Origin of the sequence: Candidatus Nitrosopumilus sp. (assembly GCF_029882185.1) — an archaeon.
GTDB lineage: Archaea > Thermoproteota > Nitrososphaeria > Nitrososphaerales > Nitrosopumilaceae > Nitrosopumilus.
Genome location: NZ_JAOULD010000002.1, coordinates 1 through 57,671, shown reverse-complemented (window position 1 = coordinate 57,671; position 57,671 = coordinate 1). Strand labels below are relative to the sequence as shown.

Here is a 57,671-nt window from a genome sequence, read left to right as displayed (position 1 = left end):
CAAGATGAACAACCGTACGACGTTCGCACTACTAGCCTTAATGACTGCAGTCGGTACACTAACTATGTCAACAGCATATGCAGCAGGGGATATTCCTGAAGCATGTGTAGGATGTTCCATGGAAGATGCTAGAACAACAGCAAGTAAAATGCTGCAAAAAGCAATTCCAGTATCTGTTTGGACAGACAAAACAGATTATGGTCATAGCGACATGATTATGGTAAAAGGCCAAGTAGCAAATACATCTGGATTTCCAGTCACAATTACTGTGATTAGTCCTCTAAACTCCATTATTACAGTAGACCAGCTCGCTGTAGCAGAAGATGGTACTTTTGAGACAACACTAAACACAGCGGGTGCAATGTGGAAATATGACGGTACCTACACCATTAAAGCAAACTATGGCAGTGCAGAAAAAAGCAATAGTGTCAAGATTGGACTAAGTGGTGGAGTTGCATACAATACACCACCAACAACAACAGACAAGAAATGTGCTGTTAATGAGATATCTGCAAGTGGTCAATGTATACCATTTATAATTTCAGGTGGAGTTGTAACAAATGCAATGATCAATACAAATGATAATTCAATTGTCATTGAAATCGACGCCAAGAAGGATGGAACATTAACAATAACCCCATCAACAAAAGTCCAAAAAGGTATCTTCATGGTACTAGTGGATGGAGAAGAATGGGATGATGTTGAAATTGTTGCAAACAAAGTAACAGTCATGTTCCCAGCCGGCGCTGAAACAATCGAAATAATCGGTACCTATGTGATTCCAGAATTTGGTACAATAGCAGCTATGATTCTAGCAGTAGCAATTATTTCAATAATTGCAATATCTGCAAAATCAAGACTTAGCATTATACCAAGATACTAAAAGTCACACAACTTTTTTCATTTTTTCATTTTTTAATAGTAAAGGAAATATACAAACGAGTATTTTGAAATTCGTGGATTTAAAAATTTGTTATGGATTAATTATTTTATTGATAATTTCTACAGGTACAACATTTGCACAAGAGTCATTGATTTCAATTCAAACAGATGATAATAATTATGATGAAGGAGATGCAATTGTAGTTTCAGGAAAGGTAACTACAGTAATTGGTGAAACGCCAGTAATATTACAATTATTTAGTCAAGGTAATTTAGTAGATATCGCACAGCTTACAGTAGCACAAGATGGTAGTTTTACAAAAACATTCCTAGCAGAAGGAAAATTATGGAAAAAAACTGGAGAATATACAATCATAGCATCATATCAAGAGCATCAAATTGAAACTGGATTTTCATATACTTCAAAATCAGAAGCTGTTGTAATAACAGAACCTTATGAAGTAGATGCAGGAAGTTATGGAACATTTGATGTGAAATACACCATAAAAGGAGGCACAGTCAAAAAAATGGTTGTCGATTCAAATATGTTTGCAGTAGTAGTACAAATTGATGCTACAGATGAAGGATCAATAACATTAGATCTTCCAAGAGAATTCATAGGGGCAGAAAAACAAGATGGTAAGGACGATACTTTCATTATTTTGATTGATGGCATAGAAGTACCATATCAAGAACCAGATGTCCATTCAGAATCCAGAGTGATAACAATTGAATTTGAACCGAGCGATTCAGATATTGAGATTATTGGAACCTATGTTGTGCCAGAATTTGGAACAGTTGTGATGATGATTTTGGTTGTTGGAATTATGATGACTGTTTTAGTTGCTAGAAACAAATTTCCAATCAGCATCTAGTCTTTAGAAACAAAAGAATATTTTTCTTTGAATGGGGAAAATGATCTTAGTTCTTGAACAATTTTTTTCAGAAAGATTACTGTCTGTTCAATTTCTTTTTCATCATTGAATATACCAACAGTTAATCTTAGAGAACCAGCGATTTGTTCATGTGAAAAACCCATTGCCTGTAAAACGTGTGAAGCTCTTTGAGTGTTTACAGAACATGCAGAACCAGTAGAAGCTGCAATTCCATATTCATCGAGTTTAATGATAAGATCTTCACCATTAACACCAAGAAATGTAAAATGTGCATTGGTTGGCAATCTAAAGCGAGGATCACCATTGAGGGTCACTTCAGGAATTTCATGCAGTATCTTATCAATCAACAAGTCTCGGAGTTTTTTCACATACAACATGTTTTCATCTAAATTATTTTTTGCAATTTCACATGCTTTGCCAAACCCTACAATATTTGCAACATTTTCAGTTCCGGAGCGTAATCCATGTTCCTGACCACCGCCTAAAATTACAGGATCCATTTTTATGCCATTTTTTATGTACAGTGCACCAATTCCTTTTGGTCCGTGAAGTTTATGAGAAGAAATAGATAGTAAATCTATGCCTAATTCTTTAACATCGATAGTGACTTTTCCAACTGCCTGAACCGCATCTGAATGAAACGGGATTTTTCTCTCATTACATATTTTAGCAATTTCAGAAATTTTTTGGATAGTACCAACTTCATTGTTTCCAAACATTATTGAGACAAGGCAAGTGTTATCAGATAGATTATTTTTTAATTCAGAAGGATCAACTGTCCCAAATTGATCAACAGGAAGGTAATCAACAATCAATCCATTTTTTTCTAGTTGCTTACAGGGCTCCAAAATAGAATCATGTTCAATTGATGATGTGACAATATGATTACAAGAATTATTCATAAATATGCCCCTTAGAACAGTATTATTGGATTCAGTGCCTCCAGAGGTAAACAAAATTTCAGAAGGATCTGCATTAATTAGTAATGCTACTTGTTTTCTAGCTTTTTCAATTGCTTTACGAGTCATTCTTCCATATCTATGAATTGAAGATGCATTGCCATATTGTTCTTTAAGATATGGCAACATAGAATTTAAAACATCTTCATGGATTTGAGTTGATGCAGCATTGTCAAGATAAATCAATCTGCAATCACATTAATTTTTCCTGGTTCATATCCTTCTTGATCAATTTCAACAGAATCAAACCCAATCATCTTTAATTTCTCAGTTAGTTGTTTTAAGATAATCTCATCAAATCTAGATATCATTTGTTTCTCTACTTCAATTCTTGCAGAACCATCTATGTCACGTACTCTAACCTGTTTTACGCCAGTAAGTTGTTTGATAATAGTTTCTCCAAACTCAATGCGAATTAATTTTTCTGCAGTAACTCTTTGTCCCCAAGGAATTCTTGATGCCAGACATGAATTTGATGGTTTGTCAAATACGGACAATCCTATCAGTTTTGCAGTTTCTCTAATGTTTGATTTTGTAAAATTTGTCTCTACAAGAGGACTGCGAATTCCATTTTGTTTTAATGCTTTAATTCCAGGCCTAAAATCACCTAAATCATCAATATTTGTCCCATCTACAATCACATCCACATTATGCTCATTTGCCAATTTGACCAAATGATCACCTAATTCCATCCTACAATGAAAACATCGATTAGAATCATTTTTTATAAAATCATCATTTTCAAGTTCATTGTAATCCAAAAGGAGTTGTTGTATTCCAATTTCTGAGCAAATTTGCTTGGCAGTATCAAGTTCTTCTGCAGATAATGTTTTGTAATCGGCAGTTACAGCAATTGCTGATTTTCCAAGTTTTTGAAATGCAGCATAAGCAACTAATGCACTGTCAACTCCGCCTGAGAGTGCAATCATTACTTTATTTTTATCCTCAAACCAATTTTCAAGATTTTCAAGATTTGTCATTATTAATCTCCAATTTTTCAATTTCTTTTCTTACCAATACTTCAGTTTCTTTAATTGGTTTATCAATAATGTTAGAAATTTTCTTCAGATCATCAAATTCAATTTTAAAATTAATTTTTCCCTTGAATGAAGATTTTTTATAATTTACTTGAAGAGTATGTCCGTTCAAAAATAAAGAAACATCATGATTTGTTCTAGGAACTATGAATCTATTTGAATCAGAAATTCTAATTCCGAGAGTTCCAGTTTCCAAAACAAGTGTATCAACTATTTGATCAAGAGTGTCGTTACTACAAATTATAGATACTAGATTTGTTGGTCTCCCTTTCTTTGTAATTCCACTGTAAATAGAAACGTCTCGTGCTCCTTTAATCATAATTTTCTCAATTAGATTACCCAATATTTCTCCTGAAACATCATCTACATTTGTTTCAAGTATTTTTACAGAGTCAATTTCAAGATTATTTTCAGAGCCCCTAATAATTTTTAGAACATTTGAAAAACTTTCAAAGTCTTTTTGCCCTGCACCATACCCAATAGATGCTACTTTCATTGGAGGATAGTGTTTTACAGACTCAGGTGCCAAATTTACTAAAATGCAGGCCCCTGTAGGGGTTGTAAGTTCATCGTTTGCATCATTTCCTTTAATTATCAAGTTAGAATTTTTAAAAATCTCCAATATAGCAGCAGCAGGATTTGACATAGTTCCATGAGAAAATGATACAGAGCCTCCACCCACTGAAACAGGTAAACAAAGAATTTTTTCGTCAAATAATCCTAAGTCTTCTAAAGCAATTGTGATTCCGATTATGTCTACCAAAGTGTCAATACTTGAGGCCTCATGAAAATGGACTGATTCTTCAGGAATTCCATGAATTTTAGATTCTGATGAGATCAAAGTATCAATGCATGATTCAGCAAAAGAACTTGCTTTTTCAGAAAGATGAATTTGTTTGGAAGAATTTATTATTGCAGATTTAATTTCCGAACCCTTTCTTTCATGAACATCTTCATCAATTTCTAAAATTAGTTGTAACGATTCAATTCCATGTTTTTGAATTTTTTCAAAATCAATTTTTCTTATTGTGGAACCTGAGAGGAATTTTTCAGATTCTCTTATTCCGTTAATGATTTTATCCTTGTCAGCTCCTAAATCCACCAATGAGCATAGAAGCATATCACCAGATATACCAGCAATTTGTGGATCTATTACAACAACCATAATTCAAAAATATCAAAAATGCTTATAAATTCGACTAATATTTCAAGAATTCCATTAGATTTAATTATTCAGAATTTACATCAATTTTCATGATTACTATTATCGGTTCAGGCAAAGTAGGCGGAGACGCTGCATTATTTTCAGCATTAAAACGATTAGATGATCAGATATTATTGCTAGACGTAGCAGAAGGACTTCCTCAAGGAGAAGCAATGGATATCAACCACATGTTATCAGAGCAAGGAATCGATGTTGAAGTGAAAGGATCAAATAATTTTGAAGATATGAAAGGATCAAATGTCGTAGTCGTAGTGGCAGGTTCTGGAAGAAAACCAGGAATGACTAGAATGGATCTTTTGAAAATTAATGCAACAATTGTAAAAAGCGTGGTTGAAAATGTAAAAAAATATGCAGATAACTCTATGATTATTCCAGTAACCAATCCACTTGATCCAATGGCCTACATTACTTACAAAGTATCAGGATTTGACAGAAGTAGAGTGTTTGGAATGGGAGGAATGCTTGATTTGTCAAGGTTCAGACAATTCATTCATGAAGCAACAGGTCATTCTCGAGATTCTATCAGAGCACTAGTAATTGGAGAACATGGGGAGAACATGTTGCCATTACCAAGATTTTCATCAGTATCAGGAATTCCATTATCATCTTTTCTTCCAAAAGAAAAATTAGATGAATTAATTATCAATACAAAACAAGTGGCTGCCAAAGTCATCGAATTAAAAGGCGCCACAGTTCATGCTCCTGGAAATGCAATTTCTGCAATTATAGAGTCCGTTGTAAGAGATAGAAAACAAGTCATCCCAGTTGCAACATATCTTGATGGAGAATATGGTCATTCGGATGTAACAATAGGAGTTCCAGCAGTAATTGGCAAGAAAGGTGTTGAGAAAATCATAGAGTTGGATCTAAATGATGAAGAAAAACAAGCGTTTGATAAAGCAGTTGGTAACGTAAAAAATGCCATCTCAGGTATTGAGATCTAAGCCTTTTTTTATACTAACAAATCAAATCCATCATTGGAAATTCATGAAATTTTAGAAGCACTAAAAGAAGGAAAAATTTCAGTAAATAATGCTAAAAAATTATTGTCACTTTATTCAATTGAAGAAGTAGAAGGATTTGTAAAAATAGACATCAATAGAAGGAAAAGAAGAGGTATTCCAGAAGTAGTTTTTGCAGAAACCAAGGAATTAGATGAGATTAAAAAAATTATTAAAAAAACTCTAGAAAAAACAAATTCAGTAATAGTATCTAGAATTAAGAAAGAAGATTATCCAAAAATTTTAGTGTTTGTAAAGAGATTAAAAGTTAAAGTGGAAACGGGGAAAAATTCATCATCATTGCTACTCTTTAAAAAACCAATTAAATTTCATGGTGGAAAAGTTGGAATAATGACTGCAGGTACTTCAGATATTGGAGTAGCAGAAGAATCAAGATTAATGTGCAAGGCGATGAATTGCAAATGCATTACAAGCTATGATGTAGGAATTGCCGGAATCCAAAGAGTTTTTCCAATTTTAAAAAAAATGATTAATGAAGATGTGGATTGCATCATAGTTGCAGCAGGAATGGAAGGTGCTTTAGCTACTCTAGTGTCTACCCTAGTAGACATTCCAGTCATAGGAATTCCAACGTCAGTAGGGTATGGATATGGTGAAAAAGGAATTGCAGCACTTGCATCAATGCTTCAGAGTTGTTCTTTAGGACTATCTGTTGTAAATATAGACAACGGAATAGCTGCAGGAGGGATTGCAGCAAACATTGCGAACAGAGCAATTAAAAAAAATAATTCAAGATGGAATTTTCAAGACTAACATATCTCGTAAATCATATATAAGATACATAAAGGAAGTTCCATAGTTGTCCGGCAAACGTGTTGTTCTTACTGCTGATCGTAGTTTAATGACAAATTATCGAGGAAATTTTCTTTACGGGTTTATTGCATGTGGACCATATGAGGTTCTACCTGAATGGGTTTTTGATAAAGTATTTTGTCCCTCTGTAGAAACTGATCCAATCACAGGTGAAGTAAAAGTTGCTCAAGTAGGACTAAGAAGAATTGAAAGTTCTTTGATTCAAGGAGGATATAAAAGAGAAGATGTGTTCATGGCCCACCCAGAAATGCTTCAAAAATCAATTGGGCCAGATACTAAAGTAGTAGGAATCAATGTAATGGATCCATTAGGAATGGCTCCAGTTACAACAACAATGTCTCCAGAAAAATTATCCTATGTTGCAATGAAATTTAAAAAAATGTGTGCAAGCATAATTCAGCTCAAAAAGAAATATGATTTCAAAGTTGTCGTTGGAGGAAACGGTGCTTGGGAATTAGCTAAATCAGATAGAATGAAAATTCATGGAATTGATACAGTTGTTGTAGGAGAAGCTGATGAATTAGCAGTAGACTTGTTTCAAGATTTAGAAAAAAATGATGCACCAGAACTAATGCATTGTTTTGTAAGAAATCTTGAGAATATTCCAGTAATCGAAGGCCCTACAATCAATTCTCTAATTGAAGCAATGCGTGGTTGTGGAAGAGGATGTGACTTTTGTGATGTGAATAAAAGATCAAAAAAAGATCTCCCACTAGAGAGATTACAGCATGAGGCAAAGACTAACTTAGATTATGGATTTGATTCAATTTGGTTACATTCAGATGAAATGTTGCTCTATGGATGTGACAATAGAGACTTTGTTCCAAACAGAGATGCCATAGTTGATTTATGGAAAGGACTCAAAGGATTGGGTGCAAACTTTATCGGCACAACACATATGACATTTTCTGCAGTAGCAGCAGACCCATTACTGATGCAGCAGATTTCACATGTTAATGAACAGGATAAAACTGGCAGATGGCTTGCAACTAATTTAGGAATAGAAACAGTTGCACCAGATATGGTAAAAAAACACCTAGGTGTTAAAACAAAACCATTTGCACCTGAGGAGTGGGGAAGTGTGGTACGAGAAGGTGCAAAAATTCTAAATGAGAATCACTGGTTCCCAGCTGCAACAATTATCATTGGATGGCCTGATGAAACACCTGATGATATTCAATACACTATAGATATGATGAGTGATTTTAGAGAAATGGACTTTAGAGGTTTGGTTGCACCATTACTTTACCAAGACTTTAGTGAAAAGAATTCCATGCACTTTGGAAACTTGAATGAAGCACAATTCACATTATTTTGGAAATGCTGGGAGAATAACTTACGTGTGATTAATGACATCATTCCAATTATTCTTAGAAACAAGACATATGGTCCTCCAATGAAAGTATTCATGTATGGAATTCTCAAAGCTGGTACTTGGGCAATTATGAGATATCTTAGAGGACTATGCAAAGATCTATTCAATGGAAGAACACCAGATGAGATTATTGGCAAATATGCTAGAAGTAGATCAGTGTCTGCACCTAAAATTCAAACAAAGAAATTGTAGATTTTTAATTATAACAATTTTGCAACAAATTATAATCTACGTAATTACCTAGACATGGAAAGGAGAATTCTATTTTTATAGATTTTCAATAGCAATGTCAGCTATAGTATTTCGTTTTGGGGTTAGAGAGATAAAGTAAACTTTATCTGCTCTCTCAACACTTTCAACTTTTTTAAAAGATTTTGACGAAACATCAAATTCATAAATTCCTGGCTCAAGTGAATCTTTTACATAAAGCATAAGATATGTTTCTCCAGTTGAAGGACTCAGTGGAATAAAAGACATTACATACCCTTTGTAAGAGTTAATAGGCATTGTATTTTTCATCGGAGGGGCAGCAGATGCCATATACATTAGAAGATCTTCGATTGTTTCAAATTCTTCATATTCGATATGCATGAATTATTACAAGTGTTTCAATATAATAACTTAGAGTGGGAAATAGATCACTTTCTAGATTTGATGTGCTTTCGAACTTTGAATCCGATCAATGCAGGAGCTGCAATATACATTCCCAAATTTAATGCAATTACAGAAATTCCCAATCCTAAAACTTCAACTTCAGAGCCATTGTCAGCTAATGTCATTATAGATAATGTTGAGATCATTGGAGTGATGAATGCTCGTACAGCTTCTTGGAACATTGGATTTTCTCTTTCCATATCAGCAATGGTTGGTGAGAATGAATAGTACAATTGATTGAATCCAGACATGAAGGCAATTCCAGACGAAGTACTCATTACAGTGTTATCTCTAATCTCTCTAAGGAATTGAACTTGTGGTGCTAATTCAGTTCCATATGCTGCAGTTGCGATTAGACAACCTCCACCATCTGGTTCTTCAGTTTTAATTACTTGACAGATTCCATTTATTAATTCAGTACCAGCCCCGCAGGTTGGTTCTGGTTCTGGTTCTGGTTCTGGTTCTGGTTCTGGTTCTGGTTCTGGTTCTGGTTTTGGTTTTGGTTCTGGTTTTGGTTCTGGTTTTGGCTTTGGTGTTGGCTCTGGTTGACCAGAAACTACTTCTTCTCCACCAACATAATTTACTGAAACTTCTGAACTATCTGAACCATAATGAAATTCAATAGTATAATCACCGTTTAATTTCCAAAGAGGACCACCAGAAATGATATTTTTTGTAAAAGAACCATCAGATTTTGGAGTTAATTGTCCAATACCGACTATATTGTTGTCAGGGGATGTTATAATAAATGTCAATCCCTTGCCAGATGAAGAATCATAATCTTTGACATTACCAGATATTTTTACAGTTGAGCCATTTGCAACAATATCCAAATCAGTAGATATTGGCAATGCAGGATTTGGATCACTAGCTGCAAAAGCAGTCCCACTGACACCATAAGATAAAATTGAAATTGACAATAGAGCAAATGCTAAGAACCCAGTTAGCCTCATTTTCATTTTTTTCATGATTTGAGAGTATTTATATTTTCAACGAAATAAAAATTGACCAGATCATATTCTAATGATACCTTTTTTGACCAAGTATTGAATTGATTTAATAAAGTCTTCATCAGAAATTTGATTATTTATCCACCATTTTGCATTGTTTTTGATCCAATCAGGGATTTCTTGTTTAGAAACAGAAGAGTTTGGCTTGATGATGAATCCATTATCAACAAAGTATTCAATTCCGTCAATAAATTCAGAATCAGAGGAATTATCAGAAGACCAAGATTGAGCATTGTTTTTGATCCAATCAGGGATTTTAGGGTCAGAGACAGTAAATGAAATTTCTTTTACAAATGATTCATTATAAAATAAATTAATTTTGTAAACACCAGACAAAGAATGTTCATTGATAGAAATAATGGATTTGTAACTACCATTACTGGACAGTGTCGCAGCAAAATTTTGTGTATGTCCATCAGGGGCGGTTATGATTACTGTAAGAGGAATTCCTCTTCTAGAATTATCAATACTTCCAGAAAGAATAATTTCTTCGATTTTTCCGGAAACAGGTTTTACAATATCATATGCACTAAGTTTGGAAGAACTTTGAAATGAAACTGATCTGTCTCTTAATGAACTGAAAATATTGGGATTACCGGAATTATCTCTTGAATCATAATATTTTGCATCAAGACTCCCTCCTGCAGTAGAGATCAACTTGGTTCCAGATTTGTCACAAATTTGAGAAGGCATTTTGAATACACCTTCAAAAATTCCTGTACTTGGTCCAGTTTCAATTAACGAGAATCCAGTAGAAGCTAAACCACCATGTTCAATGCCATTTATTGTACAACGTTTGTAGCGAATGTCTTTAAGTTTGATTTCTAATAAAATTTCTCCATCTTTTCCCACTGTATCCACATTAGGAGAATTTGGATCATCGATAACATGATAACTTTCTATTGTATCACTTTTTAAATTAAGATCAGAGTCTTTTAGAGTTAGAGTGACTGGTTGTCCAAATCTAAAAGTTGTAGACGATGTTGAAACAACGCCAGAATTTGTAGCAATATCAGATTTTGTAGAAGTCGTAGTTGATACACCAACTTCATCCAAATCAGAGTAAGATATTGTAACTCCATTTTCATCAATCAGTCTATTTGTTACAATGATTTTAATTTCGTCATCAATAGTTTGTATAGTTTGAATGAAATTGGGATCTAGTATGTTTAGTTGATTTGTAACAGCATATTCAAAAGTACCTTCAAAAGTAGAAGAATTATCCAGAGTTTCTTCCAACTCAAAACGATAAATTGAATTGTTTATGCTTTCATCATTTTTTAATCCAAAAGAAAAAAGATCAAATACGATTGGCTGTTGGTTTATTTCATTAGAAACAAACACCATACCAGAATCATCATTAGAAGAATCAAAATCAATTACAAGATATACAGTACCACTTTTATCAAAAATATCTGTCACATCAGAATCATCAATTTGTATAAAGCCATTTGGTGATGAAATGTCACCGGCATCAACTATAGTAACATACGGTCCAGTAAGAGTTCCAAAATAAAGAGAAAAGGATGTATCCGTAAAATCAGTAATGCCTAAATCATTTTCAATGGATCTTAAGTCATAATTAATCCAATTTGTGCCAACAGTGTTAAATTCAGAGACATCAAGTAAAGAAGAGGCTAAATTAGAAGTGGAAATCCCCAGATTTATCGAAATTATCTCATAAGAACCATTAGATACATTTGAAGTATCAATATGGAGTCTGTCAGAATTAGAATCAGGTACAGAGGAATTTGCAGTACTGCCTGTAAGTAAAGACGATGTATGAAATAGAACATTTTGAGCATTTTCAAGAGTTACAGGATTTCCAATTGTTATTGAAGGGATGAGCGCAGTTACACGATAAACATCTAGATGATCTCTTGAGCCAGAGTTTATGTTTTGATCAGGATCAACAAGAACTACAGACAATTCGGTTCCAGGTTTTAATGATTGAGAGTCATCACCAATTGTCAAAATAGGATCATCAAGTGAAACATTAGCTGATGAAGAACCAGTTAGAACAGAAATAGATTTTTTATTATAGGTTATAGAACCAGTTTGACCTCGTGGAACATCATTTAAAATTCCTAAAACAGATTGATCACTATCATCTCCAGTATCAAATATACCAGAATTTGGAAAATCTTCAACCAGAGTAATAATTTCAGAATATATCACAAGTCCATTAGAGATACTAGTATCAGGTTGTTCATCATTAGATTGTAATTCAAGAACAGAATTTTTGTTTATAGAGAGTTCCCCATTATCCTCAAAACCAATATTTGATAGATATGGAACCAAGTCTACTAAACCAGAACCGCCATTTGCAGAATCAGAGCCAGAACTATCATATGCTTGATAAAAAACAGATGGAGTAGCACCTACATTAAAAGTCCAAGAATCTTCATCAGTAGGATCTTGATTTAATTGAAAATCATTTACTGACAAAAAAACTTCAGCGTTTTCAGGATAAAGAGATCTATCAATGTTCATAGAGATATTTGGAATATCATCATACTCTAGTAGGACTTTCTGTGATTGACCAGCAGGATTGTATTGAATTGTAACATCATCAAATGAAAATAGTTGAATTAATGGCCATGCGTTAGAATCTATTCCTATTTGTCCAGAAGGTACATTCGGATTTGTATTAACTGACTTTGCATGTCTAACAACATTATTCCAAATTGCACCAGATGGAGAACCAGTACATGATGTAAACGAAGAATTGCCATTAGTAGAATCAGGAGTAGAGCGTGGAACTGCAAATCCATCAGTTTCTGAAAGAGAGATTCCAATCACAGAAGAAAGGGTATTTCTACTACAGAAAACTCCAAAATCCAGTCCTTTACCATCTTTACCTACTGTAGAATCAGCTTCCTTGGCTTTGTCAACATTGGCAAAATAAGCATACCAACTACCGTCAGTTGCTTGAACCATTCGTAATGATTTTCCATTAATAGTAACATCAGGTTCACCTTTCCCTTCGCCAGTATCACTTAGATTAGGATCAATTACTACCACTTCAATTACCATAGAGCCAGAAAAATGATTTTCAAATTGTGAATTTTCAGCAGAGACAAACAAGTTTGGATTACTTGATGCATCAACCTCAACAATTGGAATTAATGATATAATTGAAAGAAGAGCAAATAGGCTCAGATATTTTACATCCCACACATTCGTAAGACAAGATTTAATGACAAATAATGTTGTCGCATCAATTCTCCTTAGAAAACTGTAATACGTGATTCAAATTATCAAAAAACATGGATATGTTTGTTCAAAGAACCAGAGTTTTACAAATTTCACTTTTAGCCATTTTTTCAGCATTTTTAGTAGAATTAATTTTTGGCCTAATTTCAAACAGTTTAGCATTAATCACAGATGGAATTCATGCTTTGTTAGATAGTGTAGTAACACTTGTTTTATTATTAGCAGCAAGACTGGCAATTAAACCTCCAGATGCAGAACATACGTACGGGCATGGAAAAATAGAATCGCTTGGAGGATTAATTGGAGGGATAGCAATATTTTTGATTGCATGCTTTTTCATTTATGAATCTGTAAATAGATTACAGAGTCCCCCACCAAATATTTTGCCAGGATTATTTGCAATAATTGGAGGACTGTATACAATTGGAATTGATTTTTTTAGAATAATTCTTTTGAGAAAGTCCATTACAAAAATTGGCGGAGCTACTCTCAAAGCAGATTTTTATCATGCATTTATGGATCTAGGCTCTACACTAGTTGCAATAGGAGGTATTGTTTTGGTTACATATGGAATGTATTTTGGAGACTTTATTGCAGCATTAATTTTAGGAATTTTATTAGCTGCACTAAGTGTTAAACTAGTATACAAAACAGCATTAGATTTGACTGATGTTATTTCTCCAGAACTTGTAAAAAAGGTTAGAGAAATTTCAAATTCAACTGAAGGAGTCATCAATGTAGGTCCAATACTCATGAGAAGATCAGGCGATACGATTTTTGCAGATGTAACCATCTCATTAAGAGGAGATACAAGTTTTGATAAAGCTCATGAAATTAGTGACAGCGTAGAAAAAAATATCAAAAATAAAATTCCTAATGCATCAACTACAATTCATTTTGAGCCTAATTGGAGTAAAGTTCCACTAGATGGTAAAATTTTAGACATTGCAAGAAGTGTTGACGGGGTCAGAGGAGTTCACAATGTTAGCATGCATAAAACAAAAGGAAAAACATATTCTAATCTACATGTAATGGTAGATAGAGAGATTAATTTATCATCAGCTCATAAGATTTCAGAGATAATTGAATTAAAAATTCAAGAACAGATTCCAGAAATATCTCATGCCACAATCCATCTAGAGCCATTTGTTACTGTCCCAGAGAAATTCAATGTAGAAGATACTGAAACCGAAGAAAGAATTAAAAAAATATTGGAAAAATATCCAGACATCAAAAAAATTGGAAGAATAATATCACTAAAATTTGAAAATATTCTCAAAATAGATATCGATTGTTCATTTGACAGAGATTTGTCAATTGAAAAAGTTCATGATTTAACATCTGAAATTGAGCAGATTATCAGAGCAGAAATTAAAAATTCTGTAATTACAATACATCCTGAACCATTCTAGACAAGAATACTGGTCAGATACATTACTAGCATTCCAACTGCAAATCCAGATGCCACTGAAGCACTTGAGAGATTATGATCACCTTCATCTCGAATCCATTTCATTATTACAACTATTACCTGAAATATTGCTCCAGCACCAATTGAGAGGAAAATAACCGAAGTGAATGGGGAATATGAAAAACCACCAATCCATGCACCAAAAATTGCAGGTGCTCCTGCAATCATTCCCATCGCAGCCAATTTTCCAATCATTAGTTTTCCTCGAGACATTGGGGCGGCAATTGCTATTCCTTCAGTTGTATTGTGCAAGGCAAATCCTACAATCAAAAATGTACTAAATGCAACAGAGCCTAATCCAACTGCTGCACCAATTGCAAGACCTTCACCAAAGTTATGCAGGCCTATACCAATAGAAATCATTAATGCTATTGCAACTGGTTTTGCAAGTTTTGATGAACTAGCTCTTTCAACAAGTTTGTTTCCTGAATAGTATAATCCAAGAAAAGATAGTATTGTTACTGTAGCAACTAGTAAAGAACCATTAAAGCTTCCTGCTAGGCTTTCATCAGAAACTTCTATTGCTTCTTCAATAGAATCAATTGCTAAGAAAAGCAACAATCCAGCAGTTAATGCTAAAAAGAAATGGAATTTTTGTTTACTTATCTTCTTGATAAAAGGAAGCCATAACAATCCAATCATCACAGGGATAATTCCAACATAGGTTCCAATAATTGCAAAAAAGATAGCAAGATCTAAAGAGGGCTCTAATGCAGGAGCAGCAGATTCAACTTCTTTTTCAAATCTCGTCCCATCTTCAATAGTTATTCCAATAATATAGGGTTCTGCTTCATTCCATTCAAAAGGAATTCTAACAAGAGTAGTTTCGAATCTTTCCAAAAATCTGTCAGGCTCTACTGCCGCAGGTTGAATTCTGTCATTGATATCGGCCATTACAACTTCAACGGGAATCGGACCAGTATTTCGGACGGTAGCATGAATTTCAGAACCAATAAAATCTACTTTTTCAATTGTCACTTCAGGTAAAGGAGTTCCAAAATCTAACAGATCAGCACCTGGACCAAAAATATAGACCATCATCAAAATTACAAATGCAAATGGAATAATTCCACTGGCAATTACTTTTCCTTTTGAAGAATTATGATTATTAACTTCCATAATCAGAGTCCTGAATATTTTCATCTTGGTTGTCATTTACTAGAAATACTCCAACCCATCCTTTTTCTGAAAATTCAACCTTATGAGCATGGAATAGATATTTTCCAGGATAATCGTATTCAAATTCCATGATTCCACGCTCAGTTTGAGACAATGTTATCATATCAGTATAAGCCGAAGGTACAATATCTGTTCCAGTTGGATAGTAATTATACAGATTGCCATGCAAGTGAAGGTTGTTTATTGGATCAAACTCAACCATGTTCACAACATAAACTCGAATTAGTTCATTGGTATTAATTTGAATTGGGTGGTGTTGGTAATAAAATGGAATTGTATTTGCAGCATAGAAATTATTTTCTCCATCAAAGTCCATATCCAAACCATTTAACACCATAACCATTTCGTCTGCTGGAGGACGTTCCTCTTTTGGATCAACTATGAAAACACCATATAGACCACGTACAATGTGTTCTTCAAGGGGCATAACATGACAATGGTATGGATGAACTCCTACAGGGCCAGCCTCGAATTCATAGATAAATTGTCCTCCACCAGAACCCACTATTTCAAATACACCATCCATTTCTGCTGGATGAATTCCATGAAAATGCATAGTGTGTTCCTTTGAACCATTGTTGATGAATTTTATCCTGACAGTATCTCCCTCAGTTGCTCTGATTGTTGGACCTGGAACAGTACCATTGAATGTCCACACGTTAAAGAAGATTCCAGGAGATACTTCCATGATTTGATCATCATCAGCAATAATCGTAAATTCTCTTAAAGCAGAACCATCAGGCAATGTAGAGACATTTCCATAGTTAAACTCTCTCAAGTATTCCATCGGATCAAATTCTATAGTTGACTCGGTATATTCAGGAACAGTTGTAGTATACACAGGATCAATTATTTCACCAGATGTTTTAATTACAGATCCTGAATGAGTTACAAATGTTTTTGATTCAGACTGAGCATTGGAGAAAGTTGGAAATAGTGCAATTACAGAAAATCCAATGAACAGCGATAATAACAAAATCATTACACTAGAACGGTTACTTTTCAAGACACGTACAAAAAAGCAAATTCTTTATTTAAATTTACCCTAAGCTAACTTTTTTAGTCTAATCTAACTTTTTTATCCACCAGTTACAAATTTAGAAAAAATTAGGTTTAAACTAAAGAAAATTAGCCTGAAACCGTGCAAAAAATAGGATTAATCACAGTAATATTCGGATTGTTGATAGTGGCAGGATTAGCAGTATCAGTAGTTGAAAACCAAACAACGTTAGGAGGAATAAGTCAGGGAAACGGCAAAGTGAATTCAAAAGAGACAGTTACAGTCTCAGTAGATTTGGATAAAGAAAATACACCTGTTGGGATTTTTGCAGTTCAAATCATGGAATTTAGAGAGGATACAATATCTGCAAAAATATTAGATCCATCAAATATCGAAATTATTTCTCATATAATAAATGATGAAACTCATGAAGAGGAATTTGATGTATTTGAATCTGGAACTTATCAATTGATTATAGAGAGTAGTGATGATGATGAGATTTATGTTGCCGGTGCAATTGGACCACTTCCTGATGCAGTGAAAAAATCAATTCTTTCAACTATTTCCTTAGCTATTCTTGTGATTGGAATGGCAGGATTGGCAGTAATTGGGATTTCGGGAATTAAAAATAAAAGAAAATCAGTTTAGATAACTATCCATTTTTTCTAATCCACTTATAGCTTCATCGAAATTGTCACCATTTTCAATAATGCTTGCTAGTTTCTCAGAATTTGCCATCAAAACACATTTTCCATCATCAGAAGCTTTTGAGATAAATCCGTGTTCAATCAAATAGGATAGCCTTTCAAGAACTTCAGATTCGGAAACAGATGTTTGTTTTGCCAAAAAAGAACATTGTTTTTTGCCATCCTCAAGTTCTGCTAAAATAGAAGATGTTACAGGATTAAACATGCAATCTACAATTTTTTCACGATCAAATGAATTACTCACAATAAAATAAAAAATTTTGAAAGTTATAACTTTTTGATTCTAATATTCCAATAGAATAATTAAGAAAAGGACTCGATAAAAAACATGCAAAAGCTCTGCAGTAAGGATCCATCTGGAAAAGGAATTCATTGTTTTTGTGTAGACATTGATGCTCAGAGAGGAGTCAAAAAATGCTGTAAATGCAGTCAATGGAATGTCCAAGGAAAAGACTGGACAAATGATGAGGACTTTAAATAAAATAATTCAAAAACAAGCCAAAATAGGCATGAACCATTAATCATAGTTATCACATATTTCAAAAATCATCTAATTTAGTGCCTAGCATGGTTTTTATCGGGGATTCTTTGAATTTTTGAATACTTGAGCGCACAAGAATACAGACACATTGTAAGAATTGTAGGAAACGATATCCGGGGAGAAAAGAAAATGGTTATCGGTTTGACTCAGATCAAGGGTCTTGGCTACAACTTTGCAACTGCAATTCTGGATATATTAAAAATTAATCCTAATTCTAACATTGGAAACCTTACTGATGAAAATGTTCAAGCAATTGAGAAGTTAATTACGGATCCAATTGCAAGCAATTTTCCATCATGGTTCCTTAACAGAAGAAAAGACATTGAAACCGGTAAAGACATGCATTTGTTGACTTCAGATATTCCATTTACATTAAGAAACGATATCGAGAGAGAAAGAATTACTGCCAGTTGGAGAGGTTATCGTCATCTAAGTGGTCTTAAAGTCAGAGGTCAAAGAACAAGAACCTCAGGTAGAAAAGGCGGAGCAGTTGGCGTAGCCAAAGGCGGAATGGCAGCTCCAGTTAAAAAAGGTGGAGCAGGCGCACCTGCTGCAGCACCAGCAGGACCAGATGGAACACCTGCTGCAGCACCAGCAGTGGAGAAAAAAGAATAGGTGTTATGAATGGGAGATCCAAAATATCCACGTAAAGTATGGAGAAAACCAAAAAGACCTCTCAATTATGAATTAAAAATGGATGAGTTGAAAACTCTCGGAACATTTGGATTAAGAACTAAAAGAGAATTATGGAAAGCACACACTGAATTATCACGGGTAAGACATCAAGCTAGATCATTGCTTGCATTAAGACAGGAAGTACGAGCAGAAAAAGAACCAATCTTGATGAACTCTCTTGCAAGAATAGGTTTGGTAAGTAGTGATGCAACATTAGATGACGTACTTAATCTAAACGCAACAGATTTACTTTCACGAAGATTACAAACAATCGTTACAAAGAAACTAGGATTCAAAACACCATATCAAGCAAGACAAGCAGTGATTCATGGTCATATCATGATTGGTGAAAGAAAAGTCAACATCCCATCGTATACTGTTACAGTTGATGAAGAGAGTAGTGTTCATTTTGCCCCTGAATCAAAGATTCCAGAAATGCTAGAAAAAACAAAGAAAGAAGATCCTACAAAAGTAACCACTGAAGAAGAAACAGATAGTGATGAAGAAGATGTAGAAGAAAAAACGACTGAAACTACTGCTGAAACCTCAAAAGATGAAACTTCAACAGAATAACTGAAAAAATAAGATTATCAGTAAATAACCCCAACTTCAGAAATCATTTCAATTCAGATATTATCATACTATACATCACTTGAAAAAGATACAGATCCTGATTATCCTAGAAATCTTGCAAAATCAGTCACAATGAAGTAAATAATCGACGATATTCTTTTTCTGCAATTGTTAAGAATTTTGAAGAATCATTTCCAGTTTTTATCATTGATGAAATTATACTTCCTCCAGCTCCAACTCCTTCTTTTGCAAAGCCTTGGGAAAATGCTTTCAAACCAGAATATTGTGAATTCTCCAAACCAGGATTCACAGCTATAGCAGGAATATCAGCAATTTCTTTTACAAGACTAGTAAAATTTGCGCTGGTATCACCTGTAATGTAAGTAGTTGTTCCTATTGCAGTATTCTCAGGATTAAATCCAATTTTTGATGCAAATGCCAAAACTGCTGCCATTTGTGTACCACCAGCTAACATTACATTTGATACACTGGATGCAGAACTCAACATTCCAGCTACAAAAGGAATCATAGGATCACCGACCTTTGCTACAATACTATACGGATGATCAGAATCTACTCGTTTTAGTGCAGAAGAAACTATTTGATTTTTTAATTCAACAGGATTGTTTGGAATACTAGAACTTACTTTAGCGTCATAACCTAATGCCCTCAATACGGCTAACGCAGTTGTAGTTCCACCAGGAATACTTTCACCGATTACTAAACAATCAGTAAGCGAAGCCATACTTCTACCAATAATTCTTCCATAGTCTACAGCATGAGATATTTGAGAATCAGTCATAGCATCTTGATTTAAAATATTTTTACCATAAGTCATAGATGCATCAAAGAAGGGAAGCTGGGGTGGAATTTTACTACCAGCATTAATGGTAAAATGAGGAATACTTGCAGATTCTAGTGCAGTTTTTGTCAGCAATCCAGGAGTAGGCTTTCCATCAGGAGTCATAGGGATTTTATCAATTGTTTTACAATATCCATAATGAAGATATTCTGCATCTGCAGGAGGAGTAAACTGTATTGAATCTTTATCAGCACCTGCAAAAGTGATTCCGGGAATTTCACAAGTTTCAGTATATGAAATCACAAACGAGAAAAGAAACTGCCCATTTTTTATAGAATCAAGAAAATTTTTTCCTTGTTCTATGTTTCCAAACAGTTCAAAATTTTCCATTAAGATCACTAACCCATCATATCAAGAAACTGTTGTTCAGTTCTTTTTTGCATTACATGATTAGTGATTTTTTCCTGTCCAAGAGTAGATATCTCAGAAGAACCATAATTATGACCAGAATACATGACTAATTTCTCATCCAAATTATACAAAATATCAAAAAGACTGTGATAGAGATCTTTTGCAGAACCTCCAGGTAAATCAATTCGACCACAATTTCCAACAAAAAGAGTATCGCCTGAAAAAATTTTCCCATCACCAACAAGACAAATACTATCTTGAGAATGACCAGGGGTATGAAGTACTTTTAATTTTGAATTTCCAAATTCAATAAAATCTCCATCCTTGACAGTAATATCGTGTTTTAATTCTGAATTTTCATGTTGAATAATTGGAGCTTTAGTAGACTCCATCATTGCTTCATTTCCTAAAGTATGATCAAAATGATGATGAGTGTTAACAATGTATTTTATTTTCAAATTATTTTTTTTAATTATCATTTCTAGTTCAATTAAATCCCAAGAAGGATCAATGATTATGGATTCGCCAGTATCTTCATCCTCAACAATATATGAGAAATTCTGCATATTTCCTACTTGAATTTGATGAACTTTCATAGTATGCCCTCTTCGGCTTCAGGAGGAATTCCAATTTTTTCAGCAAACAATTCACCTGTAAGATCTTTTCTTTTGGGAATTCCTTGCTTCATTTTGTGAAATGTTACAGTCATATCACACTTTGTAAAAATATTTGCAGTATCTCCAGTTTGTGGGTTTAGACCAGATGGAACATCAATTGCAAATTTGAAACAATCTGTTTCGTTAATGTATTTTATTGCTGATGCGTATGGTTCTCTAATTTCACCAGAAATTCCCGTTCCAAGAAGCCCATCGATTATTACATCAGGTTTAAAATCAAAATCCAAATAATTTCCAGACATTAATTTTACAGAAGGCATTTTTTGTAAAAGTGACCAATTCCAATTACTTTCTTCAGTTTTTATTTTATCAGGACTGCCTAGAAGCATTACTGTTACCTTAGCACCATATCCTGCCAAGTGTCTTGCCATTACCAAACCGTCGCCCCCATTGTTTCCCAATCCCACAAAAATTAGAATATTTTTAGATTCAACGTTTCCTATTTTTTCTAACAATCGTCTTACTGCTGCAGCTCCAGCATTTTCCATCATGAATTTTTTTAAAAATCCCATTTCATGGCCTTTATTTTCAATATTATACATTTGATCAACAGTGATTTCCATATTATTCATGAAATTATATCCAAAATAAGAGCTTTGAAAATTCGAACTATGGCTAAAATGTGACTAAAATTGAATGGTTTGATAATATGTTTAGATAAACTTAGGTGCGATTATTAGGATTTGATCTTCTATCAGGTAAAACCATTGGTGTTGAACGAAAAACATATTGTGGCATTCCATCATTAATTTCAGGCATCACAGTTAATGAACTAGTAGATGTAGCCTATAACTAAAATGATTCCTTCCCTTCTGGATATGACAAACCAGCTATGCATAATTGGAATCAATGCAAGACTAAATGCCAACATTATCCCTACATATCTTATGTGCTATTTTTATTCTATAGACAATAATTCTTAAAATTCATATTTTGTAAATAGAATTCATGAAATTCTTAAGAGTTTGGCAAACGACTTTATCCTAGTTTTAAAACATATGTAAGCATGACATTAAAAAATGTAAAAACATCGTTGAATAAAATTGCAAAAGATTTAGGCGATATACAAGATGCCAGAGAATTTTTGTTAAAAAATACTAGAGAAGCAATCATCTTATGCAGTAAATCAATCATTGCAGTTCACAAAGAAGATTTAGTAACGGGGAAAAAGAACTTGAAACAAGCAAAAACACTATTAAAAAAATACAAGAAAAAAGCAACAGGAGGATTGGAAAGATACCTAATTACTCCAGAACAAGAATTTGTAGAGGCAGCTTGTTTAATTGCAATTGTCGAAAAAAAAGAAATCCCATCGGATAAAAAATTATCAGTGATGCCAGAATCCTATGTTCTAGGATTACTCGATTGTGTAGGAGAATTGAAAAGACAAGTGTTTGATAAAATTAGAATGAACAATATTGATGAGGCAACAAGAATTTTTGAAGTAATGGAGAATTTGTATCTTCAACTTTACACTTTTTCAATATACGATAAAGTTGTAAAAGAAGCTAGAAGAAAAACTGATGTAAATAGAATTCTAGTTGATGATGTTAGATCGGTAATAACTGAAGAAAGAAGAAGAACAGAATTAATCAGGATTTTACAAAAATTAGAAAAATAATCTAAAATTCATGATGCGGACGATGGGATTTGAACCCACGAACTCCTGAGAGACTAGCCCCTCAAGCTAGCGCCTTTGGCCAGGCTGGGCGACGTCCGCAAAGGAATTTTCTTGCATGGTTTTTATAATCCTTGGTTACTTTTTCGTTCGTGTTAATTCCGGTCAGATGTTTAACTTGTGGAAAATTAATTGCTGATAAATTTGAAGATTATCAAAATAAAATCAAAGCAGGGGAAGATCCTACAAAAACTCTTGATTCTTTAGGTGTTGAAAGATATTGTTGCAGAAGAATGCTTTTGACCACTGTAGAAACAATACAACAAGTAATTCCATTTTACGAAGCAATTCAGAGAAGAAAACAAGAAGTCCAATCTGAGTTAGAATAAATTGGCTAAAATTTCCTCAATCGAAGGACGTATTCTATACAACAGTAGAGGTAGTAAAACAATTGAAGTGGATGTCAAATCAGATAAGCAATTTTTAGGAAGAGTATGTGCACCATCAGGTGCAAGTGTAGGAAAATATGAAGCAGTCAGTTTCCCAGAGGGAAAGCCTGAAGAAAGTCTTAGAATCTTAAAAGAAAATTCTCAAAAATTTATCGGATTAGAATCATCAGATCTAAAAGGAATTCATGATGTTCTAAAAAGTCTAGACAATTCTACTAATTATTCAGTCATAGGAGGAGCTTTAGCTTTTGCAGTTACAATTGCTTCAATGGAATCAGCATCAAAAGCATCAGGAGAACCATTATTCAAGACACTATCATCAGAATCTTCATTCAGATTTCCATTTCCTTTAGGAAATATTTTAGGAGGAGGAGCACATGCAGGTCCTGGCACACCAGATATTCAAGAAATTTTGATTTGTGCAATAGGTTCAAAAGATATCCAAGATGCAATTGATACTAATCTATCAGTACACAAAGAACTTCGTCGTGTTTTAGAAAAAGAAGATCATAACTTTACAAATGGGAGAGGAGATGAAGGAGGATGGGCACCAAAACTAGAAAATCAAAAAGCATTGGAAATTTCTGCAAAAGCTTGTGAGAACTTAGGATTTACTTTAGGAAAAGAAGTGTCTTTAGGAGTCGATTTTGCATCATCAACACAATGGAATGAGGAAAAAGAAAAATATGTTTATGATAGAGCAGGATTTGAAAATTCTACTGGGGAACAAATAGATTTTGCAGCAGATATTATTGAAAAATTCAAATTAATTTATGCTGAAGATGCTGTTCATGAAGAAGCATTTGAAGACATGTCAGAATTAACAAAGAAATTTCCAAATACATTGGTTACAGGAGATGATCTAACTGTCACCAACAAAAATATCCTAAAAAAAGCAATTGAATTGAAATCATGTAATGCAGCAATTTTAAAAGTAAATCAAGCAGGCAGTCTTTTTGACGCTCTAGAATTTGCTAATGAAGCAACTCAAAACAATATCAAATTAATCACTTCACATAGATCTGGAGAATCCACAGATTCACAAATATCACATATTGGTCTTGCTACAAAGTCAAAAATGCTAAAAGTAGGCATTGTTGGAGGCGAAAGAGTAGCAAAACTCAATGAATTATTACGACTATCAGAGCATGATTTAATACGCGGTATGGTAGAGATTTAAAATCGTCATGAGTCAACAAACTGAAGCAACAGACATCAAAAAGAAGGTTTTAGCTACAGGTATCAGAGTAGGTACCCAAGTAAAGACAAAATTCATGAAATCATTTATCACCAAAGCCAGCCCTGAGGGACTCTACATGCTTGATTTAGATCTTACATTAGAGAAAATCCAAACTGCTGCTAAATTCATCAACAGAGTAGGTGCTGAAAATCTTATTGTATGCTCAGGAAGACAATATGCAGAAACCCCAATTGAGAAATTCTGTGAAAGTTTAGGCTCAAAGGAATTATTGGGAAGATTCATGCCAGGAACTTTAACAAATCCTTCATTGCCATATTATATTGAACCAAAATTAGTTTTAGTCTCAGATCCACAAGTGGATGAACAGGCAATCATTGAAGCAACAAATGCAGGTATTCCAATTATCGGAATTGCAAATACAGATAATATCACATCAAATCTAGATGTAATTATTCCAGCAAACAACAGAGGAAGAAAAGCCTTAGCAACAGTTTATTGGTTATTAGTTCGTCAAGTCTTAATCGAAAGGGGAGAATTAAAAGAAGACGAGCCAATGAAAGCTGAAATTGATGATTTTGAAACAAAGATCACAGAAGAAGAAATCGAATAATTTTTCAAAATTTTAGTATACTCTATTGAAATCTAAAGCTTCATCACCTGCAAAAGTAATTCTCTTTGGAGAACATTTTGTAGTATATGGCGTTAAAGCAATTCTATGTGCAATAAATAAAAGAATCACAGTTACTGCAGAGACAATTAAAGAAAATAAAATTTCCATTAAATCAAACATCGGTAATTTAGAATTAGAACCCAACAAAGAAAATTTAGAAATTGATTCTCCATTAAAACCATTTTATTATTTGGCAAACAAATTGATAAAAAATCAAAATACAGGAATAAGAATCAAAGTAGAATCAGATATTCCATTAGGAGTTGGGCTGGGTTCATCATCTGCATGTTGTGTTGCAGGAGCTGCAGCAATTTCAAGATTATTCAAAAAAACATCTAAAGAGGAAATTTTAGAACTTGCAATAGAAGCTGAAAAAACAATTTTCGAAAACACATCGGGTGCAGATTGCACTGTCTGTACATATGGAGGAATTATGGAATATGATAAAAAGAATGGATTCAATAAAATAGGATCTGAGCCTAATTTCCATCTTGTTATCGCCAATTCCAAAATAGAACATTCGACTAAATTGATAGTAGAAAATGTAAAACAGTTTAAGGAGAAAAATGAAGAAAAATTCTCTACTTTGTGTGATAAAGAATCAAAATTGATTGAAGATATTTTAGAATTATTAAAAAATAACAACATCGTGGAGATAGGTCAAAGAATAAACGAAAATCAAGAATATCTTGAGACAATAGGGGTTTCAAATGAAAAATTGCGAATGATGATCAAGATAGGGCAAGACAAATCATTTGGTGCAAAAATTACAGGAGCAGGTGGAGGAGGATGCATCTTTGCACTAACAAATGAATCAAATCTTGAACAAACGATGAATCAATTCAAAAATGAGAATTATGATTGTTTTTCCGTGAAAATTGATTTTAAGGGTCTGGATACTTTTTAATTGATCAGATAAATTTGAACAGCATGATTCTAATAAAATTAGGAGGTTCAATCATCACAAACAAAGAAAAACCCCTATTAGCAAGAAAAAAAACTATTGATAATCTATCTAAAAGTTTAAGAAAAATTAATCAGCCAATAATTATTATTCATGGAGGAGGATCCTATGGACATTATTGGTCCGTAAAATACGATATGCATACAAAAGAGAAAAAATATGATCTAAGAGGTGTAGCCATTGTTAAAAATTCAATGATTGAATTAAATAAAATAATTTTAGATTCAATGCTAAAAAATAAACTAAATCCATATTGTCTTCCACCAACAGATTTTATGTCTGGAAATAAACCCATAATTAAAAAAATTAAAGAAATAGAAAAGATTGCAAAATCAGGCTTGATTCCAGTTACATATGGAGATGCATTATGGTATGGTCAGAAAAAAACATACATTCTATCAGGAGACAAAATTATGACCCATCTAGCAAAAATACTAAAACCTAAACTTTGTATTTTTGCATTAAATGAAGATGGATTGTATGCAGATTTAAAATCAAAAAAATTGATTTATGAATTAAAAGGAGAACAGCCAACAATTTCAGAGAACAAGATGGATGTCACAGGTGGAATGACAAGAAAAGTAGAAGAAGCATCAAAGATTGCTAAAACAGGGCTAGATGTATTCTTTGTTAACGGAAACAAACCTGAAAGGATTGTGAAAGCGGTTAAAAATAGGACATTTGAAGGAACATTGTTTAGAGGTAAAAGAAATGTCGGATGAATTTGTAATTTTAGTAGATGAAAATGACAATCCAATTGGAACTGAAGAAAAAGTAAAATGTCATTTACCTAATGGAAAATTACATAGAGCATTTACAGCACTATTGTTTGATAAAGAAGGAAGATTAGTTCTTACTAGAAGAGCTAAAGAGAAAATGTTATGGCCAAATGATTGGGATGGAACTTTTGCAAGCCATCCAAGAGAATCAGAAACATATGTTTCTTCAGGAGAAAGAAGAATGCCAGAAGAATTAGGGATTAATAGCACTCTTGATTATCTGCACAAATTTGAGTATCATGTTCCATACAAGAAAGTTGGTTCTGAAAATGAGATTTGTGGGACATTGATTGGAGTTATTGATAAATCCACAGAACTAAAAGAAATTGAAGGAGAAATTGACGAAATAAAGTGGATTTCATCAAAAGAATTACTTGTTGAATTAAAGACAAATCCAGAAATTTATTGTCCATGGATGCTCATTGCGTTAGAATTATTAGAAAAATCCAACAAATCTATGCTTGAGAAGCATGCAAATGTCTTATCCACATGGATGAGCAGGGAAATTCATGATGAATTACAAAAAGCAATTAAAATTCATCTACCAGATGACAAATGGAGATTAGTAAATGAAAAAAACTAAACAAATTGAACAGAATGCAAAAATAGTAAACAAGTATTTAAATTCAAAATTAAAAGGAAATCCAAAGAAACTCTATGATGCAGCTGGACATCTAATTGTAAATGGGGGGAAAAGACTTCGACCATATATGGTAATTAAAAGCTGTCAAATTTTAAAAGGCAAAGTCTCCAATGCAATGCCAGCTGCAAGTGCAGTGGAAATGGTACATAACTTTTCATTAGTTCATGATGACATAATGGATAATGACGAGATGCGTCATGGAGTTCCAACAGTTCATAAGAAATTTGGAATGCCGATTGCAATTCTTGCAGGAGATGTATTATTTTCAAAAGCATTTCAGGTGATCACAGATTCAAAATTATCATCTAGTGCAACAACGCAACTCGTTTCTAGACTTTCAAAAGCTTGTGTAGATATTTGTGAAGGACAATTGCTTGATGTGAAAATGTCAGAAGAGAGAAAAATTCCATCACAAGCAGAATATGTTACAATGATAGGGAAAAAAACAGCTGCACTATTTGATGTGTCATGTGCAATGGGGGCAATATGTGCAACAAACAAACCAAAAGACATTTCAAATCTTTCATCATTTGGAAGAAATCTAGGCATTGCATTTCAAATTACAGATGATCTCATAGGAGTGATGGGAGATCCTAAAATTACAAAAAAGCCAGTAGGTAATGATCTAAGAGAGGGTAAAAAATCACTTCCAATTTTAATGGCAATAAAATTAGCAAAAGGTAATGACAAAAAAATCATTTTGAAAGTATTTGGAAATTCAAAAGTTTCAAGAATGGATCTCAACAAGGCTGTAGAAGTCATAAGATCCTTAGGAATTGAAGAAAATGTCAGAGGGCAGGCTCTAAAATACGCTCAAAAAGCTGAAAAATCACTAGCTGGATATTCAGGTTCTGCTAAAACGGAACTAATTTCATTATTAGATTTTGTAGTTAAAAGAAGCGTATAGGTGTAATATAGGTAAAAATCAACATGGATGAAGAACTAAGAAAAGAAATTCGGAAAATGGCTCTTCAAAATGCTTTTGAGCATGAAGGAGAAACCAGAGACAAAATAATTATAGGAAAAATTCTTGGGACAAAAGCAGAACTCAGAACTAAAGTAAAAGAGATATCTCCAGAAATCTCTGAAATCGTTTCATCTGTTAATCAGATGTCATTAGACGAACAAGAAAAAGAAATTAAAGAAAAATTTCCAGAGATTTTAATTCCCAAAGAAAAAATTGAAGAGCGAGAAGGACTTCCAGAACTAAAAAATGCAATACATGGAAAAGTAATTACAAGATTTCCACCTGAACCTAATGGATATCCCCACATTGGTCATGCAAAGGCAGCCATCATCAATTCAGAATATGCTAAGATGTATGGTGGAAAATTCATTCTAAGAATGGACGATACGAATCCCGAAGCAGAAAGAATGGAATATCATGCAGCCATCAAAGTGGGATTAGAGTGGTTAGGAATTGAATTTGATACAGTAAAAAATACATCAGATGATATGGAAATATTTTATGAGAAAGGAATTGAATTGATCAATTCAGGTAAAGCTTACGTTTGTACATGCAAAAGAGAAGACATTAGCAAAAATAGAAGAGAAAGAAAATCTTGCAAATGCAGTATAGAAAATATTGAAAAAAATTATAAAAATTGGGGAAAAATGAGTGAGAAATTTAAACCAGGAGATGCCATCGTGAGATTTCGTGGAGATATGAAAGCAGACAATGCAGTTATGAGGGATCCAGTATTATTTAGAATCATTGAAGGAAAACACTACACATTAGGAGAAAAATATAGAATTTGGCCAAGCTACGATATGGCTGTTGCCATAGAAGATAGCATGGATGGAGTTACACATGCATTTCGTTCAAAAGAATTTGAATTAAGAAAAGAGCTAATTGATGCAATTTTAGATGCATTACACATGAGAAAGCCATTCCAGGGATTTTTCTCAAGGCTAGAATTCAAAGGAATGCCAATTTCAAAACGAATAATCAAACCTTTGATTGAAGAAGGCAAGGTTTCATGGTATGATGACCCAAGATTGCCAACTTTGGAGGCATTACGAAGAAGAGGAATTAAACCTGAAGCAATAAGGAAATTCATAATGTCTTTGGGATTAACCAAAGCAAACACACTAGCACCATTTGATGCACTGGAAGCATTTAACAGAAAATTTGTAGATGCAAGTAGTATTAGGCTATTCATGGTAAGCAATGCCAAAAAACTAACAGTAAGAAATTTACCAATATCATCAATAGAAATTCCTAATCATCCAGTTAATGATATGGGAAAAAGAAAAATTGAGATTGATGAGAATTTTTACATTTCGGGAGAAGATGCACAAAGTATCAAAGAAGGAACACAAATCCGTCTTTTAGGTTTGGGTAATGTGTCAATAACAAAATCAGGAATCGAATTAGAAGGAGAATTTATAGAAAATGGTGAAACAGATAACATTCTAAAAATACAATGGGTTCCTCAAAAAACTGCACATGAAATTAAGATGGTAATTCCAAAAACTTTGTTCAGCGGGGAAGAATTTAATGAAGATAGTTTAGAAGAATTGGATGTTTATACAGAACCTCATTATCTACAATTAAAAGAAGGAGAAGAAATTCAGTTTGTTAGATTTGGATATTGTAGAAAAGATTCACAAAATCAATCAATTTTTACACACAAGTGATCAAGAATGAAGATAGCACGATTATCGTATGGAAATAATGAAACATATGGTTTTGTCAAAGGAAATAAAGTATCAACTAAAGATGAGATTACTTATTTGACAGGAGTGCCAATCCCTCAAAATGTAAAAGATTTTCTTTTTGATGGATGGTATGATGAAATAAAAAATAAAATTGACGATTTACCATATGGAGAAGATCTTTCAAAATACAAATTGTTGGCCCCGATTCCAAATCCTAACAAGATTATTTGTTTGGCATTTAACTATGTAGACCATGCAAAAGAACAAGGATTACAAGCACCTGAGGATCCAGCCATCGTAATCAAACCACGTACGGCATTAAACAGTACAAAATCAGACATCATATGCCCAGATTTTGTCACACAACTAGATTATGAGATAGAATTAGCCTTGATTATAGGAGAGAATTGCAAAAATGTCAGTGTTCAAGATGCATCCGATATGATATTTGGTTACATGGTATTCAATGATGTTTCTGCAAGAGATATTCAATTCAAAGATAAACAGTTCACAAGAGGAAAAAGTTTTGATTCTTTTGCACCGTGTGGGCCATGGATAACAACTAAGGATGAAATCCAAGATCCTCAAAATCTCAAAATGACTACAAAAATTAATGGTGAATTAAGACAAAATTCTTCATCAAGTAATATGTTCATTAAAATTCCAGAAATTGTTTCAAAAATTTCCAAAGTGATGACATTGGAAAAAGGAGACATTATTTCCACAGGAACTCCTGCAGGAGTAATGCTGAATAAACCAAATGCAGTATTTTTAAAAGATGGAGATAAAGTGGAGATGGAAATTGAGAGTTTAGGAATTTTAAACAATACAATAAAAATTGTAAAATCAAACTAAAGTTTTTTTCATTAAATGAAATGAGATTTTGTATTCTAATGAATCAAAATTTGGCAATTTATCTCTAGTCAAAATTTGAATTCGCTCATAGTTTTTTTCAATACCAAAATTTTGTAAAAATGAGATAATTTCCAGCGCAGAATCATTTGAATTTAAAAACAACGTAACGATCAATGTGTTAGCAAAATGTTCTGAATCAGTGAGGAATGCAATAGAATTTTTATCATTTACATCAGATTTTACTATAGAGTTTTTTTCATAAAAAGATGTCAATAGATCATTATCAATTGAAAGCCACCTCCATGATTTGACATAATGAGAATAAAGTTCAGCGTCAAGGGATTTTACAAACGTAACATTATGATTCAAATTAATTTTAGGTTCCAAAGAATAGAAATTCCAAGTTTGGAAAACATCATAATTTAGAGAATATGCCATAGATAAAGATTCGACATTTTCAGTGTTTATTAGCATGAAAGAAAAAGGGAGGTTTTTTTTCCTTCCAATCATTTCAGCATGTTTGACTAATTGAGATGCAATGTTCTGACGACGGAATTTAGGATCTATTCTAATTCCCTCAATCCAAATTTGATCTTTAGAATAACTTGCATGACACATTCCAATTGGATAATGTTTTTGAGCTAAAAACAAATCCCCTTCAGATAACCAATAATCCCAAACATACTCAATATAATCACCCCAAGAAAAAGTATTTTTGCAGAATTTCAAAACTGGAATTTTATCCAGAATAGTAGCATCTCTAATTGTTATCCCTACCATATCCAAAAAATTATTAAGAATGATTAGATAAAAATTCAATGGGAAAAATTATAGCTGGTAAAACTTCAGATATATCACCAGGAAAAATGATCAAAGTATCAATTGATGGCAGAGACATCCTAGTTACAAACATCAATGGAAATTATTATGCTACAGATGATTCATGTACGCATTCAGGTTCAAGTTTATCCGAAGGGAAATTAGATGGGTGTACTATTACTTGCGGATGGCATGCAGCAGAATTTGATTGTAAAACTGGAAAATTAGTTAAATTCCCAACAAAAATTAGAGATTTAACATCATACAACGTTGTTGTCGAATCAGACAATGTCTTTCTAGAGATGTAACTATATACCTCTAATTTTTAAGAAAATGTGTAAAAAATGGCTGATGATGCTCAAAATAAAAAATCAATGAAGGAAGCAATTGAAACGTTAGAACAGATCACTGCAAGCAATTCAACTCCAAAGACAATTAAAAAGTCAATTACAGACTTGATTGCAGATCTTAACAATCCAGAATATTCATTATCAGTAAGAGCAGCAAACACAATCAGTTTACTAGATGATGTCACACAAGACCCAAACATGCCTTCATACGTTAGAACGCAATTATGGCAAGCAGTTTCAAAATTAGAAAGTATAAGAGAATAAATTCTCGTTTACAGTATTACTGATAATGAAAATTGAAGAATATTTAGAAACACTTCCAGACAATTTACTTAATGGTGAAGATGTACAATTGCCTGAAAAATCATTTAGGGAGATTTTCAAATTTGTGGGGTTGGATAAAGAAGACACCTTTTATCATTTAGGATGCAGTGATGAAAAAGGAATTGAAATAGCTGTAAATGAATTTGGAGTAAAAAATGCAATTGGAATTGATATTAACTCAAAAAAAATAGAAAATGCAAAGAAAATTTTAGAAGAGAAAAAAATTTATGCAAGATTAGTTTGTCAAAATATAGAAGAATCAGATATTTCAGATGCGTCAGTTATCTTATTTTGGTTTACAGATGAGACTGTAATTGCCAAAATGGTAGAAAAATTTGAAAAATTAAAACCCGAAACAAAGATAATTACAATTTGGGGACCTCTTCCAGATTGTCTTCCAGATAAAGTAGATTTTCCATATATTCTGAATAAAGTTCCATTCAAAAAAGCACAAAATATGCAAGAACAGATACTAGCAATTTTTGGTGTAAAATGTGTTGATTTTGTAACAGCATGGGAATTTGCAGAAAGATATACCAAAGCAATTGGATCACCTGAAATTAAAAATGATAGATTTTTAACAATCATACAAACGTTAGTGATTTGGATTAATGCAAAGAAATTAGGGGTCGTATGTGGAGAAGAGATTCCAGAATCTATTAAAACATACATCAATATAATGAAGATGCATTTTGATATAGATTTTGAATATTTACTAGAAGAATAACTTGTGCAATCCTTTTATTTTGTTTTTATGTAAACAGAATATGGAAAGTCGATTAAACATCAATGTTTCCGCTGTAGATTATGATAAAACCAGTAAAGTGTTAACTCACCAATTAACACTATTAGAAGAAATGGTCCACGGTAGAGAAGACTTTGTGATGACAGATTCAGAATTTGCTTTTGGTTGGCATTTTTTTGTATTAAGCGTAAACAAATCCCTGATTGAGAAATTGGCAGAGATGATGGGAGGGGATTTTGAAAAATTGAAAGGAAAAGGCACAGATAAGAAATTTCTGTCATGGTTGACAAAAAATGTAGAACCTAAATCACCCAGATTCAAGTTAGCTATTAAAGAAGAGATGGAGTCAAGCAAGTTTGGAATTTTTTAAAATTATAAAATCTTTGATTTGCTTGTCAAGTTAAAGTTCATCTCATTTTAGGCATGTTTGTGGCTAATATTGTTTATCGAGTTTTATCTAGTGATAAAATTAGATTCTAAGTTCCAGCAATACTACATCTGTTTGGACCAATCTCCAAATCAGGAATATCAATAGGAATTAAAGGAATGGTGCCTTTGTTTATCTGAATAATTTTCTGATAATTCATCGGTCTTGGAACAGTAATATGGACTACACGTTTTACAAATTCTTCTTTTGATAATTTTAGTATGTCATGTTGTTTTGCCTTTTCAATAGTTGTAAAATATGCATTGTTTTCAGGAACTACTGTCATTCCATGATGAGTAGGAAAAACTAGGGTTTCTGAATGAAGTTTTAGCAATTTATTATGTAAGGAATCATACAGGTGACGTGCAAACTCTTCTGCTTTATCGCGAAGGTCTGGTCTTCCAATACTTTCAATGAATAAAATATCTCCTGTAAACACATACTTTTGATCAATCAAATAACACAAGCTACCAGGAGTATGTCCAGGAGTATGAATTACTTGAAGTTTTGATTTGCCAAAGGATATTTCATCTCCGTCTTTTAGTAGATTTGCAGATCTCTCCCATTCTTCATGTCCACTTTCATACATTGAACCGCCTGACAATTCTGCAAGCTTTTGTGCAGATGATATATGATCTGCATGTTGATGTGTATCTAAGATTTTGACAATCTTTGCATCTTCTTTTTTGGCAATATCTTCATATTTTTTTGCAGGAAAAAGAGGATCAATTACAATTGCCTGTCCTTCTGAGATCACCATATGGGAAAGACAACCTTTACCGACCTTTTCAATCTGAATAATAGTTGGATTATCAGATACTTTCACGACGTTTAACACTTGGCTCCATCCAGCAAGTCCTCCTTCAAGAACATGTGATTGGATGCCATTTCTTGCAAGAGCAAATGTTGCAACCATTGCTCTGTTTCCATGAGGACAGATAGTGATTATTTCCTTGTCTTTTGGAATCTTTGAGAGGTTTTCAGAAGAAAACACATCTGGAAGTGAAATATTTACACTGCCTGGAATTTGAAAATCAGAAAATTCATCCTTGTTTCTAACATCAAGTAGGAACAGATTGTCATCAGATATTTTTTCCCATAAATCATCAGGATGAATGGTAGTAGAAGGACTACCCTGAACAGTTTCTTTATTCCATTCTTTCATTCCTCCCTTTAGATAATGTGCATCTAATCCAAAAGAGCGCATCATTGTAGAAATTTCTGATGCCATTGTACCATCATCATCCACAAGAACAGTTTTGACATTCTGTGGAATTCGAGGCATTATGGTTTCTTTTGCTTTAGCATCACAGACAGCATGAACTGAGCCATCAATATGTCCAGATTTGTAGGATTCTAACAATCTAAGATCAAACAATAACATCGGTTCTTTTTTTTCAAGTAAAGAACACAATTCATCAGAATCTAGAGAATGATTATCATTTCCACTCATGGTAATATTTGTATAATTTTACATATTTACATACTTGTTAATTATCAAAAATGAATTTCACGGAGTCAAATTGAATTGGATTTAATTATTTATTTGACTTAGTCTAGAATCATTTTGAGATGAAAATAGGCACATATGCTAATTGGAGCAAATCAAAGTTTGGGAAATTTTTATTCTAGAACATTTTGTATGTTTTCATGTCATCAGTGAGATTTGCCATTGTAATGATCATCATTTTATCATATTTTCCAATCAATTCAATTTTCGGTCAGGAGATAGAAACCTGTAAAAGAAGAAATGGACATCATTGGAAAATTCGGAGAATTTCTTTTCAATGATCCAATAAAGAAGATCAAAGCACTATTTGAAGAAGGCGGTAGAGGATATGCTTTTTTGGCATTCACTGTAGGTTTGGCAGATGGAATCAAATAAAAAAAGAAAATTCTCTCAGAAGTTTAATCTTCTCATTTTTGGAAATCATCATTCTGTCTAATATACTAAAAATAATAATTCTAACAAATGAATTCAAAAATACTATTTCTTTCCATTCTAGTCTTTTTTACAATTACAATTGTCCCAATTTATGGCGAAACATGGAAAATTCAGATTCCTGCAGGTTCATCTGATCCTAATGCCCCTGCACATTATTTGCCTACTGAAATTTCAATAAGGCCTGGAGACAAAGTTGAATGGGGAAATGTAGATACTGATAATCATACTGTTACTTCTGGAAGTTTAGATTTAGGTCTTACAGGAATTTTTGATAGTGGATACATGGGTCCTGGAAGCAGATATGCTGTAATGTTTGATGAAAAAAATCTTGGTGAAATAAAATATTTTTGCAAAATACATCCTTGGATGATTGGAATAATCAATGTTATTGAACTCGATGCAGGATTTGAAGTATTTCATAATGTGGGTTCTAATGTTTCAAAATATCCTGTTGATGTTGCATACAAGGCGGAGAGAAATTTGGTCAGTATTGATGTCGATACTGTTAGAAAAAGCCTCACCTTTAATTTTGTAGGAAAAATTAACAATGACAAATTTGTAGCATATTTACCTGAGACATTAATCAAAAATCCTCAAGCTGTTTGGATTAACGACAAACAAACAATGAATTATGAAACGACAAAAAGTGAGGATAAAACAGTTCTTAGCATGACCTTAGGAGACCATGTTCAACAAGTAAAAATTGTAGGGACCGAGGTTATTGGAAAGGCTGATCCAAAAGAACACATTCTAGTCAATCAAGTAAATGGAATTTTGGATAAAAAATTCTATGAAAAGGAGGATGAAATTATAATTTCAGGAATAATACAAAATCCTGTTCAGTTATACGAGATTACACTGGATATAATTTCTCCAGAAGGAGTGACTATTTATCATAAAGTTGTTCCATTGGTAGATTCTCCAAAATTTTCTGAAACTGTCACTACAACTGAAGTATTACGGGAATTTGGCGAATACCAAGTGAAAATTACTGGTGAGAGTGCAAAAAGTTTATTTTTAAAATTTGAATACGGAATAATACAACAAGAGATACAGCCTCCTCTAAAACAGATGAGAACAGGAATCAATGCAAGCGATGTAATCTGTAATGAAGAATTGGAATTACTAATTAAGACATCAAATGGAAAGGCAGTTTGTCTAAGTGAATCTACTGCTACCATAATGATGCAAAGAGGGTGGGCAGATTACTTTTAATTATTTTTCTTTACATAGGTAGTTAGGCAATTAATTAAAATAGTTATGAATAGATCTAACTTAGTTTTTTGTAGCAATTTTCACATAATACTGGTTGATTAGATTTAAAGATCAGTTTGATATCTTTTTCTTTTGCACCACATTGAAAACATTCATCAACTCTAACCATATTGTAAATGTATTTTGTAGATAAAAAGATTTGATGAATTAGTTGTGAAAAAGGATTAGTGAATACTAGAAATTTCTAATCATGATGGATTTTATTTTGGTTATGGTTTTAATGACAAAAATCCTAAAAATATGCTTAATCCAATGAAAATGCTTATTGTGATTACCATGTGTTGTTGAGCTTTTTCTTTTTCGTAAAACTTTCTAGGAGTAACACCGCCTATAAAGAAAACAACCATCATTCCCAAAACTAGCCCTATGATGTTTGCAGCAGTTAGAGTCAATGCACTAGAAAATATTTCAAAATCCCATAATGCAATCCCGATTCCTGCAACTGCAGCAGGAGGAACCAAAGCTGCTGCTATCGCCACACCTACTAAAATTCCAGGAATATTTGTAGACATTGCAATACCTCCTGCCAATCCAAGTGCTATAGCTACCGCTAAAAACACAGGAGAAACAATTGTTCTAGATAATATTTCATCAGTCAATGGCAAATCTACGAATTGGACTGTAATTCCTGTTAAAATAGCACCAGTTGCAATAACTGAAACAAGTAAAATTGATCCTGAAACTAGTGCTTTGAGCATTTTGTCAGTTTTGCCTACCGCAGTGTTAAATGAAAAAGCAGAAATCGGTCCAAGTAATGGGGATATCAACATTGCACCAATAACCAATGAAGCATTGTTTGCAAAAAGTCCAGCTACTGCAACTCCTGCAGCAATAACTATCATAAAAAGAAGGTTCTTGTTGAATTTTACATTAGGTTCTATCAGAGATTCGTATTCTTCAATTAATTTTTTCTTTTTCACTTTGAGCTGCTTCGTTTCAAGTTCTTTTGCATAGTTTGAAAGATAATCAGATAGTGTGGCCTCAATAGATAAACTAGTAACATACAACTCTTTTCTTCGAGTATCAATAATTTTGTTTAATTCGTTTGTTAGTGAATCGGCCAAGAGATCAGGACATATTCCAGTATAACGCAAAAGCCTTTCATTTTCTGCCATGGTTAATTCAACGTGAAATGGAATCTTGAATTTTTTAAAAGTAAATTCTACACTTTGACTTTGTTGATCATAGCAAATAATTTCAATTTTTCTCAAACTTATCTTACCTGTAGAGGTATTATTTTATTGGTATTAATGATTCCGCCTAACTGGATTTAGTAAATGAATGCCAATAGAGGCTTGAATCATTTTTGGAGAATACGTGGGTCTATCAAAAGGGACAAGGGGGTTTGCAAGGGCCCTTGAGGTGACTTATCAAATTAGTTCTAGTTTTTACATTTACCACATATTGCCTCTGTAGTTTCATCTAACACTAGAGAAAGACCAGAGGAATAGTATTTCCCACATAATCCTAACATGGAATTAGAGATAGAACAAAAATGAATTAAAATTTTTGGTTAAATTTTCATTCGATCAGAGTTAATGATTTTTCAGATTCAAATTTATGGACATCACTGCCATTTTGGGAGTCAAATTAAGATTCAGAAAGATCAGCTAGTTACCCATCTTTTTGTCCACTAAAATAGTACTCAAAAGATCCTTATTGAATTAGATCAGGACTAATTTTAGAGAATAAAATTAGGTTCAAGAGGATTTGAAGGGTTTAGCATTTCTATTAGTGATTTGGGAGAGTTATGATAAATGTTGTAGGATTATTTTTTGCAGTTATAGTACCTCTATGATTTTCAACAATATTTTTACAACTAGCCAAGCCTAATCCCGTACCATTTTCCTTGAAGGTTATCAACGGCTCAAAAATAGTTTTTATTTTTTTTTCAGGAATGCCAGTACCAGTATCCATAACTTGAATTATTGTTTCATTAGGATTAACCTTTACACTGATTTCAATTGAGCCTTTATTTTGGATTGCGTCTAAAGCGTTCGAAATCAAATTAATAAAAAGTATTTCAAACTGGGATTTATCACACCTGATTAACGTAGATTTCTCAGGTAAGATCACTTTGACAGAGTCAGGGAATTTAAACCGATTAAAACAATCATTAAGAATAGAATTTAGATCCCATAATTTCAATTCAGGTTCTTTAGTTCTTACAAAATCCATTACATCATTAATTTGATGAGAGAGTCTTGCAATTCCTTTTTCAATAATGTGTAATTTTTTAACAGTATCTTCATCACTAGTCTTTGATTTTAGTAATTGTGTGCTCATAGTGATGTTGGACAAAGGGTTTCTCATGTCATGAGCTAATCGTGAAGAAAGTTCACCAATTATAGCTAATTTTTCAAGTCTTAAATTTTGTTCAAACATTGTTTTGAAGATTCTAAAGATTATTAATAATAATACAATGTGAACACCAACATTAGATTCTAAAAGAATTATTTGTAAAAGTATCATATTTTGACTAGTTTGATTAATGCCAATTCCAATCTTTTCTACTAAAACATTTGAAGAATATATTAGAAAAGAAGCATGGTTTTCAATTTCAGACATATCACTTGTAGATACAATGCCATCATAATTTTCTGTAAATTTTTCATAATTTGATTTCAATATACCATAGTGTTGATAAACAACATTCCATTCGTTCATGAATTTTTCATCTAGTTTTTGAATTTTCAAATCATTGTCAAATCCACCATTTTTTAGCAGAAGAATATTTTCTTCAAGCTCGTTTAGTTTTACTTCAGGCATTGCATTGGAATTTTTAACATATGTAAAATCTTTTAATTCATTTAAAAATTGGCTAGTCAATAACCTATTTTTGCCAGCAATATTAACAGAGTTTCCAACCAAGCTAATCTGAGATTCCAGAATTGCAACAGTAAGAAAACTACCAATAATTAACGAGATTTGAGATATTACAATAAGAGAAATTTTGGTTTTAGGATTCAAGGATCAACACAAGAGTATTAATCCAAATAATCTTTATGATTTTTTGTTTTGCATCGATAGGTTGAGCCATTATTGGTCCATCAAAGGGACTTGTGATTTTAGTTCAATACTCTTCGAAGTTCAAATCGTTCTGATTTGAACCACTTTAGTGATAGTCAAGGAGATTTTCTATATTGTTCTTGTAGTTTTGTCACTTCACTGTGTAGTAATTCCATCTTCTTTGAAATTTCATCAGAATCATGAATGTCAAACTTAGATTTCCACTGCTGTTTTCAATATCATAATCAACTAACCATAAGCTACGTTCAAAGAATCCATCAATTATTGCATCATCAGATAATTCATAGGTAACTCGACTACGAAACATTTCTGCATTAGGATCTTCCCATTCTCTTTTAATCTGTAATTTTCTAAGTAACAAATCAGGATTATGCTTCAGATCTTCTTTGATTTTGATATTATGATCATAGAGAAATGCTTCAACAAAATCCTCGTTAAATTCATCCTTTAATCGAATTAGATATAGAGCCTTTCCAAATTCTTCTAATGCATAATAATACAACACAATCAGAATTTCATCAGAATGTTCTCAAGGATTTCTTTCATGCAGTAATTTTGCAATTAAATTCAGTATGTTGGAAAAATATAGATAAGAAATTACACCTTGATCTATATGTTCAATTGGAATAGAAATAAGAGTTCTTATTTTGTTACATCTCTTTTAATCCTTCCAATTAATCTTTCAACTTCTTTTTCAGAAAACTTTTCTGATTAGTTTTGCAAAAATGAATTGATGTTATTTAGATTCGTCACGGAAACATATCCATATTTTTTGTTATATGGAATAGTTCCTTGAAGAGATAACAACACACTAGTGATAGGCGGATCTTTTGGTCTAAACCAAGAAGATTTTAATCTAATCCAGAATACACGGCCAGCTTTATCTACTTGTTCATGAGGTGAAAAACCATAGGGGTTATTGTACTCCAATTTTTAACCTCAATTACGTTTACACCTCTTTTTGATACTGCAACAAAAAGTAATTTGTAAGGGGCCCTCGAGGGGAATCGAACTCCTGTCCGAGGATCCACAATCCTCTATACTAACCACTGTACTACGAAGGCCACAAAAAAAGAAATTTGTTTATCCAGTAATAATCTTTAAGATTTTGTTGAAAATTGGGCTGTAGATTTATTATTGACTAGTTTAGAATCTATGTATGCGAAAATGGTGGATTGCAATGGCAATTTCTATAGGGCTAGTATGGGTAGGTACTAACTATTTTCTCCCATGGGTAAAATAAATAATTTAATCAGATTATACTAGCCTCAATCCAATAACGGAATTGATTCAGCATGATATAGCGATCGCTTTAAATTTGTTGTGTAAGGGTATTTTTCGACATGAAGAAAGGATTCATCACAAATAGGTTACGTTCCAGCAGAAAAACAACGGAGACATCTATTGAAAGCAAGATAGAGACCATTCAAGGTGAAAAATTTGTGTGGATTGATTTACAAAATCCTGATAGAGATGATGTTGAAAAATTAGCAGAAAAATATGATTTCAATGAATTAAACATTGAAGACTGTATGACCAAGTTTGAGCTTCCAAAATTAGATAGTTATGATGACCACTTTTTTGTAATTCTCCATTTTCCACCACTGGCACAAAAAATAGCAACGTCAAAAAATAGTCAATTATCAATATTTGTGGGAAAAGACTTTCTGGTTACTGTTCACCAAGGAGATCTTAAACCATTAGTAGAGTTAGTAGAGATTTGTAAATCAAATTCGGATCAACAAAGAAAGGATATGCTGTTAGGAAGATCATCAGGAATGCTACTTCATGAAATCTTGGACGTGTTAGTAGATGATCTGTTACACACATCAAGAAAGATTATTGCAAATCTTGATGAGATCGAAGATAGAGTTTTTGATGAGACAAAACCGGTAGCAAGGAGTATTGCATTACTCAGAAGAGAAATCAACAGATTAAGAAGAATAGCCAATCCGTTGAAAAAGTTTGTATTAGAAATAGCAAAAAATGTTAAAAGATTTTCAGGAAGCGATGATGATGAAATTACTTTGTATTATGACGATGTAATTGATCACATCGACAAGGTTATTGAAACATTAGAAGAATCAAGGGAAACTATGGAAATTTACAAAGATACAGACTTTGTGTTAAGCACTGAAAAAACAAACAAAGTTCTTGCAGTTTTAACAATAATTTTCACATTGGCAATTCCATCTACAGTAATCGGGACATTTTATGGCATGAATGTTGATTTGCCAGGCGGTATTGGAAGCGATGTTTTGATCTTGGGACCATTTACAACGTTCATTATTGTTATTTTTGCATCTGCAATTCCTGCAATCATGATGTTTGCATATTTCAAGAAATTAGGTTGGATTAATAGTTAAAATTAAAAATTCAGATCTCATAAAAAATGAGATTAGATAAATACAAGATAATTCAACCGTATTTATGGGCAAAATCAGAATACGAACAGGTAGAGGCACAGGAACTATCGAAGTGGATGAAGATGCTTCCAAATGGTCTGGAGATGAATTTAGAAAGATCCAAGAAGCAAGAAAAAAAGCAGCAGCAGGAAAAATGGTTCACACAGGTAGAGGAACTGGTTCAAGAAAACTAGGAGATATGCCTGATCCAAAAGATAGGCCTTCTACAGAAGGAATGACTAGAGTTACAGGTAGAGGAACTGGTTCAAGAAGAAGCAGGAACAAAGGATCACAATAGTAAGCCTCAATTTTTAATTTTTCTAATTTCATTTAGAGAAGTTGGTCTATATTTCGATATCAGGATTTCCAGACTTTAGTTTGTCCCAATCAGCAAGGAAATTTTCTAAACCAATTTTTGTCAAAGGATGCTGTAACATTTTATCCAAAACTGCAGGAGGTAATGTAACAACATCTGCACCAATTTTTGCAGCATCAATTACATGTAAAGGATGACGTACACTTGCAACAAGAATTTGTGTTTTTATATAGTCATAATGATCAAAAATTTCTTTAATTTCTTTAATTAGTTCCATCCCATTTTGTCCAACATCATCTAATCTTCCAATAAATGGACTAACATATTTTGCACCAGATTTTGCTGCAAGCAAAGCTTGATTTGCAGAAAATATCAATGTAACATTTACAGGAATTCCTTCAAATGACAGAGATTTGCATGCTTTAAGACCATCAGGAGTCATAGGAACTTTCACTACAACATTTTCTCCATATTGACGAAGGCGTTTACCTTCTTCCATCATTCCAGAATATTCAGTACTAACAACTTCTAAACTCACGTCACCTTTGATAATTTTTGTAATCTCTTCCATTGCATCCTTTGGATTGCCGCCTTCTTTTGACATGAGTGAAGGATTGGTGGTAATACCATCTAACAGTCCCATGTCATTGAATTTTCTAATTGATTCAAGGTTAGCAGTGTCTAGAAAAATTTTCATAATTTTTTACTCCTAATTTCTTTGACTTGTTTTGCCATATTAAAAGATGTTATTCCGTGTTTTTCTAAGAGTAATGGAATTTCATTATCACGTGCAGACTCTCCAAACATATCTTGGGCTCCAATTCTCTTTATAGGTACAGGGTAAGATTCAGAAATAGATTCTGCAACTGCAGAACCCATTCCACCGATAATATTATGCTCCTCAGTTGTTACAATACAACCAGTTTCTCTAGCAGTTTTTTCTAATAATTGATTATCAATGGGTTTAATTGAAAACATGTCTAAAACTCTACAAGAAATTCCTTCTTGTTGTAAAGATTCAGCAGCCTCTAAAGCCATTCTGACAGTGGTACCACATGCAACAATGGTACAATCAGAGCCATCTCTCATTGTAATTCCTTTTCCAATTTGAAATTCCTGAGAATCAGAATGAACCAGTGGGGTTGCAGATCTTGCCATCCTCATGTAAAATGGACCATATTCATTTGCCATTAACCGAATTAGTTTTGAAACGGCAACAGTATCAGCAGGAATAAAAACTCGAAAATTTGGAATGACCCTCATAATTGCAATATCTTCAATTTGTTGATGAGAACCACCATCAGGTCCTACAGACAAACCACCATGAGAAGTAACCAATTTTACGTTAAGACCTTTTTTCCCAGGAGATGATGGATAAGCAATATTGTTTCGAATTTGATCAACTGCTCTACCAGGTAGAAATATAGCATAAGTACTAGCAAAAGATGTTTTTCCAGACGCAGCCAATCCAGCTGAGATAGTCACAAGATTTGCTTCAGCAATACCTACATTAAAAAATCGATCAGGAAACTCTTTCCCAAATCCAGAAGTTTTAAGTGAATCAGTAGTGTCTGCACCTAAGACAACAATGTTTGGATTTTCTTTTCCTAGTTGAATTAGTGATTTTGAATATTCTGAACGCATGTCAGTCATTATTGGTTCATTCAAAGATATCCTGCCTCATGTGCAATTTTTTTGAGTTGTTCTTGTTTTTCTCCAATTACATGCAGTCCAATCCATTTGTTTACCAATTCTATTCCACCTAATTCATTTGCTTTTTCAAGTAAGATTCGTCTTCTTGATTTCAATATCTCAGTTCTAAAATCTTTAATGGCTGCTCTAACATCTTGCTGTCCAATAATGGCACCACCTCCAACAAAAGCTCTTGCTCCATCAGCAAATACAGAGCCAATATTTTCAAGATTAACACCCCCATCAGCCTCAATATAACCTGAAAAATTATGTTCCTTTACAATAGAGTTTAATCTAGTCATTTTTGTGTGTGTTTCTTCAATGTATTTTTGACCTGATTTTCCAGGTACAACAGACATTACAATTATCTGATCAAGAGAAGGTAAAAATTTGTAAGACCATTCAGGTAATTCAGTTTCAGGATTTATTGAAAAACCAACACCTACTTGATTTTGTTTTAACAAATCATGAATTTCACCAAAACTAGATTCATCAGTAACTTCTGCATGAACAGTGATAATGTCACTGCCAGCATCGATGTAGTCTTTTACATGTCTCACGGGATTATTGATCATCAAGTGAGTATCAAAAGGAATTACTGTCAAAGGTCTTAATTCTTTGATTTTGTTATGATCAAAAGTTTTTGTTGGAACAAACTGTCCATCCATCACATCTAGATGAATGTAATCTGCTCTACCTGACACGCATCGTTTAATTTCATTTTCTAAATTTGTCATATCACCTGCAATGATTGATGGGGAAATCATGAATTGTGAATCCAATTCAAGATCAATTATGGGAACAACATCTGAATCAGGAGCTTTGCCATGCCATTGGGGATTGTCTTCCATATGCTCTACAGATTTTCCCTTTATTGTTCTAGAAATAATTATTGTAGGCACACCTTTTGTAGCATTTGCTTTTGCAATTGCTGCATCAATTTGTTCTATTCTATGTCCATTGATTTCAATCACATTCCAACCAAATGAACGCCATTTATCACCTGTTTTCCAACGCGATGCATCCTTCCACATTTCAGATATATCATCTCCCTCCAATTTTTCATCAAGAGGCATGACTTTTTCAGTGTATGAATCCTGTTGAATGAAATTTCTATCAAGAAAAGCAGTCAAATTATCAACTTTGTATTTTGAAGCAGTCATTGCAGCCTCCCAAACTTGTCCTTCATCAGATTCCCCATCTCCAATAATCGTATAGACATGATGATTCTTAGAATCAATTTTTGCTGCCAGTGCAATTCCAATAGAATAAGATAATCCAGTACCTAAAGAACCACCACAAAATTCTACACCAGGACATTTCAGGTCAGGATGCCCCTGTAACCTACTGCCAAATTTTCTCAACGTTTCAATTTCAGATTCTGGAAAATACCCTGCAACGGCCATGTTAGAAAATAATCCAGGAGCAGCATGTCCTTTTGATAGAACTAAACGATCACGGTCTTCCCATTGGGGATTTTTAGGATCAAATTTCAAATATTTGTTAAACAAACAACCCAATATTTCAGCCATGGAAAAAGAACCCCCAGGATGACCAGATCCAGCAGCATTAGTTCCTTTAATGACTAATTTTCTGGCCCTTAGAATATTTTTCTTAATTTGATAATAATTGAGCCCCATTTGCAACGTTATATTTGCAAATTGAATAAAAATCTACTTCTAAAGAAAATCACATTCAAAAATCGAAAATGACAATAGATCACAATTCAAAAAAACAATCAAGATGCCAGAGAAGATTTCACTTTATCTAACATAAATTTCAAAAATACAGATAATGATTTTCCCCAATGTTTTGTATTCCATTCTTTAACAAGTTCATCATAAAACTTCCATTCAGATTCATCTTTTTTGAGATGAGATATCATCATTTTTTCAAATTCTGCAATATTCCAATTTACCGGACACATCATGCTAGTCATCTGGATTAATTTTCCATTTTTCATTTCAAATGGATATGATTTACATACTCCAGGTTTGATTTCGTTTACGGTACATCTAAAGAAATCTTTATGCTCTTCAAGAAATTCACATGTGCCATTATTTTGTTTTAATGCAAGATCTATTAGGCCTTCTTTTACGTTAATTCCTAAAGAATAGTCCTTTGCACCATAAATTTCTAAAAAATTTTCAGGTGCCAACCTCAATCCAGTAGCAAGACGATAAACGTCGTGAGCATTGACAAATATGACATATTCCTTACAGCAATTTGTATGACATGAAATACAAGGAAATTCTCCAGTCTCAGTATTGTTAAAATCAGGATTTTCAGAGATTGATTTCATAAATGATTAAAATGAATTTCGTGTATAAGTTTGTAAAATTTTAATTTGATTGTTACTATGTATAGTTATGGAAATCAAAGAGAATATTCCAATTGTATTATATGACAATCAATGCTATTTGTGTGTGAAATTTACAAAAATCATTAATTTTTTTGCTAGAGGAAAAATTACAATGGTAGGACACTATTCAGAATTTGGCAAAAAAATTAGAGATGATATATTAGATGAGTCAGCTTTGGATATGTTTTGGTTAATTTGTAAGAAAAGAGCATATGGAGGAAGAGCAGCGATGTTCCCATTAATAAAATCCATTTTCTCTGAAAAAACAGAAAAATCATTCTCAATTGGAAATGAAATGTGTGATGAAGATTGTAAAACGATTAAAGCAGTGTTTGTAAGATCATCTAGTCTAATTACAAATAGCAAAATTATAGATTTATAGTAAATCTAAATATTACTACAAAAAATAGTTTCATAGTGAAAATAAAGATAGAAAATTCTTCAAAGAAGACCAGTCTTCTATGTGGATTTGTACTAGAAAATACTACCAAATCTTTAGGACTGCCAAAGTTTGACACTAAAACTACCATCTCTATCAATCAATCTCTTAAAGACATGGAAGGAAAATTGGGAAAGATAAACATAGTTCCATTATCTGAAAAAAACCCCATACAAAGAATACTTCTTGCAGGAATAGGCAAAAAAGAAAATCTAACAAATGATACAATAAGATTTGTTTCAGGCAAAATTGCTCAAAAAGCTAGAGAACTGAAATTGAAAGAATTTTCTATTGTTTCTCCTCCTAGTTTTATTCACGACCCAATTTCCACAGTTTCTCAAATAATTGAAGGTACTAAAATGGCCCTTTACAAATTTGATAAATTCAAAGCAGAAAAGACAGAACCTTCTCCAGACCTAACCATAATCATTTCAAAATCAACAAAAATTTCTAAAATTATCAAGACATCTGAAATTGTAGCAGATGGTACAATTTTTACTAAAAGTATTGCCAACCTACCTCCTAACGAATGCACTCCTACAACATTAGCAAATTTTTCAAAAACTATTGCGAAAAAGAATAAAATGAAATGCAGCATAATTTCTGAGCCTGAATTAAAGAAGAAAGGTTTCGGAGGAATTTCAGCAGTGGGTCAAGGAAGTAAAAATCAACCAAAATTAATTATTTTAGAACATAATCATGGTCCAAAAAATGAGAAACCAATTGTGCTGGTAGGGAAAGCAGTGACATTTGATACAGGAGGCATTTCGTTAAAACCGGGAAGTGCAATGGATGAAATGAAATTTGACAAATGTGGTGGATGTACAGTACTAGGAATAATGAAAGCAGTTTCAGAATTAAAATTACCACTCAATATTGTTGGAATCATCCCATCAGTAGAAAATATGCCAGGTGGAGAATCATATAGACCTGGAGATATCATAAAGTTGTATAGCGGAAAAACCGCAGAGATTCTAAATACAGATGCAGAAGGCAGATTGATTCTAGCTGATGCATTGTCATATGGAGAAAAACAATATTCTCCAAAAGCAATTATTGATTTTGCAACTCTTACAGGTGCATGTATTGTAGCACTTGGCACCAATGTGGCAGCAATAGTATCAAATGATGAAAAACTAACAAAGAAAATTTGTGAATCTTCTAAAAGAACTACAGAAGAAATATGGGAACTTCCATTAAACCAAGACTATATGGATATGATAAAATCGGATGTGGCAGATATGAAAAATGTGGGAATAGGTCGAGCAGCTGGAACTATTACAGCTGCAGCATTTTTGAAAAATGCAATTGAAAAAACACCATGGGCTCATATTGATATTGCAGGAGTTGCATGGACACAGGGAGCTACAAAAGAAAAATCGTATAATCCAAAAGGAGCTACAGGTTTTGGAGTAAGATTGATTTTAGATTATCTACAGAGACTATGAAACTAGTATCCCCTACTATTTCTGTCAGGAGTTCCAACGTTTGGATTTCTCCAACCATGTTTTTCCATCATGTGATTTAGTAATCTAATGTCGTTATCACATATTTCTCCACAAACACTACAGTTAGGCATTGAATTCATATCAATCTAATCTAGTCGATATTAAAAGATTGATTGAAGAATAGAAAATGCCAGCACTGTTGCTTCCCAAGAGCTCTCGCATCTTAGTAGCACAACAGCGACGTCAGGTTTGACTTCCAAGTTCGGAACGGGATTGGGTCGCACCCTAACGCTATGGCCGGCTTGAAATTATATGTCAAATTCTCATCTATTAACGTAACGCCAGATTTCAAAATGCTCAAAATAGGTATAAAGCAAAGAAAATATCCGATTACAACATGACTCACAGAGTAGCGGTTTTAGATCAAGATCTATGTCAGCCACAAAAATGCGGTTTAGAGTGTATAAAATATTGCCCAGTCAACAAATCAGGCGCAGAATGTGTTACAATTAACGAAGAATCAAAAAAAGCTCAGATTGATGAGAATATTTGTAATGGTTGTGGAATTTGTGTCAAAGTATGTCCATTTGATGCAATAACAATTGTCAATCTCGCAAGTGAGTTAGCTACAGACAAAATCCACCAATATGGGATGAATTCATTTCGACTTTACAAATTACCCACACCAAAAAAAGGAGAGGTTGTGGGATTATTAGGAAGAAATGGAATGGGAAAAAGTACAGTAGTCAACATACTATCAGGAAACCTTAAACCAAATTTGGGAAGATATGAAAATCCGCCGGAATGGGATGAAATTTTAAAACATTATAGTGGAACAGAGCTAAAACAACATTTTGAAAAAATTGAACAAAAACAAATCAGAGCATCAATTAAACCACAACAAGTTCATCATATTGCTCAAGCATTTGAAGGAACAGGTAAAGAACTTCTTGACAAGTATGATGAACGAGGCGTATCAAGAGAACTGATCAAGGAATTAGGATTACAAAATTCTATGGAACAAAGCTTAAAGGAATTAAGTGGAGGTGAATTACAAAGAATTGCTGTTGCTGCTGCTGCATCAAAAGACACAGAGTTTTACTTTTTTGATGAACCATCATCTTACAACGATGTATTTCAAAGAACCGGAGTTGCAAGAGTAATTCAAAATTTGGCAAAAATTGGAAAAAGCGTGATGGTAGTAGAACATGATTTGACATTATTGGATTTTCTAAGTGATTATATCGAAGTATTGTATGGAGAACCTACAGCATATGGAATTGTTTCAAGTATTTTATCTACAAAAGTTGGAATCAATGTTTTCCTTGACGGATATTTACCAAATGAAAATGTAAGATTTAGAGATAAAAAATTCTCTTTTGATGTTTCATCTTCAGTTACAGATATTTTCCAAGAAGGAAGCGATATTCTCACATATCCTAAACTAGAGAAAAAATACACTTCATTTTCAGTAACAATTGAGCCTGGGAGAGTAAGAAAAGGAGAAGTTTTAGGAATTATGGGTGCAAATGCACTTGGTAAAACAACCATGATGAAAATGATTGCAGGAGTTGAGAAACCAGATACAGGTAGTGTTGATAAAAAAATAAAGATAGCATACAAACCACAATATCTTCAAAATGATCTTGATGTAGAAGTCATATCAGTTTTAGATAAAGCAAATGAGAATCCAATTGAAGGCAGCATGGAAGAGGAGCAAATACTTGATCCATTAAAGATAAAGAAATTATACAATAAATCAATCAAAAATCTTTCTGGAGGTGAACTGCAAAAAGTAGCTGTTGCATCATGTCTGTTACAAAAAGTTGATCTGTATGCATTAGATGAGCCATCAGCATTTTTAGATGTTGAAGATAGAATCGCAGTTGCAAAATTTTTACAAAAGTTTGTTCGTTCTTTTGGAAAATCAGCAATAATTATTGATCATGATCTACAACTTATGGATCTTATTTCAGATTCAATGATAATATTTGAGGGAGAGTCGGGTTCTGCAGGAATTGCTACATCACCTATGCCAAAAGCAGATGCGATGAATAGATTCCTAAAATCATTGGATATGTCATTTAGAAGGGATGAAAAAAGTCTAAGGCCTCGTGTAAACAAATTAGAAAGTAGATTGGATAAAGATCAAAAATCATCAGGAAATTTCTATTACAAGCATTGACTCGGATGCTAAAAAAAGCACTAGAAAATGTGCTCACAGAAGAAGAAAGCAATGAATTAATTTCAGCATTTGATCAAATTGGGGAAATAATTATTGTAAGAATTCCAGACTCATTACTCTCAAAAAAAGAAATTATTGGAAGAACATTGTTAGAGGAGGTAAAAATTGTAAGAAGTGTATTCTACCAAGCATCAGCAGTAGAAGGAGAATTTCGTACAAGAGATCTTGAGATTCTTGCAGGAGAAGACAATACAGAAACAGAATACAAAGAGTTCGGCTGTAGATTTAAGGTTGATGTAAAAAATGCATTTTTTTCACCCAGATTATCCACAGAAAGAGAAAGAATTGCCAATTTAGTCCAAGATGGAGAGATAATGACTAACATGTTTGCAGGAATTGGAATGTTTTCAATCATGGCAGCAAAAAAGAAGAAATGTACCGTGTATAGCCTTGACATTAATCCAGTTGCTTCAAAATTATGTGATGTAAATAGTAGTCTAAACAAACTTGCAGGAAATGTGATATCCATAAATGGAGATGCAACTGAAATTATCAATAATCAGTTAATTGACAAATCAGATAGAACATTGATGTTATTACCAGAGAGATCTGATGAGTTTTTAGAATCTGCAATCAAGACAACTAAAAGCGAAGGAATCATTCATTATTATTCACACATCCATGCAGATAAAAAATCAGAAGCAGAAAAATTATCAGAAGCACACTTTCTAAATATCACCCCAGTCAAATCAGAAATTCTAGATTCAAAAATCGTTAGACCGGTAGGTCCAAGATATTATCAGACAGTTGTAGATGTAAAAATTTTCAAATAAATTAATCTTCAGATGTAATTGAAGCAGGTGAAGGTTTTGTTGTAGCCATCACATATCCAATCCATGCAATTACTCCCAAAATACCGCCGGCAATCATTAGTACAGATAGTTGTAATACAATTGGACTCCATTCAGACAACATTAACAAATATGCATAAAGGAAAAATCCTCCAATACAAAAGACAAAGATGGTAACGCCCATCCCTTTTCGTTTATCCATGGCGAAGAACTTTTTGTGAGTTATTTATTGGTTTGAACTATTGTAATTCAATTGCCATAAGATATGCATCTTCGCCGTCTCTATAATAGGTGTTTAATTGTTGACGAATTACAAACCCAAGATTTTCATATAATCGTACAGCTTCATTGTTACTGCATCTTACTTCTAAATAGAATTCATCACATTTTCTTAATTTTACACCTTTTACAGATTCTTCAACAAGTGCTTTCCCAATACCTTTTCTTCTATGTTCTTCAAGAACTGCTATGGAAACAACGTGTCCTTTTTTGACAAAGCCTAGTTTCTTAAAATTTGAAAATCCAAATTCAGTTTTACACATAATATATCCAACATGTTTTCCGCCAATTTCTGCAACAATGAAAGCCTCTGGAAGTTCAGCAAGCAGACTCTCATAGAAATAATCAGAATAGTGTTCTGGAAGAGTTTTTAGATTGATTTCCATTACAGAGATAAGATCGCTTGATTCTGCTCGTCTGATATTGCAATCTCCCAATTGTCTAAGAATAACTTGCATGATGATAATGAGTATCATCAATATTTAATTTTAAACCAAAAGTCCATTTAATGGAAAAATCTATCGTTAAGAGATGGAAGATCCCTCACAGGAAGACATTATTTCATTAGTCAATACCCTATTTCAGGTCAGTGATTTTAACAAAACAGAATTTTCACTAGAATTCAGAATAGAAGACGAGGATTTCAAATCAAAGTTTGAAGGCCTAGCTAGAAAATTAGAAAATATGAGATATGTATGTAAATTAGAAAAAATGGAAGATGGGGGATTATATGTAATCATTCAAAAATTTTCTCCAAAAAAACAGAGAAAATGGATGAGCACTTCATGGACTCCAAGGATATTGTTTGCTATTGTTGTTTCATTTGTAATGATTGACGGATATTATAGAACATCTGGAACAAATTCAATTGTAGAGATAGGGGATCCGTTTGAAATGGCAGCAGTTTACACATTGTCATTACTTGGGATTTTAGGAATTCATGAATTAGGTCACATTATTGCTGCAAAAGCACATGGTCTAAAAACTACTTGGCCATATTTTATTCCAGGACTTCCAGTTATAGGCATACCAACATTTGGTGCATTTATTCAATCAAGAGGACTAACAATTAATCGAGAAATATTATTTGATGTTGCTATTGCAGGACCTATTGCAGGATTAGTAATTGCAATAATAGTTTCAGTTTATGCTGCATATACTGCACCTATTTTAGATGCTGAAATTGCTGCAGGACTTTTTGAAGAGTCCAGATTAATGGAATGGAATCAAGGAGAACCATTACTTATGACTGCAAGCTTGGCTTTGTTTGGAAAAGGAGGTTCAGGCTATGAAGTTTTAATGACGCCAGTAATGTTTGCTGCATGGATTGGTTTCTTAATCACATTTTTGAATTTATTACCTGCATGGCAATTAGATGGAGGCCATATGGCAAGAACATTGCTTGGAGTAAAATTACATAGATATGCGACTTTTGCAAGTATGGGGATTCTCGTTTTGTTGAATTATTGGTTAATGGCAATCCTAATTCTAATTATGAGTTCAAGAAATCCTAGTGCAATGCCATTAGATGACGTTTCACCACTTTCAAGAAATAGAAAACTTGCATATATTGGAATTATAGGTTTAGCAATTTTGTGTGCACCATTACCATCAGATTTTTTGCCTATGATTTTACCTTAACAAAAGCCTTGCACCATCAGTAACTACTGCAACTTTCTGACGGGCTCCTTGAGTTTTTAAAATATAATCCATAGAATATTTTATTCCAGGCATAGAAATCATGTTAAGTTTCTTTGCATAAAATTCAGGCAGAATTGAAACTAATCCAATTTGAAATTTCTTTTGTACTTCAGAAAGAAACAACAAATCTTCCATTCCATTAATGTATTTAGTAGGATTGCGTAGTTGTTCTATAGACAATCTATCTTCAATGTATTGCTGTAATGCATCAGAACCTAGTCCACCTTTGCATTCAGCTACTAAAATAGCAAGACCATCTTTTTTGATTGCATTAGAACAATTCCAAAGAGAAGAAAATGAATTCCCCAGATTGTCATTACTTGCATCTTTTCCAGTGCTAATCACCATTGTTTTATGTTCGCCAATATCTTTGATAGAATTTGATTCAAGAATTTTGGTAGATGAGATAGTTTCTGAAGGATGACCAATTGAAAAATCTATGATCCCCTCAGAATTTGCAATTATCTCTATTCCTTGAATTTCAAAATTATCAGTAAATTTTTTTGCCTCAGTCAAACTTTCTGAGTACTGTCCAGGAGTAGGAAGATTTCCTTGCCTTTTTGCATAGGCTGCAAGCATAGATTCTTGACCAAATTTTTTGATAAGACGTGTAGAAATAGTCTCATAACCAAATAATCCATTAAATTCCATTTCACCCATGAAAACAAGATTTGAGTTTTCAATTCCAACATCATCAAATTCATTAATTGAGCTTCCTTCAGGTAAACCAGATTTTACTAAATTTAGGATTTTTTTGTCAGTGAGTATTTTTGGGAAAGGTTTTGATTTTTGCTCACATAGTGTAAACAGTGAAGATATTATTTTTAGAATAGTTTTAGAATTGTGTAACACTACTAGTTCCATAGGTTTTGACAAATCAAGAGTGTTTAGTTTTTCATTGATCGCAGAATCATCTAAGATTTTACCATCAGAATTGATTTTTTGCTCTAGATTTTCAGCCTTTATATCTAAAACTACATCAGTAATTCCATAATTTAACCAGATTTCAGGCATGATTATCTCTCAATACAAAACAAAATAAATCCAGTATAGTTAACTTTTGTATGGAATTTGTAAAAGAGTTTGCAACATTTTTGCATCAAAAAGGCATCATAAAATTTGGAGATTTTACACTGGCAAGTGGAAAACATAGTTCATACTATGTTGATTTAAGATTAGTGCCAAGTTATCCTATTGAATTTAGAAAAATGGTGAAATATCTTGAAAATCAAATTGTAGAAGATGTAGGATTAGATAATTTTGATTCAATTGTTTCTGTTCCAACAGGAGGTTTAGTAATAGCATCAGCTCTAGCGGTAGAAACTGTCAAACCTCTAATCTATGTTAGAAGCAAACCAAAAGATTATGGAACATTAAAATCAGTTGAAGGAAAAATTTATGACAATATGAGAGGCCTCATGATAGATGATGTTGCCACTACAGGAGGTTCAGTTGTCAATGCAATAAAATCTCTAAAAGAAGTCAATATTTCAGTTAATGATGCATATGTAATTGTAAATAGAATGGAAGGGGCCGATGAAGCATTATTAGAGTTAGGTGTAAAGATGCATTCTATTCTAAATATTTTACAAATCACAGAGGCTCTATTTGAACAGAATCTAATTGGTGAAAACGTTTTAGAAAAAGTCAAAAAACAAATCAACAAGTAAATTCATGGCAGCTCAGACAAATGCCTTCCAATCATCAATTCAGATATAACTCTGATTCTTCATTGCGGCCAGATAATTTCCAACATGCTCATTTTAAAACTAACTGAAAATAATGGGCCCGAAGGGCTCCCGAATATTTTGCTTGTGAGATTTGATTCAGTTTAGGCATGATAATTTTTCTCTTTTAGAATATTATCCATACAAACAACTAGAAATTAAGTTTTTTTCATTTGTTCATTTAGTAAGGGTTAAAAGATAACTTTCAAATTTTGATCATTACATGAATAAATTCATTTTATTTGCACCATTGTTGTTTTTTGGCATAGGTATAGCATATGCTGAACTCATAGAGGATATCCAAATACAGGTTCTAAGTCATGATGAAGATTTTGCCACAGTACAAATTAATTGGAATTACTAGTTTTGTCTATCTTTACGTTATCCTATATTTCAGTTACTTTAAAGAATTTGTGACAAGTCATGCATTCACACATATTGTTTAATCCCGGCATTTTTACCGATGCATGATGTTTACAAGTTTCTTGATTTATAGATCGATAGGACAATTTGATTTAATTTTGCTTTGAATTTTTATGCGTTTTTTCATGTTCTAGTACTTTGAAAAAGGTATCAGTATTTCCTCCCCATGTGAATTTGCATTTTCGGCAATGATATTTCATTTAAATTAATTACAAATTACACATAATAGAATCTATTGTTTAATTTCAACAAATATGCCTTAATTTATCAGAAATATCTTCAATTTGACAATGTCCTTACATATTTTCAAGTTCAAAGATAGAAATTTTTCCATTACGATTAATCTACATTATGATTTTGAAATCAACCCAAGAATGTCCCTAAATGTTATGATTCCCTCAAGAGTTTCATCGGTCTTAACTAAACAACATGTAGTATCAGTTTTTAGCATAGAATTTAGAATCTTGGCAAGATCATCATCAGGAATACATTGGGGGATTCTAGTACTGCCTATATCTCCAATTTCAAATTCTAATTTATGTGCAGTTCGTATTCCAACTGATCTTTTACCTTGACGTTCTTGTGGTATGATATACTCTATAATATGTGCAGGTGTGAGAACTTGCTTTATTTTTCCTTTATTAATAATAGGAAGATGATCCAATCTTTTTGTAGTCATTATTTTTTTGGCATTGCTAAGAGATTTTTCTGAAGATATTGTTATAGGATCTTTAGTGTAAATCATCTTGGCTTTAATTGATTTGTTATCTTTTTTTGAAAGTAACTCCAAAATTTTCTTTGCAGTAACAGATCCTAGTATTTTATTATTTTCCACTACTGGTGCTTCACGAGTTCTATAATCAAAAATAATATTTGCAGCATCTTGAATTGTATCGTTTGGACCTATATGTGGAATAGAATAAAGAAGAGATTCAACATCCATTTTCGAAATATTTTTGGCATCTAGTAATATTCTGGTATTTGTTGAAAGCATAGATTTTCCATTAAAATAAAAAACATCATATGAATCATTTTTTGAAATTTTATCAATTACACCTGAAATTATATCTGATGGCTTAATTGTAATAGATTTAGTGATTAATGGTTTTACTTTTACGGTTTGTATGTCTCCTAAATACCCATAAATTTCATCCGTATGCTTCATCATTTCACACAATTCTAGATTTAATTAAAAGTGATGGGGAGATTCTCAAAAATGAATTTGAAAATATTGTTTATTGCAAGTGTTAACTTTCAAATTATATGGTTTCAAGTAAAACGCGCAAAATTGATTCTGGAGAATTAGAAAAAATTCAAAAAGATGAAAAGATAAGAAACGATGTTAGACGTAAAGGACAAAAGAAAGGTGTGAGTATATCTACAGACAAATCAAAATTAAAAAATGAGAAACCAGATAGGCCTGCACGAAAAGTTACCAAAAAACGAGTTGCAGTTAGATAAACATCTATTTTTCAAGTTTGATCACTAAACTAGTTAACCATGAATAAAATAATTTGAAGTTAAAAACCAGAAGATTATTTCCAATTATGAAACCAAAATATACATCAAGATCATCCAGATATGAAAATTAACTAAACACGGAAGCGCATTAACGTCAAACCAAAGGCTATCGTGGGGATTAGCACCCTACGTTTCCGTGCATTGCATTAAACCAAAATTTAATGCACATTGTATACGTGAAAATCATATAAACATATGATCTAAATTGTCATGTCTGATACTAGGATTAAAAATTGAAAATTTTACAACAATATGAGAATATCTTACAAATTTAACCAGCCATGAAAATATTATCCTTACTTTAAATCCCATCAACATATCTCAAGTCATGATATTGATGATATTATTCACATATCATTATTTCATCTTTTTTATTTCTTCAATAGAATCTTCTAAATCCTTTTGAGTTATCTTGATGGACTTTACATCTTTTGCTCTATTT

64 protein-coding genes, 2 tRNA genes and 1 rRNA gene are annotated in these 57,671 nt (G+C 32.9%); 37 read left to right on the top strand and 30 right to left on the bottom strand.

Going from position 1 to position 57,671, the window contains the following annotated elements; all coding sequences use genetic code 11:
* The first annotated feature begins 64 nt into the window (after positions 1-64).
* Complete coding sequence (locus OEW78_RS01180; RefSeq protein ID WP_300322950.1) at positions 65-883, top strand: PEFG-CTERM sorting domain-containing protein; 819 nt, start codon at positions 65-67, stop codon at positions 881-883.
* 73 nt (positions 884-956) lie between these two features.
* On the top strand, positions 957-1,757 hold the full coding sequence (locus OEW78_RS01175; protein WP_300322948.1) for a PEFG-CTERM sorting domain-containing protein: 801 nt from the start codon (positions 957-959) through the stop codon (positions 1,755-1,757).
* Here OEW78_RS01175 and OEW78_RS01170 read toward each other — a convergent pair.
* From OEW78_RS01170 to larC, 3 genes are read right to left on the bottom strand one after another with little or no spacing between them, the layout of a single operon-like run.
* A complete protein-coding gene (locus tag OEW78_RS01170; protein ID WP_300322946.1) occupies positions 1,754-2,923 on the bottom strand; it encodes a cysteine desulfurase family protein in 1,170 nt (389 codons plus the stop codon). The two genes, OEW78_RS01175 and OEW78_RS01170, sit on opposite strands and share 4 nt — an antisense overlap.
* Complete coding sequence (gene larE / locus OEW78_RS01165) at positions 2,920-3,717, bottom strand: ATP-dependent sacrificial sulfur transferase LarE (protein WP_300322945.1); 798 nt, start codon at positions 3,715-3,717, stop codon at positions 2,920-2,922. Before larE ends, OEW78_RS01170 begins: the two co-directional genes overlap by 4 nt.
* On the bottom strand, positions 3,704-4,939 hold the full coding sequence (larC, locus tag OEW78_RS01160; RefSeq protein WP_300322942.1) for a nickel pincer cofactor biosynthesis protein LarC: 1,236 nt from the start codon (positions 4,937-4,939) through the stop codon (positions 3,704-3,706). The genes larE and larC overlap by 14 nt, the downstream gene beginning before the upstream one ends.
* Positions 4,940-5,028: 89 nt before the next feature.
* Here larC and OEW78_RS01155 point away from each other — a divergent pair, with 89 nt between their 5' ends.
* The 3 genes from OEW78_RS01155 to OEW78_RS01145 are packed head-to-tail and all read left to right on the top strand — an operon-like array spanning position 5,029 to position 8,401.
* A complete protein-coding gene (locus tag OEW78_RS01155) occupies positions 5,029-5,943 on the top strand; it encodes a malate dehydrogenase (RefSeq protein WP_300322940.1) in 915 nt (304 codons plus the stop codon).
* Between the two features lie 33 nt (positions 5,944-5,976).
* Positions 5,977-6,774: a nickel pincer cofactor biosynthesis protein LarB gene (larB, locus tag OEW78_RS01150; RefSeq protein WP_300322938.1), complete on the top strand. Its 798-nt coding sequence runs from the start codon at positions 5,977-5,979 to the stop codon at positions 6,772-6,774.
* A gap of 46 nt (positions 6,775-6,820) precedes the next feature.
* Positions 6,821-8,401, top strand: a complete 1,581-nt coding sequence (locus tag OEW78_RS01145; RefSeq protein WP_300322936.1) for a radical SAM protein — start codon at positions 6,821-6,823, stop codon at positions 8,399-8,401.
* A gap of 75 nt (positions 8,402-8,476) precedes the next feature.
* Here OEW78_RS01145 and OEW78_RS01140 read toward each other — a convergent pair whose 3' ends face one another.
* The 3 genes from OEW78_RS01140 to OEW78_RS01130 are packed head-to-tail and all read right to left on the bottom strand — an operon-like array spanning position 8,477 to position 13,035.
* Entirely contained in the window at positions 8,477-8,800 is a 324-nt protein-coding gene (locus tag OEW78_RS01140; RefSeq protein WP_300322934.1) for a hypothetical protein, read from the bottom strand.
* Positions 8,801-8,847: 47 nt separating this feature from the next.
* Positions 8,848-9,822, bottom strand: coding sequence for a CFI-box-CTERM domain-containing protein (locus OEW78_RS01135; RefSeq protein ID WP_300323045.1), 975 nt, complete (start codon positions 9,820-9,822; stop codon positions 8,848-8,850).
* Between the two features lie 54 nt (positions 9,823-9,876).
* The gene (locus OEW78_RS01130; RefSeq protein WP_300323044.1) at positions 9,877-13,035 is read right to left on the bottom strand and encodes a peptidase; all 3,159 of its coding nucleotides are present in this window, start codon (positions 13,033-13,035) and stop codon (positions 9,877-9,879) included.
* Positions 13,036-13,148: 113 nt separating this feature from the next.
* Here OEW78_RS01130 and OEW78_RS01125 point away from each other — a divergent pair, with 113 nt between their 5' ends.
* Positions 13,149-14,501, top strand: coding sequence for a cation-efflux pump (locus OEW78_RS01125; protein WP_300323042.1), 1,353 nt, complete (start codon positions 13,149-13,151; stop codon positions 14,499-14,501).
* On the opposite strand, the gene OEW78_RS01120 is transcribed toward OEW78_RS01125, so the two are convergent.
* Together OEW78_RS01120 and OEW78_RS01115 are read right to left on the bottom strand one after the other, a co-directional pair.
* Entirely contained in the window at positions 14,498-15,679 is a 1,182-nt protein-coding gene (locus OEW78_RS01120) for a divalent cation transporter (protein ID WP_300322932.1), read from the bottom strand. The two genes, OEW78_RS01125 and OEW78_RS01120, sit on opposite strands and share 4 nt — an antisense overlap.
* Positions 15,669-16,721 carry a multicopper oxidase domain-containing protein gene (locus OEW78_RS01115; protein ID WP_300323040.1) on the bottom strand — a complete coding sequence of 351 codons (1,053 nt, stop codon included), beginning with the start codon at positions 16,719-16,721 and terminating at the stop codon, positions 15,669-15,671. The genes OEW78_RS01120 and OEW78_RS01115 overlap by 11 nt, the downstream gene beginning before the upstream one ends.
* A 159-nt stretch (positions 16,722-16,880) precedes the next feature.
* On the opposite strand from OEW78_RS01115, the gene OEW78_RS01110 reads away from it, so the two are divergent.
* Entirely contained in the window at positions 16,881-17,387 is a 507-nt protein-coding gene (locus OEW78_RS01110; RefSeq protein WP_300322930.1) for a hypothetical protein, read from the top strand.
* Here OEW78_RS01110 and OEW78_RS01105 read toward each other — a convergent pair.
* Complete coding sequence (locus OEW78_RS01105; RefSeq protein WP_300322928.1) at positions 17,379-17,690, bottom strand: hypothetical protein; 312 nt, start codon at positions 17,688-17,690, stop codon at positions 17,379-17,381. The two genes, OEW78_RS01110 and OEW78_RS01105, sit on opposite strands and share 9 nt — an antisense overlap.
* Positions 17,691-17,774: 84 nt before the next feature.
* Here OEW78_RS01105 and OEW78_RS01100 point away from each other — a divergent pair, with 84 nt between their 5' ends.
* The 3 genes from OEW78_RS01100 to OEW78_RS01090 all read left to right on the top strand — a co-directional run bounded on the left by OEW78_RS01100 (position 17,775) and on the right by OEW78_RS01090 (position 19,235).
* On the top strand, positions 17,775-17,927 hold the full coding sequence (locus OEW78_RS01100) for a hypothetical protein (RefSeq protein ID WP_300322926.1): 153 nt from the start codon (positions 17,775-17,777) through the stop codon (positions 17,925-17,927).
* Between the two features lie 123 nt (positions 17,928-18,050).
* Positions 18,051-18,602, top strand: coding sequence for a 30S ribosomal protein S13 (locus OEW78_RS01095; RefSeq protein WP_300322924.1), 552 nt, complete (start codon positions 18,051-18,053; stop codon positions 18,600-18,602).
* Positions 18,603-18,611: 9 nt separating this feature from the next.
* Positions 18,612-19,235: a 30S ribosomal protein S4 gene (locus OEW78_RS01090; RefSeq protein WP_300322922.1), complete on the top strand. Its 624-nt coding sequence runs from the start codon at positions 18,612-18,614 to the stop codon at positions 19,233-19,235.
* Between the two features lie 127 nt (positions 19,236-19,362).
* On the opposite strand, the gene cobT is transcribed toward OEW78_RS01090, so the two are convergent.
* Genes cobT through OEW78_RS01075 form a run of 3 tightly spaced genes read right to left on the bottom strand, consistent with a single transcriptional unit; the run spans position 19,363 to position 21,688 of the window.
* Positions 19,363-20,427 (bottom strand): nicotinate mononucleotide-dependent phosphoribosyltransferase CobT, encoded by a 1,065-nt coding sequence (gene cobT, locus OEW78_RS01085; RefSeq protein ID WP_300322920.1) that lies wholly within the window; start codon positions 20,425-20,427, stop codon positions 19,363-19,365.
* An 8-nt stretch (positions 20,428-20,435) separates the two neighbouring features.
* On the bottom strand, positions 20,436-21,044 hold the full coding sequence (locus OEW78_RS01080; RefSeq protein ID WP_300322918.1) for a hydroxyacylglutathione hydrolase family protein: 609 nt from the start codon (positions 21,042-21,044) through the stop codon (positions 20,436-20,438).
* Complete coding sequence (locus OEW78_RS01075) at positions 21,041-21,688, bottom strand: NAD(P)H-hydrate epimerase (RefSeq protein WP_300323038.1); 648 nt, start codon at positions 21,686-21,688, stop codon at positions 21,041-21,043. The genes OEW78_RS01080 and OEW78_RS01075 overlap by 4 nt, the downstream gene beginning before the upstream one ends.
* A gap of 104 nt (positions 21,689-21,792) precedes the next feature.
* Between OEW78_RS01075 and OEW78_RS01070 the strand changes: the two genes are divergently transcribed.
* Positions 21,793-21,921, top strand: coding sequence for a hypothetical protein (locus OEW78_RS01070; protein ID WP_300322916.1), 129 nt, complete (start codon positions 21,793-21,795; stop codon positions 21,919-21,921).
* Positions 21,922-22,131: 210 nt separating this feature from the next.
* Complete coding sequence (locus OEW78_RS01065) at positions 22,132-22,746, top strand: RNA-binding protein (protein WP_300322914.1); 615 nt, start codon at positions 22,132-22,134, stop codon at positions 22,744-22,746.
* A 14-nt stretch (positions 22,747-22,760) separates the two neighbouring features.
* Here OEW78_RS01065 and OEW78_RS01060 read toward each other — a convergent pair.
* Positions 22,761-22,845 (bottom strand) — tRNA-Leu (locus tag OEW78_RS01060).
* Positions 22,846-22,895: 50 nt separating this feature from the next.
* Here OEW78_RS01060 and OEW78_RS01055 point away from each other — a divergent pair.
* Genes OEW78_RS01055 through OEW78_RS01015 form a run of 9 tightly spaced genes read left to right on the top strand, consistent with a single transcriptional unit; the run spans position 22,896 to position 30,965 of the window.
* Positions 22,896-23,132 carry a DNA-directed RNA polymerase subunit N gene (locus tag OEW78_RS01055; RefSeq protein ID WP_179363042.1) on the top strand — a complete coding sequence of 79 codons (237 nt, stop codon included), beginning with the start codon at positions 22,896-22,898 and terminating at the stop codon, positions 23,130-23,132.
* 1 nt (position 23,133) lies between these two features.
* Positions 23,134-24,372 carry an enolase gene (locus OEW78_RS01050; protein WP_300322910.1) on the top strand — a complete coding sequence of 413 codons (1,239 nt, stop codon included), beginning with the start codon at positions 23,134-23,136 and terminating at the stop codon, positions 24,370-24,372.
* Between the two features lie 7 nt (positions 24,373-24,379).
* Positions 24,380-25,003, top strand: coding sequence for a 30S ribosomal protein S2 (rpsB, locus tag OEW78_RS01045; RefSeq protein ID WP_300322908.1), 624 nt, complete (start codon positions 24,380-24,382; stop codon positions 25,001-25,003).
* Positions 25,004-25,028: 25 nt separating this feature from the next.
* On the top strand, positions 25,029-25,970 hold the full coding sequence (gene mvk, locus OEW78_RS01040) for a mevalonate kinase (protein ID WP_300322906.1): 942 nt from the start codon (positions 25,029-25,031) through the stop codon (positions 25,968-25,970).
* A 23-nt stretch (positions 25,971-25,993) separates the two neighbouring features.
* The gene (locus OEW78_RS01035; protein ID WP_300322904.1) at positions 25,994-26,749 is read left to right on the top strand and encodes an isopentenyl phosphate kinase; all 756 of its coding nucleotides are present in this window, start codon (positions 25,994-25,996) and stop codon (positions 26,747-26,749) included.
* Positions 26,739-27,389: an isopentenyl-diphosphate Delta-isomerase gene (gene idi, locus OEW78_RS01030; protein WP_300322902.1), complete on the top strand. Its 651-nt coding sequence runs from the start codon at positions 26,739-26,741 to the stop codon at positions 27,387-27,389. The genes OEW78_RS01035 and idi overlap by 11 nt, the downstream gene beginning before the upstream one ends.
* The gene (locus OEW78_RS01025) at positions 27,376-28,356 is read left to right on the top strand and encodes a polyprenyl synthetase family protein (RefSeq protein ID WP_300322900.1); all 981 of its coding nucleotides are present in this window, start codon (positions 27,376-27,378) and stop codon (positions 28,354-28,356) included. Before idi ends, OEW78_RS01025 begins: the two co-directional genes overlap by 14 nt.
* A 23-nt stretch (positions 28,357-28,379) precedes the next feature.
* Positions 28,380-30,089, top strand: a complete 1,710-nt coding sequence (gene gltX, locus OEW78_RS01020) for a glutamate--tRNA ligase (protein WP_300322898.1) — start codon at positions 28,380-28,382, stop codon at positions 30,087-30,089.
* Between the two features lie 6 nt (positions 30,090-30,095).
* Complete coding sequence (locus tag OEW78_RS01015; RefSeq protein WP_300322896.1) at positions 30,096-30,965, top strand: fumarylacetoacetate hydrolase family protein; 870 nt, start codon at positions 30,096-30,098, stop codon at positions 30,963-30,965.
* Here OEW78_RS01015 and OEW78_RS01010 read toward each other — a convergent pair.
* Positions 30,957-31,745, bottom strand: coding sequence for a GNAT family N-acetyltransferase (locus OEW78_RS01010; protein WP_300322894.1), 789 nt, complete (start codon positions 31,743-31,745; stop codon positions 30,957-30,959). The two genes, OEW78_RS01015 and OEW78_RS01010, sit on opposite strands and share 9 nt — an antisense overlap.
* Before the next feature lie 38 nt (positions 31,746-31,783).
* On the opposite strand from OEW78_RS01010, the gene OEW78_RS01005 reads away from it, so the two are divergent.
* Genes OEW78_RS01005 through OEW78_RS00990 form a run of 4 tightly spaced genes read left to right on the top strand, consistent with a single transcriptional unit; the run spans position 31,784 to position 33,573 of the window.
* Positions 31,784-32,092: a non-heme iron oxygenase ferredoxin subunit gene (locus tag OEW78_RS01005; RefSeq protein ID WP_300322892.1), complete on the top strand. Its 309-nt coding sequence runs from the start codon at positions 31,784-31,786 to the stop codon at positions 32,090-32,092.
* A 36-nt stretch (positions 32,093-32,128) separates the two neighbouring features.
* Positions 32,129-32,398: a UPF0147 family protein gene (locus OEW78_RS01000; protein WP_300322890.1), complete on the top strand. Its 270-nt coding sequence runs from the start codon at positions 32,129-32,131 to the stop codon at positions 32,396-32,398.
* A gap of 25 nt (positions 32,399-32,423) precedes the next feature.
* The gene (locus OEW78_RS00995; RefSeq protein WP_300322888.1) at positions 32,424-33,185 is read left to right on the top strand and encodes an SAM-dependent methyltransferase; all 762 of its coding nucleotides are present in this window, start codon (positions 32,424-32,426) and stop codon (positions 33,183-33,185) included.
* Positions 33,186-33,225: 40 nt separating this feature from the next.
* Complete coding sequence (locus OEW78_RS00990; protein WP_300322886.1) at positions 33,226-33,573, top strand: hypothetical protein; 348 nt, start codon at positions 33,226-33,228, stop codon at positions 33,571-33,573.
* A gap of 106 nt (positions 33,574-33,679) precedes the next feature.
* Here the strand turns inward: OEW78_RS00990 and OEW78_RS00985 are convergent, their stop codons facing one another.
* On the bottom strand, positions 33,680-35,083 hold the full coding sequence (locus OEW78_RS00985; RefSeq protein WP_300322884.1) for a rhodanese-like domain-containing protein: 1,404 nt from the start codon (positions 35,081-35,083) through the stop codon (positions 33,680-33,682).
* A 297-nt stretch (positions 35,084-35,380) separates the two neighbouring features.
* On the opposite strand from OEW78_RS00985, the gene OEW78_RS00980 reads away from it, so the two are divergent.
* Both OEW78_RS00980 and OEW78_RS00975 read left to right on the top strand, forming a co-directional pair.
* Positions 35,381-35,515, top strand: a complete 135-nt coding sequence (locus tag OEW78_RS00980) for a hypothetical protein (RefSeq protein WP_300322882.1) — start codon at positions 35,381-35,383, stop codon at positions 35,513-35,515.
* Positions 35,516-35,602: 87 nt separating this feature from the next.
* Positions 35,603-36,790 carry a hypothetical protein gene (locus OEW78_RS00975; protein WP_300322880.1) on the top strand — a complete coding sequence of 396 codons (1,188 nt, stop codon included), beginning with the start codon at positions 35,603-35,605 and terminating at the stop codon, positions 36,788-36,790.
* Between the two features lie 269 nt (positions 36,791-37,059).
* Here OEW78_RS00975 and OEW78_RS00970 read toward each other — a convergent pair whose 3' ends face one another.
* The 5 genes from OEW78_RS00970 to OEW78_RS00950 form a co-directional block, all read right to left on the bottom strand.
* Positions 37,060-38,061: a TIGR00341 family protein gene (locus OEW78_RS00970; RefSeq protein WP_300322878.1), complete on the bottom strand. Its 1,002-nt coding sequence runs from the start codon at positions 38,059-38,061 to the stop codon at positions 37,060-37,062.
* Positions 38,062-38,581: 520 nt separating this feature from the next.
* A complete protein-coding gene (locus OEW78_RS00965) occupies positions 38,582-39,820 on the bottom strand; it encodes a HAMP domain-containing sensor histidine kinase (protein ID WP_300322876.1) in 1,239 nt (412 codons plus the stop codon).
* A 190-nt stretch (positions 39,821-40,010) separates the two neighbouring features.
* Positions 40,011-40,385 carry a hypothetical protein gene (locus OEW78_RS00960; RefSeq protein WP_300322875.1) on the bottom strand — a complete coding sequence of 125 codons (375 nt, stop codon included), beginning with the start codon at positions 40,383-40,385 and terminating at the stop codon, positions 40,011-40,013.
* A 206-nt stretch (positions 40,386-40,591) separates the two neighbouring features.
* A complete protein-coding gene (locus OEW78_RS00955; protein WP_300322873.1) occupies positions 40,592-40,810 on the bottom strand; it encodes a hypothetical protein in 219 nt (72 codons plus the stop codon).
* Positions 40,811-40,872: 62 nt separating this feature from the next.
* Positions 40,873-40,944 (bottom strand) — tRNA-His (locus tag OEW78_RS00950).
* Between the two features lie 279 nt (positions 40,945-41,223).
* On the opposite strand from OEW78_RS00950, the gene OEW78_RS00945 reads away from it, so the two are divergent.
* Positions 41,224-42,246, top strand: coding sequence for a magnesium transporter CorA family protein (locus OEW78_RS00945; RefSeq protein ID WP_300322871.1), 1,023 nt, complete (start codon positions 41,224-41,226; stop codon positions 42,244-42,246).
* 64 nt (positions 42,247-42,310) lie between these two features.
* Positions 42,311-42,583: a hypothetical protein gene (locus tag OEW78_RS00940; RefSeq protein ID WP_300322869.1), complete on the top strand. Its 273-nt coding sequence runs from the start codon at positions 42,311-42,313 to the stop codon at positions 42,581-42,583.
* Positions 42,584-42,629: 46 nt separating this feature from the next.
* Here OEW78_RS00940 and fsa read toward each other — a convergent pair whose 3' ends face one another.
* The 4 genes from fsa to OEW78_RS00920 form a co-directional block, all read right to left on the bottom strand.
* Positions 42,630-43,298 (bottom strand): fructose-6-phosphate aldolase, encoded by a 669-nt coding sequence (fsa, locus tag OEW78_RS00935; RefSeq protein WP_300322867.1) that lies wholly within the window; start codon positions 43,296-43,298, stop codon positions 42,630-42,632.
* Positions 43,295-44,269 (bottom strand): transketolase family protein, encoded by a 975-nt coding sequence (locus tag OEW78_RS00930; RefSeq protein WP_300322865.1) that lies wholly within the window; start codon positions 44,267-44,269, stop codon positions 43,295-43,297. Before OEW78_RS00930 ends, fsa begins: the two co-directional genes overlap by 4 nt.
* On the bottom strand, positions 44,266-45,933 hold the full coding sequence (locus OEW78_RS00925; RefSeq protein WP_300322863.1) for a ribulose-phosphate 3-epimerase: 1,668 nt from the start codon (positions 45,931-45,933) through the stop codon (positions 44,266-44,268). The genes OEW78_RS00930 and OEW78_RS00925 overlap by 4 nt, the downstream gene beginning before the upstream one ends.
* A gap of 98 nt (positions 45,934-46,031) precedes the next feature.
* Entirely contained in the window at positions 46,032-46,595 is a 564-nt protein-coding gene (locus OEW78_RS00920; RefSeq protein WP_300322861.1) for a YkgJ family cysteine cluster protein, read from the bottom strand.
* Between the two features lie 67 nt (positions 46,596-46,662).
* On the opposite strand from OEW78_RS00920, the gene OEW78_RS00915 reads away from it, so the two are divergent.
* Both OEW78_RS00915 and OEW78_RS00910 read left to right on the top strand, forming a co-directional pair.
* Positions 46,663-47,037 carry a hypothetical protein gene (locus OEW78_RS00915; protein WP_300322859.1) on the top strand — a complete coding sequence of 125 codons (375 nt, stop codon included), beginning with the start codon at positions 46,663-46,665 and terminating at the stop codon, positions 47,035-47,037.
* Between the two features lie 35 nt (positions 47,038-47,072).
* Positions 47,073-48,542, top strand: coding sequence for a leucyl aminopeptidase (locus OEW78_RS00910; RefSeq protein WP_300322856.1), 1,470 nt, complete (start codon positions 47,073-47,075; stop codon positions 48,540-48,542).
* 2 nt (positions 48,543-48,544) lie between these two features.
* Here OEW78_RS00910 and OEW78_RS00905 read toward each other — a convergent pair whose 3' ends face one another.
* Positions 48,545-48,673, bottom strand: a complete 129-nt coding sequence (locus OEW78_RS00905) for a hypothetical protein (protein ID WP_272942436.1) — start codon at positions 48,671-48,673, stop codon at positions 48,545-48,547.
* A 54-nt stretch (positions 48,674-48,727) separates the two neighbouring features.
* Positions 48,728-48,847, bottom strand: a 5S ribosomal RNA gene (rrf, locus tag OEW78_RS00900).
* A gap of 92 nt (positions 48,848-48,939) precedes the next feature.
* On the opposite strand from rrf, the gene OEW78_RS00895 reads away from it, so the two are divergent.
* Positions 48,940-50,727 (top strand): ribosome biogenesis/translation initiation ATPase RLI, encoded by a 1,788-nt coding sequence (locus OEW78_RS00895; RefSeq protein ID WP_300322852.1) that lies wholly within the window; start codon positions 48,940-48,942, stop codon positions 50,725-50,727.
* 5 nt (positions 50,728-50,732) lie between these two features.
* Complete coding sequence (locus OEW78_RS00890; RefSeq protein WP_300323036.1) at positions 50,733-51,560, top strand: class I SAM-dependent methyltransferase family protein; 828 nt, start codon at positions 50,733-50,735, stop codon at positions 51,558-51,560.
* A gap of 1 nt (position 51,561) precedes the next feature.
* Here the strand turns inward: OEW78_RS00890 and OEW78_RS00885 are convergent, their stop codons facing one another.
* Complete coding sequence (locus tag OEW78_RS00885) at positions 51,562-51,780, bottom strand: transcriptional regulator (RefSeq protein WP_300322850.1); 219 nt, start codon at positions 51,778-51,780, stop codon at positions 51,562-51,564.
* Between the two features lie 37 nt (positions 51,781-51,817).
* Complete coding sequence (rimI, locus tag OEW78_RS00880) at positions 51,818-52,315, bottom strand: ribosomal protein S18-alanine N-acetyltransferase (RefSeq protein ID WP_300322848.1); 498 nt, start codon at positions 52,313-52,315, stop codon at positions 51,818-51,820.
* Between the two features lie 73 nt (positions 52,316-52,388).
* Between rimI and OEW78_RS00875 the strand changes: the two genes are divergently transcribed.
* Complete coding sequence (locus tag OEW78_RS00875) at positions 52,389-53,498, top strand: site-2 protease family protein (protein ID WP_300322846.1); 1,110 nt, start codon at positions 52,389-52,391, stop codon at positions 53,496-53,498.
* Here the strand turns inward: OEW78_RS00875 and OEW78_RS00870 are convergent.
* Complete coding sequence (locus OEW78_RS00870) at positions 53,490-54,572, bottom strand: transcriptional regulator (RefSeq protein ID WP_300322844.1); 1,083 nt, start codon at positions 54,570-54,572, stop codon at positions 53,490-53,492. The two genes, OEW78_RS00875 and OEW78_RS00870, sit on opposite strands and share 9 nt — an antisense overlap.
* Positions 54,573-54,622: 50 nt before the next feature.
* Between OEW78_RS00870 and pyrE the strand changes: the two genes are divergently transcribed.
* Positions 54,623-55,228, top strand: a complete 606-nt coding sequence (pyrE, locus tag OEW78_RS00865) for an orotate phosphoribosyltransferase (RefSeq protein WP_300322842.1) — start codon at positions 54,623-54,625, stop codon at positions 55,226-55,228.
* Between the two features lie 280 nt (positions 55,229-55,508).
* On the top strand, positions 55,509-55,649 hold the full coding sequence (locus OEW78_RS00860) for a hypothetical protein (protein WP_300322840.1): 141 nt from the start codon (positions 55,509-55,511) through the stop codon (positions 55,647-55,649).
* A 408-nt stretch (positions 55,650-56,057) separates the two neighbouring features.
* Here the strand turns inward: OEW78_RS00860 and OEW78_RS00855 are convergent, their stop codons facing one another.
* Positions 56,058-56,873, bottom strand: a complete 816-nt coding sequence (locus OEW78_RS00855; RefSeq protein ID WP_300322838.1) for a CBS domain-containing protein — start codon at positions 56,871-56,873, stop codon at positions 56,058-56,060.
* Between the two features lie 98 nt (positions 56,874-56,971).
* Here OEW78_RS00855 and OEW78_RS00850 point away from each other — a divergent pair, with 98 nt between their 5' ends.
* Positions 56,972-57,169, top strand: a complete 198-nt coding sequence (locus OEW78_RS00850; RefSeq protein WP_300322836.1) for a hypothetical protein — start codon at positions 56,972-56,974, stop codon at positions 57,167-57,169.
* The last annotated feature ends 502 nt before the right edge of the window (positions 57,170-57,671 follow it).

Coding starts and splice junctions, on each gene's coding strand:
- OEW78_RS01180 (WP_300322950.1), top strand. CDS start 65: ATGTCAACAGCATATGCAGCAGGGGATATTCCTGAAGCATGTGTAGGA.
- larE (WP_300322945.1), bottom strand. CDS start 3,717: ATGACAAATCTTGAAAATCTTGAAAATTGGTTTGAGGATAAAAATAAA.
- larC (WP_300322942.1), bottom strand. CDS start 4,939: ATGGTTGTTGTAATAGATCCACAAATTGCTGGTATATCTGGTGATATG.
- OEW78_RS01155 (WP_300322940.1), top strand. CDS start 5,029: ATGATTACTATTATCGGTTCAGGCAAAGTAGGCGGAGACGCTGCATTA.
- OEW78_RS01140 (WP_300322934.1), bottom strand. CDS start 8,800: ATGCATATCGAATATGAAGAATTTGAAACAATCGAAGATCTTCTAATG.
- OEW78_RS01135 (WP_300323045.1), bottom strand. CDS start 9,822: ATGAAAATGAGGCTAACTGGGTTCTTAGCATTTGCTCTATTGTCAATT.
- OEW78_RS01125 (WP_300323042.1), top strand. CDS start 13,149: ATGTTTGTTCAAAGAACCAGAGTTTTACAAATTTCACTTTTAGCCATT.
- OEW78_RS01120 (WP_300322932.1), bottom strand. CDS start 15,679: ATGGAAGTTAATAATCATAATTCTTCAAAAGGAAAAGTAATTGCCAGT.
- OEW78_RS01115 (WP_300323040.1), bottom strand. CDS start 16,721: ATGATTTTGTTATTATCGCTGTTCATTGGATTTTCTGTAATTGCACTA.
- OEW78_RS01100 (WP_300322926.1), top strand. CDS start 17,775: ATGCAAAAGCTCTGCAGTAAGGATCCATCTGGAAAAGGAATTCATTGT.
- OEW78_RS01090 (WP_300322922.1), top strand. CDS start 18,612: ATGGGAGATCCAAAATATCCACGTAAAGTATGGAGAAAACCAAAAAGA.
- cobT (WP_300322920.1), bottom strand. CDS start 20,427: ATGGAAAATTTTGAACTGTTTGGAAACATAGAACAAGGAAAAAATTTT.
- OEW78_RS01080 (WP_300322918.1), bottom strand. CDS start 21,044: ATGAAAGTTCATCAAATTCAAGTAGGAAATATGCAGAATTTCTCATAT.
- OEW78_RS01075 (WP_300323038.1), bottom strand. CDS start 21,688: ATGGAAATCACTGTTGATCAAATGTATAATATTGAAAATAAAGGCCAT.
- OEW78_RS01065 (WP_300322914.1), top strand. CDS start 22,132: ATGACATTAAAAAATGTAAAAACATCGTTGAATAAAATTGCAAAAGAT.
- rpsB (WP_300322908.1), top strand. CDS start 24,380: ATGAGTCAACAAACTGAAGCAACAGACATCAAAAAGAAGGTTTTAGCT.
- OEW78_RS01035 (WP_300322904.1), top strand. CDS start 25,994: ATGATTCTAATAAAATTAGGAGGTTCAATCATCACAAACAAAGAAAAA.
- idi (WP_300322902.1), top strand. CDS start 26,739: ATGTCGGATGAATTTGTAATTTTAGTAGATGAAAATGACAATCCAATT.
- OEW78_RS01025 (WP_300322900.1), top strand. CDS start 27,376: ATGAAAAAAACTAAACAAATTGAACAGAATGCAAAAATAGTAAACAAG.
- gltX (WP_300322898.1), top strand. CDS start 28,380: ATGGATGAAGAACTAAGAAAAGAAATTCGGAAAATGGCTCTTCAAAAT.
- OEW78_RS01015 (WP_300322896.1), top strand. CDS start 30,096: ATGAAGATAGCACGATTATCGTATGGAAATAATGAAACATATGGTTTT.
- OEW78_RS01010 (WP_300322894.1), bottom strand. CDS start 31,745: ATGGTAGGGATAACAATTAGAGATGCTACTATTCTGGATAAAATTCCA.
- OEW78_RS01005 (WP_300322892.1), top strand. CDS start 31,784: ATGGGAAAAATTATAGCTGGTAAAACTTCAGATATATCACCAGGAAAA.
- OEW78_RS01000 (WP_300322890.1), top strand. CDS start 32,129: ATGGCTGATGATGCTCAAAATAAAAAATCAATGAAGGAAGCAATTGAA.
- OEW78_RS00995 (WP_300322888.1), top strand. CDS start 32,424: ATGAAAATTGAAGAATATTTAGAAACACTTCCAGACAATTTACTTAAT.
- OEW78_RS00990 (WP_300322886.1), top strand. CDS start 33,226: ATGGAAAGTCGATTAAACATCAATGTTTCCGCTGTAGATTATGATAAA.
- OEW78_RS00985 (WP_300322884.1), bottom strand. CDS start 35,083: ATGAGTGGAAATGATAATCATTCTCTAGATTCTGATGAATTGTGTTCT.
- OEW78_RS00980 (WP_300322882.1), top strand. CDS start 35,381: ATGGACATCATTGGAAAATTCGGAGAATTTCTTTTCAATGATCCAATA.
- OEW78_RS00975 (WP_300322880.1), top strand. CDS start 35,603: ATGAATTCAAAAATACTATTTCTTTCCATTCTAGTCTTTTTTACAATT.
- OEW78_RS00945 (WP_300322871.1), top strand. CDS start 41,224: ATGAAGAAAGGATTCATCACAAATAGGTTACGTTCCAGCAGAAAAACA.
- OEW78_RS00940 (WP_300322869.1), top strand. CDS start 42,311: ATGGGCAAAATCAGAATACGAACAGGTAGAGGCACAGGAACTATCGAA.
- fsa (WP_300322867.1), bottom strand. CDS start 43,298: ATGAAAATTTTTCTAGACACTGCTAACCTTGAATCAATTAGAAAATTC.
- OEW78_RS00925 (WP_300322863.1), bottom strand. CDS start 45,933: ATGGGGCTCAATTATTATCAAATTAAGAAAAATATTCTAAGGGCCAGA.
- OEW78_RS00920 (WP_300322861.1), bottom strand. CDS start 46,595: ATGAAATCAATCTCTGAAAATCCTGATTTTAACAATACTGAGACTGGA.
- OEW78_RS00915 (WP_300322859.1), top strand. CDS start 46,663: ATGGAAATCAAAGAGAATATTCCAATTGTATTATATGACAATCAATGC.
- OEW78_RS00905 (WP_272942436.1), bottom strand. CDS start 48,673: ATGCCTAACTGTAGTGTTTGTGGAGAAATATGTGATAACGACATTAGA.
- OEW78_RS00895 (WP_300322852.1), top strand. CDS start 48,940: ATGACTCACAGAGTAGCGGTTTTAGATCAAGATCTATGTCAGCCACAA.
- OEW78_RS00890 (WP_300323036.1), top strand. CDS start 50,733: ATGCTAAAAAAAGCACTAGAAAATGTGCTCACAGAAGAAGAAAGCAAT.
- OEW78_RS00885 (WP_300322850.1), bottom strand. CDS start 51,780: ATGGATAAACGAAAAGGGATGGGCGTTACCATCTTTGTCTTTTGTATT.
- rimI (WP_300322848.1), bottom strand. CDS start 52,315: ATGCAAGTTATTCTTAGACAATTGGGAGATTGCAATATCAGACGAGCA.
- OEW78_RS00875 (WP_300322846.1), top strand. CDS start 52,389: ATGGAAGATCCCTCACAGGAAGACATTATTTCATTAGTCAATACCCTA.
- OEW78_RS00870 (WP_300322844.1), bottom strand. CDS start 54,572: ATGCCTGAAATCTGGTTAAATTATGGAATTACTGATGTAGTTTTAGAT.
- pyrE (WP_300322842.1), top strand. CDS start 54,623: ATGGAATTTGTAAAAGAGTTTGCAACATTTTTGCATCAAAAAGGCATC.
- OEW78_RS00860 (WP_300322840.1), top strand. CDS start 55,509: ATGAATAAATTCATTTTATTTGCACCATTGTTGTTTTTTGGCATAGGT.
- OEW78_RS00855 (WP_300322838.1), bottom strand. CDS start 56,873: ATGAAGCATACGGATGAAATTTATGGGTATTTAGGAGACATACAAACC.
- OEW78_RS00850 (WP_300322836.1), top strand. CDS start 56,972: ATGGTTTCAAGTAAAACGCGCAAAATTGATTCTGGAGAATTAGAAAAA.